Source organism: Acinetobacter sp. 809848 (assembly GCF_000581275.1).
Classification (GTDB): Bacteria; Pseudomonadota; Gammaproteobacteria; order Pseudomonadales; family Moraxellaceae; genus Acinetobacter; species Acinetobacter pittii.
On sequence record NZ_JEXG01000014.1, the window covers coordinates 1 to 56717 of the forward strand.

The 56717-nt window shown below is 38.1% G+C and carries 64 protein-coding genes and 2 pseudogenes (1 of these 66 running past the window's edge); 33 read left to right on the forward strand and 33 right to left on the reverse strand.

Annotated features, from left to right (window positions below):
• The 4 genes from J536_RS13555 to J536_RS13565 form a co-directional block, all read right to left on the reverse strand.
• A partial coding sequence (locus tag J536_RS13555; protein WP_032063110.1) for a helix-turn-helix domain-containing protein occupies window positions 1–854 on the reverse strand: 854 nt, incomplete at its 3' end.
• Entirely contained in the window at window positions 851–1180 is a 330-nt protein-coding gene (locus J536_RS13560; protein WP_032063111.1) for a hypothetical protein, read from the reverse strand. The genes J536_RS13560 and J536_RS13555, both read right to left, overlap by 4 nt.
• 59 nt (window positions 1181–1239) lie before the next feature.
• Entirely contained in the window at window positions 1240–1560 is a 321-nt protein-coding gene (locus tag J536_RS0104495) for a hypothetical protein (RefSeq protein ID WP_032063112.1), read from the reverse strand.
• Between the two features lie 10 nt (window positions 1561–1570).
• On the reverse strand, window positions 1571–1759 hold the full coding sequence (locus J536_RS13565) for a hypothetical protein (protein WP_032063113.1): 189 nt from the start codon (window positions 1757–1759) through the stop codon (window positions 1571–1573).
• A gap of 104 nt (window positions 1760–1863) precedes the next feature.
• Between J536_RS13565 and J536_RS13570 the strand changes: the two genes are divergently transcribed.
• The 11 genes from J536_RS13570 (at window position 1864) to J536_RS13620 (ending at window position 7663) form a co-directional block, all read left to right on the forward strand.
• Window positions 1864–2529, forward strand: coding sequence for a LexA family protein (locus tag J536_RS13570; RefSeq protein ID WP_032063114.1), 666 nt, complete (start codon window positions 1864–1866; stop codon window positions 2527–2529).
• Window positions 2530–2612: 83 nt separating this feature from the next.
• Window positions 2613–2915: a hypothetical protein gene (locus tag J536_RS13575; RefSeq protein ID WP_032063115.1), complete on the forward strand. Its 303-nt coding sequence runs from the start codon at window positions 2613–2615 to the stop codon at window positions 2913–2915.
• Between the two features lie 181 nt (window positions 2916–3096).
• Window positions 3097–3312, forward strand: coding sequence for a KTSC domain-containing protein (locus J536_RS13580; protein ID WP_032063116.1), 216 nt, complete (start codon window positions 3097–3099; stop codon window positions 3310–3312).
• A 219-nt stretch (window positions 3313–3531) separates the two neighbouring features.
• Complete coding sequence (locus J536_RS13585) at window positions 3532–3972, forward strand: hypothetical protein (RefSeq protein WP_032063117.1); 441 nt, start codon at window positions 3532–3534, stop codon at window positions 3970–3972.
• Between the two features lie 2 nt (window positions 3973–3974).
• On the forward strand, window positions 3975–4301 hold the full coding sequence (locus J536_RS13590; protein WP_032063118.1) for a hypothetical protein: 327 nt from the start codon (window positions 3975–3977) through the stop codon (window positions 4299–4301).
• 13 nt (window positions 4302–4314) lie between these two features.
• Window positions 4315–5433, forward strand: coding sequence for an ATP-binding protein (locus J536_RS13595; protein ID WP_032063119.1), 1119 nt, complete (start codon window positions 4315–4317; stop codon window positions 5431–5433).
• Window positions 5430–6422, forward strand: coding sequence for a hypothetical protein (locus tag J536_RS13600; protein ID WP_032063120.1), 993 nt, complete (start codon window positions 5430–5432; stop codon window positions 6420–6422). The genes J536_RS13595 and J536_RS13600 overlap by 4 nt, the downstream gene beginning before the upstream one ends.
• Window positions 6422–6718 (forward strand): hypothetical protein, encoded by a 297-nt coding sequence (locus J536_RS13605; protein WP_032063121.1) that lies wholly within the window; start codon window positions 6422–6424, stop codon window positions 6716–6718. Before J536_RS13600 ends, J536_RS13605 begins: the two co-directional genes overlap by 1 nt.
• Entirely contained in the window at window positions 6719–7129 is a 411-nt protein-coding gene (locus J536_RS13610; protein WP_050680428.1) for a DUF551 domain-containing protein, read from the forward strand.
• Window positions 7126–7410, forward strand: coding sequence for a hypothetical protein (locus J536_RS13615; RefSeq protein ID WP_032063123.1), 285 nt, complete (start codon window positions 7126–7128; stop codon window positions 7408–7410). Before J536_RS13610 ends, J536_RS13615 begins: the two co-directional genes overlap by 4 nt.
• Window positions 7411–7414: 4 nt before the next feature.
• Window positions 7415–7663, forward strand: a complete 249-nt coding sequence (locus J536_RS13620) for a helix-turn-helix domain-containing protein (protein ID WP_032063125.1) — start codon at window positions 7415–7417, stop codon at window positions 7661–7663.
• Window positions 7664–8093: 430 nt separating this feature from the next.
• On the opposite strand, the gene J536_RS13625 is transcribed toward J536_RS13620, so the two are convergent.
• The 3 genes from J536_RS13625 to J536_RS13630 all read right to left on the reverse strand — a co-directional run bounded on the left by J536_RS13625 (window position 8094) and on the right by J536_RS13630 (window position 9078).
• The gene (locus J536_RS13625) at window positions 8094–8414 is read right to left on the reverse strand and encodes a hypothetical protein (protein WP_032063126.1); all 321 of its coding nucleotides are present in this window, start codon (window positions 8412–8414) and stop codon (window positions 8094–8096) included.
• Window positions 8415–8507: 93 nt separating this feature from the next.
• Entirely contained in the window at window positions 8508–8621 is a 114-nt protein-coding gene (locus tag J536_RS25160; protein WP_002117788.1) for a hypothetical protein, read from the reverse strand.
• A 112-nt stretch (window positions 8622–8733) separates the two neighbouring features.
• Window positions 8734–9078 carry a hypothetical protein gene (locus J536_RS13630; RefSeq protein WP_017398660.1) on the reverse strand — a complete coding sequence of 115 codons (345 nt, stop codon included), beginning with the start codon at window positions 9076–9078 and terminating at the stop codon, window positions 8734–8736.
• Between the two features lie 240 nt (window positions 9079–9318).
• On the opposite strand from J536_RS13630, the gene J536_RS13635 reads away from it, so the two are divergent.
• The 5 genes from J536_RS13635 (at window position 9319) to J536_RS13655 (ending at window position 15726) form a co-directional block, all read left to right on the forward strand.
• The gene (locus J536_RS13635) at window positions 9319–9903 is read left to right on the forward strand and encodes a 5-formyltetrahydrofolate cyclo-ligase (RefSeq protein ID WP_032063127.1); all 585 of its coding nucleotides are present in this window, start codon (window positions 9319–9321) and stop codon (window positions 9901–9903) included.
• 444 nt (window positions 9904–10347) lie between these two features.
• Entirely contained in the window at window positions 10348–12777 is a 2430-nt protein-coding gene (lon, locus tag J536_RS13640; RefSeq protein ID WP_002117591.1) for an endopeptidase La, read from the forward strand.
• Between the two features lie 303 nt (window positions 12778–13080).
• Window positions 13081–13560: a 23S rRNA (pseudouridine(1915)-N(3))-methyltransferase RlmH gene (gene rlmH / locus J536_RS13645; protein WP_002054393.1), complete on the forward strand. Its 480-nt coding sequence runs from the start codon at window positions 13081–13083 to the stop codon at window positions 13558–13560.
• Window positions 13561–13672: 112 nt separating this feature from the next.
• Window positions 13673–14449 (forward strand): DODA-type extradiol aromatic ring-opening family dioxygenase, encoded by a 777-nt coding sequence (locus J536_RS13650; protein WP_032063128.1) that lies wholly within the window; start codon window positions 13673–13675, stop codon window positions 14447–14449.
• Window positions 14450–14616: 167 nt separating this feature from the next.
• Window positions 14617–15726 carry an META and DUF4377 domain-containing protein gene (locus tag J536_RS13655; protein ID WP_032063129.1) on the forward strand — a complete coding sequence of 370 codons (1110 nt, stop codon included), beginning with the start codon at window positions 14617–14619 and terminating at the stop codon, window positions 15724–15726.
• Between the two features lie 54 nt (window positions 15727–15780).
• Here the strand turns inward: J536_RS13655 and gdhA are convergent.
• A pseudogene (gdhA, locus tag J536_RS13660) lies at window positions 15781–17185 on the reverse strand (NADP-specific glutamate dehydrogenase).
• A gap of 272 nt (window positions 17186–17457) precedes the next feature.
• Between gdhA and J536_RS13665 the strand changes: the two are divergent.
• Both J536_RS13665 and nth read left to right on the forward strand, forming a co-directional pair.
• Window positions 17458–18249, forward strand: a complete 792-nt coding sequence (locus J536_RS13665) for an RnfABCDGE type electron transport complex subunit B (RefSeq protein ID WP_032037251.1) — start codon at window positions 17458–17460, stop codon at window positions 18247–18249.
• Complete coding sequence (gene nth / locus J536_RS13670) at window positions 18250–18939, forward strand: endonuclease III (protein WP_002117539.1); 690 nt, start codon at window positions 18250–18252, stop codon at window positions 18937–18939.
• A 37-nt stretch (window positions 18940–18976) separates the two neighbouring features.
• On the opposite strand, the gene J536_RS25165 is transcribed toward nth, so the two are convergent.
• From J536_RS25165 to J536_RS13685, 4 genes are all read right to left on the reverse strand, one after another.
• Window positions 18977–19114 (reverse strand): hypothetical protein, encoded by a 138-nt coding sequence (locus J536_RS25165; protein WP_002117672.1) that lies wholly within the window; start codon window positions 19112–19114, stop codon window positions 18977–18979.
• 71 nt (window positions 19115–19185) lie between these two features.
• On the reverse strand, window positions 19186–19839 hold the full coding sequence (adk, locus tag J536_RS13675; protein ID WP_002117671.1) for an adenylate kinase: 654 nt from the start codon (window positions 19837–19839) through the stop codon (window positions 19186–19188).
• Between the two features lie 86 nt (window positions 19840–19925).
• A complete protein-coding gene (locus tag J536_RS13680; RefSeq protein ID WP_005070566.1) occupies window positions 19926–21239 on the reverse strand; it encodes a membrane protein in 1314 nt (437 codons plus the stop codon).
• Window positions 21240–21300: 61 nt separating this feature from the next.
• Window positions 21301–21819 carry a hypothetical protein gene (locus J536_RS13685; RefSeq protein ID WP_002117557.1) on the reverse strand — a complete coding sequence of 173 codons (519 nt, stop codon included), beginning with the start codon at window positions 21817–21819 and terminating at the stop codon, window positions 21301–21303.
• 235 nt (window positions 21820–22054) lie between these two features.
• Between J536_RS13685 and mrdA the strand changes: the two genes are divergently transcribed.
• Together mrdA and rsmD are read left to right on the forward strand one after the other, a co-directional pair.
• Complete coding sequence (mrdA, locus tag J536_RS13690) at window positions 22055–24073, forward strand: penicillin-binding protein 2 (protein ID WP_002117576.1); 2019 nt, start codon at window positions 22055–22057, stop codon at window positions 24071–24073.
• Window positions 24073–24624 (forward strand): 16S rRNA (guanine(966)-N(2))-methyltransferase RsmD, encoded by a 552-nt coding sequence (gene rsmD / locus J536_RS13695; RefSeq protein ID WP_032056828.1) that lies wholly within the window; start codon window positions 24073–24075, stop codon window positions 24622–24624. The genes mrdA and rsmD overlap by 1 nt, the downstream gene beginning before the upstream one ends.
• Window positions 24625–24666: 42 nt before the next feature.
• On the opposite strand, the gene J536_RS13700 is transcribed toward rsmD, so the two are convergent.
• The 8 genes from J536_RS13700 to J536_RS13735 all read right to left on the reverse strand — a co-directional run bounded on the left by J536_RS13700 (window position 24667) and on the right by J536_RS13735 (window position 30426).
• Entirely contained in the window at window positions 24667–25236 is a 570-nt protein-coding gene (locus J536_RS13700; RefSeq protein ID WP_032056829.1) for a HupE/UreJ family protein, read from the reverse strand.
• 9 nt (window positions 25237–25245) lie between these two features.
• Window positions 25246–25860 (reverse strand): urease accessory protein UreG, encoded by a 615-nt coding sequence (gene ureG / locus J536_RS13705; protein WP_002117800.1) that lies wholly within the window; start codon window positions 25858–25860, stop codon window positions 25246–25248.
• Between the two features lie 23 nt (window positions 25861–25883).
• On the reverse strand, window positions 25884–26549 hold the full coding sequence (locus tag J536_RS13710; protein ID WP_032063131.1) for an urease accessory protein UreF: 666 nt from the start codon (window positions 26547–26549) through the stop codon (window positions 25884–25886).
• Complete coding sequence (gene ureE / locus J536_RS13715) at window positions 26536–27018, reverse strand: urease accessory protein UreE (RefSeq protein ID WP_002117757.1); 483 nt, start codon at window positions 27016–27018, stop codon at window positions 26536–26538. The genes J536_RS13710 and ureE overlap by 14 nt, the downstream gene beginning before the upstream one ends.
• 70 nt (window positions 27019–27088) lie before the next feature.
• Entirely contained in the window at window positions 27089–28789 is a 1701-nt protein-coding gene (ureC, locus tag J536_RS13720; protein WP_032056831.1) for an urease subunit alpha, read from the reverse strand.
• Between the two features lie 37 nt (window positions 28790–28826).
• Window positions 28827–29135, reverse strand: a complete 309-nt coding sequence (locus J536_RS13725; protein ID WP_032056832.1) for an urease subunit beta — start codon at window positions 29133–29135, stop codon at window positions 28827–28829.
• Between the two features lie 11 nt (window positions 29136–29146).
• Entirely contained in the window at window positions 29147–29449 is a 303-nt protein-coding gene (gene ureA, locus J536_RS13730) for an urease subunit gamma (RefSeq protein WP_032056833.1), read from the reverse strand.
• Between the two features lie 101 nt (window positions 29450–29550).
• Complete coding sequence (locus J536_RS13735) at window positions 29551–30426, reverse strand: urease accessory protein UreD (RefSeq protein ID WP_032063133.1); 876 nt, start codon at window positions 30424–30426, stop codon at window positions 29551–29553.
• Between the two features lie 201 nt (window positions 30427–30627).
• On the opposite strand from J536_RS13735, the gene J536_RS13740 reads away from it, so the two are divergent.
• Window positions 30628–30951 (forward strand): hypothetical protein, encoded by a 324-nt coding sequence (locus J536_RS13740; RefSeq protein ID WP_032063134.1) that lies wholly within the window; start codon window positions 30628–30630, stop codon window positions 30949–30951.
• 186 nt (window positions 30952–31137) lie between these two features.
• Entirely contained in the window at window positions 31138–31608 is a 471-nt protein-coding gene (locus tag J536_RS13745) for a copper resistance protein NlpE (protein ID WP_005070596.1), read from the forward strand.
• Between the two features lie 56 nt (window positions 31609–31664).
• Here the strand turns inward: J536_RS13745 and J536_RS13750 are convergent, their stop codons facing one another.
• Window positions 31665–33269: an isocitrate lyase gene (locus J536_RS13750; protein ID WP_002117581.1), complete on the reverse strand. Its 1605-nt coding sequence runs from the start codon at window positions 33267–33269 to the stop codon at window positions 31665–31667.
• 587 nt (window positions 33270–33856) lie between these two features.
• Here J536_RS13750 and J536_RS13755 point away from each other — a divergent pair.
• From J536_RS13755 to J536_RS13765, 3 genes are all read left to right on the forward strand, one after another.
• The gene (locus J536_RS13755; RefSeq protein WP_004703082.1) at window positions 33857–34846 is read left to right on the forward strand and encodes a LysR family transcriptional regulator; all 990 of its coding nucleotides are present in this window, start codon (window positions 33857–33859) and stop codon (window positions 34844–34846) included.
• Window positions 34847–34969: 123 nt separating this feature from the next.
• Window positions 34970–36295 carry a hemolysin family protein gene (locus tag J536_RS13760; protein ID WP_002117726.1) on the forward strand — a complete coding sequence of 442 codons (1326 nt, stop codon included), beginning with the start codon at window positions 34970–34972 and terminating at the stop codon, window positions 36293–36295.
• Between the two features lie 569 nt (window positions 36296–36864).
• On the forward strand, window positions 36865–38202 hold the full coding sequence (locus J536_RS13765; protein ID WP_002117607.1) for a CitMHS family transporter: 1338 nt from the start codon (window positions 36865–36867) through the stop codon (window positions 38200–38202).
• Between the two features lie 42 nt (window positions 38203–38244).
• Here the strand turns inward: J536_RS13765 and J536_RS13770 are convergent, their stop codons facing one another.
• Window positions 38245–38757 (reverse strand): hypothetical protein, encoded by a 513-nt coding sequence (locus tag J536_RS13770; RefSeq protein WP_002117749.1) that lies wholly within the window; start codon window positions 38755–38757, stop codon window positions 38245–38247.
• Between the two features lie 213 nt (window positions 38758–38970).
• Here J536_RS13770 and J536_RS13775 point away from each other — a divergent pair, with 213 nt between their 5' ends.
• On the forward strand, window positions 38971–39528 hold the full coding sequence (locus tag J536_RS13775) for a DUF2239 family protein (RefSeq protein ID WP_080776927.1): 558 nt from the start codon (window positions 38971–38973) through the stop codon (window positions 39526–39528).
• Window positions 39529–39576: 48 nt separating this feature from the next.
• Here the strand turns inward: J536_RS13775 and J536_RS0104505 are convergent, their stop codons facing one another.
• From J536_RS0104505 to lysS, 6 genes are all read right to left on the reverse strand, one after another.
• Window positions 39577–39933: a hypothetical protein gene (locus tag J536_RS0104505; protein ID WP_032056837.1), complete on the reverse strand. Its 357-nt coding sequence runs from the start codon at window positions 39931–39933 to the stop codon at window positions 39577–39579.
• 90 nt (window positions 39934–40023) lie between these two features.
• Window positions 40024–41637 (reverse strand): sulfate adenylyltransferase subunit CysN, encoded by a 1614-nt coding sequence (gene cysN / locus J536_RS13780; protein ID WP_032056838.1) that lies wholly within the window; start codon window positions 41635–41637, stop codon window positions 40024–40026.
• 30 nt (window positions 41638–41667) lie between these two features.
• Window positions 41668–42576 (reverse strand): sulfate adenylyltransferase subunit CysD, encoded by a 909-nt coding sequence (gene cysD, locus J536_RS13785; protein WP_000140408.1) that lies wholly within the window; start codon window positions 42574–42576, stop codon window positions 41668–41670.
• Complete coding sequence (locus tag J536_RS25170; RefSeq protein ID WP_002117520.1) at window positions 42569–42700, reverse strand: hypothetical protein; 132 nt, start codon at window positions 42698–42700, stop codon at window positions 42569–42571. Before J536_RS25170 ends, cysD begins: the two co-directional genes overlap by 8 nt.
• A gap of 253 nt (window positions 42701–42953) precedes the next feature.
• The gene (locus J536_RS13790) at window positions 42954–44408 is read right to left on the reverse strand and encodes a capsule assembly Wzi family protein (protein WP_002117621.1); all 1455 of its coding nucleotides are present in this window, start codon (window positions 44406–44408) and stop codon (window positions 42954–42956) included.
• Between the two features lie 185 nt (window positions 44409–44593).
• Window positions 44594–46123 (reverse strand): lysine--tRNA ligase, encoded by a 1530-nt coding sequence (lysS, locus tag J536_RS13795; protein WP_002117806.1) that lies wholly within the window; start codon window positions 46121–46123, stop codon window positions 44594–44596.
• Window positions 46124–46379: 256 nt separating this feature from the next.
• Between lysS and J536_RS13800 the strand changes: the two genes are divergently transcribed.
• Window positions 46380–46868 carry a YqiA/YcfP family alpha/beta fold hydrolase gene (locus J536_RS13800; RefSeq protein WP_014206073.1) on the forward strand — a complete coding sequence of 163 codons (489 nt, stop codon included), beginning with the start codon at window positions 46380–46382 and terminating at the stop codon, window positions 46866–46868.
• Between the two features lie 15 nt (window positions 46869–46883).
• Here the strand turns inward: J536_RS13800 and J536_RS13805 are convergent, their stop codons facing one another.
• Window positions 46884–47324 (reverse strand): SRPBCC family protein, encoded by a 441-nt coding sequence (locus J536_RS13805; RefSeq protein ID WP_032063135.1) that lies wholly within the window; start codon window positions 47322–47324, stop codon window positions 46884–46886.
• Window positions 47325–47770: 446 nt separating this feature from the next.
• On the opposite strand from J536_RS13805, the gene rubA reads away from it, so the two are divergent.
• From rubA to oxyR, 4 genes are all read left to right on the forward strand, one after another.
• Window positions 47771–47935, forward strand: a complete 165-nt coding sequence (rubA, locus tag J536_RS13810) for a rubredoxin RubA (RefSeq protein WP_000760495.1) — start codon at window positions 47771–47773, stop codon at window positions 47933–47935.
• Window positions 47936–48029: 94 nt separating this feature from the next.
• Window positions 48030–49211 (forward strand): rubredoxin reductase RubB, encoded by a 1182-nt coding sequence (rubB, locus tag J536_RS13815; protein WP_032056841.1) that lies wholly within the window; start codon window positions 48030–48032, stop codon window positions 49209–49211.
• Between the two features lie 52 nt (window positions 49212–49263).
• Complete coding sequence (estB, locus tag J536_RS13820) at window positions 49264–50208, forward strand: esterase EstB (RefSeq protein WP_032056843.1); 945 nt, start codon at window positions 49264–49266, stop codon at window positions 50206–50208.
• Window positions 50209–50214: 6 nt separating this feature from the next.
• On the forward strand, window positions 50215–51123 hold the full coding sequence (oxyR, locus tag J536_RS13825; protein WP_005070616.1) for a LysR family transcriptional regulator OxyR: 909 nt from the start codon (window positions 50215–50217) through the stop codon (window positions 51121–51123).
• Between the two features lie 29 nt (window positions 51124–51152).
• Here the strand turns inward: oxyR and J536_RS13830 are convergent, their stop codons facing one another.
• Window positions 51153–51737, reverse strand: a complete 585-nt coding sequence (locus J536_RS13830; protein ID WP_032056844.1) for an SPOR domain-containing protein — start codon at window positions 51735–51737, stop codon at window positions 51153–51155.
• Window positions 51738–51794: 57 nt separating this feature from the next.
• On the opposite strand from J536_RS13830, the pseudogene J536_RS25175 reads away from it, so the two are divergent.
• Window positions 51795–51923 (forward strand): annotated as a pseudogene (locus J536_RS25175) (hypothetical protein).
• 60 nt (window positions 51924–51983) lie between these two features.
• Here the strand turns inward: J536_RS25175 and ppk1 are convergent.
• Both ppk1 and mtgA read right to left on the reverse strand, forming a co-directional pair.
• Window positions 51984–54062, reverse strand: a complete 2079-nt coding sequence (gene ppk1 / locus J536_RS13835; RefSeq protein WP_002117516.1) for a polyphosphate kinase 1 — start codon at window positions 54060–54062, stop codon at window positions 51984–51986.
• Window positions 54063–54167: 105 nt separating this feature from the next.
• Window positions 54168–54845: a monofunctional biosynthetic peptidoglycan transglycosylase gene (gene mtgA, locus J536_RS13840; protein WP_002117784.1), complete on the reverse strand. Its 678-nt coding sequence runs from the start codon at window positions 54843–54845 to the stop codon at window positions 54168–54170.
• Window positions 54846–54921: 76 nt separating this feature from the next.
• Here mtgA and J536_RS13845 point away from each other — a divergent pair, with 76 nt between their 5' ends.
• Entirely contained in the window at window positions 54922–55731 is an 810-nt protein-coding gene (locus J536_RS13845; RefSeq protein ID WP_032056846.1) for a rhomboid family intramembrane serine protease, read from the forward strand.
• 1 nt (window position 55732) lies between these two features.
• Here the strand turns inward: J536_RS13845 and J536_RS13850 are convergent, their stop codons facing one another.
• A protein-coding gene (locus tag J536_RS13850) for an ABC transporter permease (protein WP_032063137.1) crosses the window boundary here: on the reverse strand, window positions 55733–56717 show its 3' portion. Its footprint extends 1475 nt past the window's final position; the window shows 985 of its 2460 coding nt (coding positions 1476–2460); the start codon falls outside the window, past its right edge; it ends in the stop codon at window positions 55733–55735.

Below are 56717 nucleotides of genomic sequence, written 5' to 3' on the forward strand. Positions count from 1 at the left end.
AGTTGATCGTAGCTTTCCCCTGCAGCTGCAAACTGGCTTGCGAACTCAGGATGTTGTGAAAGTTTTTGAGCGAAGGCGTGAACCTGTTTGTCGCTCAACTGGTGCGGTGCGCTCGGCGAGCAGCGAACCTGCGACCCAGAATTTCGGAAAGGTGCCTGTTCACGAGCTTGGTATTTACCACATGCGTTGATTAACCAATCTGCAAAGTGGTAATTCATGAGTTCATCACAAAGATTCTTCTCAGCGTTGTAGAGTTCAAATGCTCTTAGCTCTCGATCGAACCAAGTGGCTTTTTTGATTTGCTCGTAAGTTTCCTGATCAGTTGCCAAAAGAATTTCTTCACCAAGTTTTTTCAAACTCAACCATGTTTTTTTATTTTTAGATTCTTCTGATAGATTCTTTGGTAGATTCCGTGTCCCAACGTTGGGACTGTTTAACGGAATTGTTGGGACTCTTTCATGGAATTGTTGGAACTGTTCCGTTGTTGGAACTGTTCCATTGTTGGTACTGTTTAAATCATCATTTCCCGTGTCAAAGAGTACCGTTGTTGGCACTGTTTCACGGCCTTTAACTCCGATCAAAAGATATACTTTTACCTGCTTAGTTCTACCTTCACGTTTACCTGTATCGATAATAAATCCATCCTCAATTAGCTCATCAATGATTTTTAAAACGGTCTTACGATCCATTTCAGTGTCTTCTACCAAACGGGCAATACTTGGATAACATTCATGAGTTTCACCAGCTCGATCAGCTAGCGAAAGAAGGACTAATTTTTTAAGTGGTTTTAATGCACCACCCGCCTTTTGTTTTTGACGGGTTTTCCAAGCCCAAACTGTTGCATCTAAGCTCATCTATCCCCCTCTTCATTCATCTGAATGAAAGTGCTACCTAAGTAACGGATCCGTTTAGCTCGATACAAACTTGAGATAATTTGGCCAGCGTGACCGAGATAGAGCCCATGTTTGCCATGTTGATCTAACAGTGCTTGCATAAACTCTTCACGTGTTACCGCAGCATTTTTTTCATCACGTTTTTGGTCTCGCAAATTCTGCTTACGTACTTCAAGCAATCCTTCTAAAGTTCTAAGAGCTGGTTCATACCAAGATTGAATAATCTGCTGACGTTTCTGTTCTTGCAGATTGTCTTTAGTCGTTTGATTTGATAAATTAGTTTGCATATTCATTGATCCCAAATTGATGAATCCGAAACCACTCCTGTTCGCGCAGGCAGTGGTTTTTATTTGAATAAAATTCGCATGTACTCAGGTGATGTAAATGCATGTGCCAAATACACTCTTGTTGCCTCAGCAATTGCAGGTGAACAATACACATCACTTTCTGGTACAACCTTCAAGCCAATGGCTGTCAACAAAGAGCTAATAAACTCAACTTCAGTCAATCCATTTGATTTCTTGTCAGTTTTCATTCGAGAAAGGATGCTTGCATCCACTCTTACCTTCTCTGCTACTTGTCTTTGGTTACTTGCATTTAATGCTTGCAATATGAGCGATTCGTTATTGCTGGCGCTTGCAGGCAATTCATTTAATAATTTGCTCATGGTTCAATTCCTAAGCGGTTAATACTTCTAGGTCTGCTTTAAGCTTCCCATCTGATTTGATTTGTAAAACTGCTTGAGTTGTCGCTGGTATTCCATTGTTCTCCCACTTCCATAGGGTCACAGTCGAATATCCAGTTTTTTTAGATAACTCTCTTTTATTTTTACAACCGTGATAATTCATTAAGTCACTAAGATTCATGGTCACACCAAGTTAACTATAGTTAATAGTTGGAATTTACCACTTGTTAACCATAGTTTCAATACTGTGTATTAACATTAGTTAATGTTTTTGGAAATTTTGTTATGTCTTTACACCAACGCATTAAACAAAAAATGGATGAAAAAAAGCTCAAAGCTGCTGATCTTGCAAGAGCAACCAAGAAGTCCCCAGTCGCGGCTAAAAAATGGCTTGATGGAGTAAGTGTTCCAACCGCAGATAATTTAAAAGTTATTGCAAAGTTTTTAGAAGTTTCTGATGATTGGTTATTATATGGTGGTAAAGAAGAACCAAAAATCGATAATAATATCTCAAAGAAAGTAGCGACATTAGCTCCTGTACTTTCATGGGTTCAAGCAGGGCTTTTTACGAATGTTCAATCTGTGGACCTATCCCAAGTTGAAGAGTGGCTTCCTCTACCAGATGAATGTACTAATTGTTTTTATTTAAAAGTTCAAGGCGTTAGTAATCAACCAGACTTTCTTGAAGGTGACTATATTCTTGTTGATCCAGATGTTTACTATAGTGATATGCAGTCTGGTGATATGGTTGTAGTACGAAGATTTGAAGATGCAACTTTTAAAAAGCTTGTTATCGAAACGGATGGCTCTCGCTTTCTACAGGCTCTAAATCCTAAATTTGAGCCGAATATCATTCCTTTGGATGAGCATTGTCATTTTGTAGGCCAAGTTGTTGACTGTATGCGATATACATACAGAGCAAAAAGAAGATCAAGACCCAAACATTCTTAAAACTGTGAACCTGGCGCAACATACTGATCTGCACGCCAGTTTTAGCGAGTTAAGTTATTAAAATTTAAAAAAAAGAGAACATAATGATCGCAACACTTAATAAATCAAAAACTGCGCTAACGATCAATCGTCAAGAATTTAAGTTGGCATTAGGAAAAATTGGTGCAGGAATTGATAAACAAATAACCTCACTTAAAAAAGCCAAGCAGAGCTATGACGCTGCTGAAATGGCACGCGAGGTTATTAGCGAAGCCAATATTTTTGAAGCTATTATTGAAGGATTTAATGAAGCAGAAGAAACTAATCTAAAGTTAGCCGATATAACCAATCTTGAAGTAGCTCAAGAATGGATTGATGAATTTTTGGAAAAGTATTCTGGGTTATGATGCGATTGAGATAGTGATGCAATGAAAGAAATGATCTTCAAAACACATACAAAAATCCTTTTACTATCAATTGTATTTATTAGATTTAATCGCCATCCTTGTTTCAATAAATAATAGTAAGTTATACCGATAAATCACCAATTTAGTCACCACCCTAATTAGCATAATTATTGATCAAAATATGAAAAAAATTGAAGTTAATTCCCGCAATATCAGCCATGTTCTTTACCAACACTTCTTATTGACAGTAGTGCTTAGAACTGGTGAAAGGTTTATTTATAGACTTCTTGAAGCAAGCACATTTAAAGAATTTATTGATTCAGAAGACAAAGATAAATTTTATAGAAGCCATATTGAGGCTAATAAGAAATTTAAGCGGATTCAGCTTTTTGTGTAAATGAAACCACGACTAAACACAGTCTTTTTCAACCCACCGCCACGGTGGGTTTTCTTTTGGCTAATAAAAAATAAATTAAAGTTAATAATAAATATTAACCAATGTTAACTTTACTATTGACTATAAAATTAACCACAGTTAATATTTATCTCGTAGACAACAAAAAAGCACACCGACTCTCTGACCTTTCGATGTGCTTTGTAACTTGCGAGATCAATTATGAACGTAAATGCAATTCCTTTCAACCACATCAAAGTGACAGGCTTTACAGCTTTGTTTTTGATTGCTGGTTTAGCTTCTTGTGAATATAAAACTGCACAATCAGGCTTATCTTCTAATTCCTACACATTTACATCACAAATACAGCCGAGTGATTACGGCGTACAAACTGCAAAAATCACAGGTAAAACCTCTGGTATTGCTGTTATCAAACTTGATGACTTTCGTGTAAATGTGAGTTTTGACTTTGAGACACATCCTGACAGCTACGGTGTTCAAGGATCAGAATTCACTGCGGTTGATGTAACTCAGCTCACAATTAATGAGATTACCGATATAAATGGTAAGTCTTACAGTGATTTCACTGATTACAACGATCACCGCAATATTAATGCCCTGCTTAAAGGCTTCATCGAACGTAATAAGTTGGTGGAGGCTTAATCATGACTGATTTCAAAAAACACCCTGACGGGTACAAGTCTTACTTGGGCCGTGATGAAAAGGGTCTCTATTCAGTTCGCATAGGCTGGCAAGTATTTACTTCAAACGCTAATGGCGAAGTGCTGTACAAAAACAACAAGGATGGCGTTAAAACCCCTTTAGATGTTGAGAAGTTCAAAACTGAATATCCGAAAGTTTGGGAAGTGCTCACACAAGAAATTGATTTTCAACGTAGAAAGCAGCTCGCTATAAAGCTACTTGAAACAAATATCTCTTCTCAGGACCGCAAAACGTATAAGCAAGAACGCGGCTTTACTGGCAGTCGATAGGAGCAAAAATATTATGGCTTTAAATATTATTCGTCCTTCTCAACCTATTTTGGTAAACGCCATTAAGGTTTATTTCTATGGCGACCCAGGCATGCATAAAACAACTTTAGGTATGACTGCTGATAAACCCTTAATTATCGATGCTGACAAAGGTGCTTATCGTACAGGTGCTAATCGTCGCGGTGATGTTGTTGTAGCTGAGACTTGGCTTGATATTGCTAATATCACGGAAAATGACTTAGCCCCATACAACACAGTTGTCTTCGATACTATCGGTCGTGTACTTGATTTGATTAAAGCTCACCTAGCCAGCAATCAGAAAAATACTAAAAGTGATGGTTCTTTAAAACTAAATGTTCAAGGCGTTGCAAACAATATGTTTAGTTTATTCGTCAATAAACTAATTGGATTTGGCAAAGATGTCATTTTCATTGCACATGCTACTGAAGATAAAAACGATACATTGACTTTAGTACGCCCAGATCTAGGCGGTAAAAACCGCCAAGAGATTTATCGCCTAGCTGATGCTATGGCCTATCTTGCTGAAGAAACTGATGCAAAAGGTAATACTAACAAAGTACTTAAGTTTAAAGGTGGTGAAGGTTTTCACACTAAAGATTCTGGTGCGTTAGGAAATATTATTGTTCCTGATTTACGTAAGCCAGAGAACGCTAATTTTATGGCTAACTTGATTCAGCGTACTAAGGACCATCTTAACACCCTTACCCCTGAGCAGCAGGTAACTATGAAATTGCAGCAAGAATGGGAGCAGTGGAATAAATCGTGTGAAGAATCTCAATACCCTTCTGATTTCAATGCATTGCTGGAAACGTTAGATCAAAACCATCCACATATTAAAAACATGTGGGAATGCATGAAGCACTACGCAACTAACCTTGGATTCACCTACAACAAAGAAAAAAGGAAGTGGCTGGAACTGGAAGTTTTACCTTCAACTATTAGTGAAGAACAGCGCGATGAACTTCAATCATTCATAGATGCATGTGGATTAGACGTTAAATCAGTTTGTGAATACTTGGGAATAGACGCCCTTATACAAATTGAAGCCGAGAAATTACAAGCAGTAAAACAAGATATTGAAAATATTGCAAAAGGTGAGATGACTGCATGAAAAATTTATTAACCGCATCTGAAGCATTTGCAGCTCTTCAAAAGGGTAAAACTGTTCTTTGTCGTTACGCTGACGACATGTCGGATTTTGAAGACTTGGATCAATTCACTGCTTCTGTTTTTGGTAGACCGGGCTTTGAATTCTGTTTAAAGATTGAAACCATTGAATTAGCTGGCATCACACTTACCAAGCCTTTAACTGTTGATGAATTAGAAGTTGGTACAGAAGTATTTGTTATTAATCCCGCTGGTTTTATTGAGAAGCATATTTATCAAGGTGTGGGTTATGGCATTGTCACAATGGTTGATGGTGGCTTTGCACAACGTGATTTAGATAATGCCCGATTACAGTATGAAGCACTTTGCAAATTATTAGGAGGTAAATCAATAAACGATGCCCCTCTTAAAACAGTTGAAATGCTAGAGGCTGAAGATAAAAAATCTAAAAAGCGTACTAATAAAAAGCATGAGGTAAAAACTGAACAAACAGTAGTTTCAGAAAAGACTTCTGAAGTTATTGCTGAAGCAAATCAGGCCTCAATTATTATTACTGAGCAAACCAATGTCACCGCTTCTGAGGATCTATTAGTTCCAGAAACTAATAACTCAACATTAGATCCAGAATATCAAAAAACATTAGAGACTCTTTTACAGCGCGTATCTGAGTCAAAAACACCTGCCGAAGTAAATGCTGTTTATCGCTATACCCGTACTTGGTCTGAGAAACAAATGGACCCTTTGCTCAAAGCTACTCATAAGCGTTTAACAGAACTCGCGGATGAAAAGCCTGTAGAGAGTGAACCGCCTTCTCTAATGGTTCAGATCCAGAATGCACCAGATCTTACTACCTTGGATACACTTGAAATTGATGTGTCTGCTCGTGATCCACAGATTCAACCAAAGCTTATGGGATACGTAAGAAAGCGTAGAGCTGAATTAGAAAGCCTGCCTTCTAACGATCCAGATTACTTACTGGAGGAACCGTTCTAATGTCGAAAGAGAATATTCCTGAGTTTCTTTTCGAACCAAAGCTGCTACCCCAGCAGCTTTTCGAGAAGTTCATTGTCTTCAATGTGAATGCAGGTTATCGCGGTAGAGGCACACCTCTCGGCGTAAACCTTATTAAAAGTAATAAAGCCACTCTCACCTTGACCAATGAAGGTGTGATGAACAAAGCAGCTCAAGAGCGCTACAAATTAATGCTTTTGAAGTATTTCAAAGAAGGTCGTTCAGCAATGGATGAGCTGAATCACGAAGTTAAACGTATTTATAAGATGGTGGCTTGAATGATCGATTTGAATAAGGAAAGAGAGGCTTTTGAGGCGTTGCCACAGATAAAAAGTATTTTGGTCAATGAAGAATTTTACTTCTCTACTTTAAGCATGAACTATAAGTCTAATAAGCCTGATCACTTGCATTGTGTTTATTTCATAAATGGTGCTTGGTATTCATGGCAAGAAAAAGCCAAAGCTCAGGCGGTGCCAGAGTGGATTTCAGTTAAAGAACAACTTCCTGAATTAGAAACTGATGTCCTGGTTGTATTTAAGGGAAATATTATTCAAGCAGGCCTATATCAAGGAGATGAAGGTCTTGCATGGTGGAGTGAGTTACTTGATGGCTGGGATTTGGATTTTGAGAAAGTTACCCTTTGGAAGCCACTAATGAATATACCTAATGAAATTGGAGCTGAAGGATGAGTAAAGTTATAGGTGAAGTAAATTTGAATCCGAGCCGCTTTGAAGGCACACCTGCTGAAGTAGCAGCACATATCTTTCAAAATATTATTTGCCCAAGTACTGAAGAGCTACTTAAAAACAATCCTGAAGCAGCAAAAGTATTTGCATACCACATTTTTGGTTTAGCTCTATCTCAGTTTGCTGAATTTCAATCAACTAAGAATTTTGAAAAGACGGTGAACGTTACCCTGAATAATTTAGTGATGCGTTTGAAACAAGAACGCAATGAATTGAGGAACTAACAAAATGAAATGTATTGATAAACAAGCTGAGATTGATAAATTTAATGCCGCCAATGATGATGAAGAATTTTCACCAGAATCACTTGCGGCAATACTTGATGTTTCAACCTCATGGTTGCAGAAAAAGCGCTGTGAAGGTGGCGGCATTCCTTTTGCAAAAGTTCACTATCGAAAAATTATTTATAAAAAAGCTGATGTTTTAGCTTATATTGAACGGCAGCGCATCCAATCAACATCACAAATGGCGGTTTAACCGCCTTTTTTTGTAAAAATTTAATAGGCAAACAATAGGCTAAAAACCATTAAAAATAGGCAAATTTGAATAAATAGGCAGATAGTAGGCAAATTAAGTATATTGTCGAATTATGACATGAGGTTTAGTATTGTTTTAGGTGTTTTTATTAAAATACAAATACTTAAAAATACTTTTCATATGCTAATATATGCTCTAATATCGTTTCGTAGTGCTATAAAATCACTTTTACCCGAGAACTCATCGGGTTCAGGGTAACGACACATGCAGCGGCATCTTCGGAGCATTTATTTTTAATAAAATAATAAAAGTTCAAAAATTTATTTCAATTAGCCTTTCAATACAGACCTGTCGGTACGATCTTTTTCTCAAGCATTTAATAATGCATGACATTATTATTTTAGAGATGAATGAGTCTCTGAATTCAAAATTACTTTTCTTTTCTACTCAGGCATTCTTGATACCAAGCTGTTTGAAAATCTTCTATCGCTTTTCTTTTAAAGAAGCTGGTCTTGAATACTTTGGTTGAGTAAGCAGAAGTAATTAAATCTTGATAAAGTTGTTTTGCCTTTGGATCTTCAAGACTATTCGCTATATGCTGCAAGTCTTCAGATGGGACTTTTTGTTGACGCGCTTCCATGACAGTATAAGAAACTTTCTTTACCACATTACAAATTTCGGGGTCATTTACACTTTCATCGGCATAACAGCCAAAAGCTAAAAAACTAAGAAAAAATAATTTAAATTTCATATACCTACCTTATTTTTATAGCTTTAAATTAATTACAAAATTTTATTATTAATAAAGAAATAGGAAATTGCCCCCTATTTCTTTTAAAGGTTTTTATGCTGGATTAATCACATAAAAATAAATAATTAGACCTACTAAAACGGTTGAAGCGATCGTTAAGTAGGTACCAACTGTATTAAAACTCTGTAAGAACTTTAAGATTTCCATATCTAAATCCCCTAAACTTTCACTTATAAAGACAGAAGAAAATTTACCACAATCCAATAATGCCAATCAATTCACATTTATCGGATTTTTTGAGATTAAATTCAATACAAAATTATTGAGTGCATCTAATCGCAAAAGCATCCTTATAGTAGTCAGTCGCACTTTTCAAATCCGATAATAATTTCTCTTCAGTATAAGGTTTAGGCGAAATTTTTATTAAGGCAGGCATATATTGGGTCTTATAAACTTCTGGATAGTCATGACATAAGATTTTGACTTTAACTTCTTGCGGTGTATTCGGGTTATCTAGTTGATCTAAAAACTCTCCTATTTTACGATCTGATTCTTCAAATTGAGCTTTATAATCAACTTCTGCCGCTTCAGGTTCGGCTTGTTTCGTACATCCACCAAGTAGCAGACCAATACTTATTGTAATGGTTAAAATTTTCAACTTCATAGGCTTAACAATTCTGCATTAATCTTTTAAATATACTTAACCTTATTAAATGTAAAGAAATACTGACAATACGTAAAGAAATAGAATTTTTAATAGTTAAACACAATAGATCAGATCAATTTATGACTTTTGGTCTAACGAATTTAAGTTATTTTCGAATTACCCTTCTATTTCCATAAAGCTGTCGAAAAATAGGTATAATTTTGCACGACTGATCTTTAATCTTAGTTAGATTTATACATGAATGAACTCAGCTTTATTAGAAAAAATTTAAGATCTAAAAGACGTTCTTTAAGTTCATTTGAGCAAAAACAAGCTCAGCTTAATGTTCTTCATCATTTAAATACCCTGCCTATTTTTCATTCTTCCAAAAAAATTGGTTTATATTTGCATGCCTTTGGAGAAGTTCACACAGAGCTTCTCATAGAATTATGTTTTAAAAAGAATAAGCAAGTTTATTTACCGATGATTTGTTCAATGAACCAGCGTTTAGTCTGGGTAAAAATATCTAAAAACCAATATATAAACCGACGTTTTTCGCATCACCCATTGGGAATGAAAGAACCGATGGCAACTAGAGCAAAACATGTTTCATCACTTGATTTATTGATCATGCCACTTCTGGCATGTGATCGATATGGTACGCGTATTGGCATGGGAGGTGGTTATTATGATCGTACCTTGGCAAGTGCAAAACACAAACCTTATCGTTTAGGGTTAGCTCATCAATTTCAATTTATCGAACATACTTTAAAACGTCAGAGTTGGGATCAGCCATTAGATGCTTTACTCACCCCTCAACATATTTATTATTTTAAAAGATAATATTTATAGAAAATTAAAATTAGTCTTAAGTTTTTAATGCCCCTAAAATCATAAAAGTAACCACCCTAAGGATGGTTACTTCTACGTGACAGACCGATTTACCAACTTATAGTAACACGGCTATTTAATGTTCAATATTAAATAAGTTTTGCATTATTGTTAATTATACAATGCCGACAAATGACATAAGAAAATGGTTATTTTCCATCCAAACGTCTTTTTTACTATATGAATATTTCATAATTATTAAGCTAAATTACCTATCCTTTCTACAAAATTTTATTCTTCTTAAGAATTAATCTCTTGATTCATAACATTTTTTAAAAAAAGTTGACTAAATTAGTCCTTTTTTCCACATTTTCTCTAGTGAGGCCCTTGTAATTTTTAAAATACACATCACTATAAAAAACATGGCAACCTCGTTGTCACTCATTAGGAGTGCCCATGTCTGAACTTATTATGAATGAAAAAACTGACTTAGAGCCTCAGGTTCCAAGTGTATTACCACTTTTAGCGTTGCGTGATGTTGTGGTTTACCCACACATGCAAATTGCGTTATTCGTGGGTCGTGAAAAATCGATCAATGCAGTTGATGTGGCTCGTAACAGTGACAATTTAGTATTTGTAGTTGCGCAAAAAGATTCGCTTACAGAAGAAATTGATCACGATAACCTTTATCAGTACGGAACTGTCGCTAAGATTGTTCAAGTCGTAAATCATGAGAATGATGAAAACTGCATTAAAGTACTTATTGAAGGTTTACATCGCTCTAAACTTGAAAAGATTATCGATGAAGATAGCCATTTGACTGCTGAACACAGCTTAAGTCCAATGACAATTAACGTAGATAAAGCTACTCAAGAAACTCGTTTGCAAGAGTTACGTACTTTATTTGCTCAATATGCTGAAGCAAAATTACGTAATGCACGCGAACTCGTTGCTGCGGCTAATAAAATTGAAGACTTGCTACAACTCATGTTCTTCGTAGCAACACGTGTGCCTCTAAATATTGAAATTAAACAGAAGTTTTTAGAGCACGATGAGTTTGAAGCACATTTGCAAGAGCTTATGAGCTACTTGGTAAATCAATCTGCTGAACAGCAAATTGAACAAACTTTGCATGACAGCGTAAAACGCCAAATGGAAAAAAACCAACGTGAATACTTTCTAAATGAAAAAATGAAAGTCATTCAACGTGAACTTTCTGACATGAATGGCGGTGCTGAAGATGACGTTGCTGAAATAGAGAAACGTCTTGCTGAAGCTGATTTACCTGAACACGTACGTAAAAAAGCTGAAGCTGAGTTCCGTAAGCTTAAAGCAATGCAACCAGCGTCTAGTGAAGCAGCTGTTGTACGCAACTATCTAGAAGTAATTTTAGATACGCCGTGGAATAAAGCGAGCAAAGTGAGTATCAACCTTGCGAAAGCACAGGAAATTCTCGATACAGATCACTACGGCTTAGATGATGTTAAAGACCGTATTGTTGAATACTTAGCTGTTCAGTCGCGTGTTAAAAAGCTCAAAGGTCCGATTCTATGTTTAGTAGGCCCTCCTGGTGTAGGTAAAACTTCACTTGGTGAGTCTGTTGCGAAAGCAACAGGTCGTGAATTTGTTCGTATGGCACTTGGTGGTGTACGTGACGAAGCTGAAATTCGTGGTCACCGTCGTACTTATATTGGTGCGATGCCAGGTAAAATTGTGCAATCTTTAACAAAAGTTGGCGTGAAGAATCCATTGTTCTTACTCGACGAAATTGACAAGATGGCGCAAGACTACCGTGGCGATCCTGCTTCTGCATTGCTTGAAGTATTAGATCCATCACAAAATAGCAAGTTCAACGATCACTATTTAGATCTTGATCTTGACCTATCTGAAGTGATGTTCATCTGTACTGCAAACAGTATGAATATTCCAGAAGCCTTGCTTGACCGTATGGAAGTTATTCGTCTACCGGGTTATACCGAAGATGAGAAAGTTAACATTGCTGAACGTTATCTTGTTCCAAAAGCAATTAAGAACAATGGTCTACGTCCAAAAGAGTTAACAATTCATGAAGAAGCGATCCGTGACATTGTTCAACGTTATACACGTGAAGCTGGTGTACGTAGTTTAGAACGTGAAGTGTCTAAAATTGCACGTAAAGTGGTAAAAGAAGCAGTAAGTAAAAAGTCTAAAAACTTACAGCTTGATGTGACTTCTGCCAATCTTCCAGAATACTTAGGTCCACATAAGTTTGACTTTGGTATTGCAGAAGATGAAGCACAAGTGGGACGTGTAAATGGTCTAGCTTGGACATCTGTAGGTGGTGAGTTACTTACCATTGAAGTTGCAGCGGTTAAAGGTAAAGGTAAATTCATTACAACCGGTTCACTCGGTGACGTAATGAAAGAATCTATTACTACAGCAATGACTTTAGTGCGTACACGTGCGGATGAGTTAGGTATTGAAGCTTCTCGTTTTGAAGAAACTGATGTACACGTTCACTTACCTGAAGGTGCAACACCAAAAGATGGTCCATCTGCTGGTTTAGCATTAACAACTGCGCTTGTATCGGCATTTACAGGTATTGCAATTCGTCCTGATATTGCAATGACTGGTGAAACAAGCTTAGGTGGTCGTGCAATGCGTATTGGTGGCTTAAAAGAAAAACTTCTTGCAGCACACCGCGGTGGAATCAAGCTTGTCTTTATTCCTCAAGATAACGTTCGTGACTTAGCAGAAATTCCTGCGAATGTTAAAGAAGGTTTAGAAATCAAAGCTGTGAAAAGTATTGATGACATCTTACCTTTAGCATTAGTTTCGATGCCAAAGCCTTTACCTAAAACACCGATTGTAAAACCGGTGGAAGGCTCAAAAGCAGCACGTCACTAATTAAAAATATAAAAAAGAGAGCTTCGGCTCTCTTTTTTTTGTTACACAATTTGATTGAAAAATATCCAACCATCCTCATAATAGGTAATAAGAGTATTTAAATAAATGAGTACTCTTAACTATCTAATTCTTAGATAGCCTTGTTTTTATTCTCTATGATCATCTGAACTCCAGACAGATGATCATTTGATCGCAGTCCAACACTGTTTTTTGGACTGCGTTTTTTATGCCAGCTTTTTAGATCGTCAGATACTTTCATTCATCAGGTATAATGCGCCAGCTGTATTTGAATGAATAGATAACATGAAAATTCGTATTCTGACCATTGGTCAAAAAATGCCTGCTTGGGTTCTTACTGGTTTTGAAGATTATTTCAAACGCATCCAACCTTTTGTTCAAACCCAAGTTATTGAACTACCTATGGCCAAACGTGGTAAGAATGATTCAGAAGCGGATATTTTAAAGTATTGCCAAATTGAAGGCGAAAGTATTTTAAATGCTTTAAAACCCAATGAAACCTTAATTGCTCTTGAAGTTGGTGGTCGGGAACTAAGTACAGAAAAATTAGCTGATACAATGAAACAATGGATGCTTGAGGGTAATGATGTAGCACTTGCGATTGGTGGTCCAGATGGTTTATCCGATCAGGTACGTAAAGCTGCCGCTTGGCATTGGTCACTTTCAAAACTTACGATGCCCCATCCGTTGGTACGTGTTTTATTAATCGAGCAGCTTTACCGAGCGATGAGTATTAATCACAATCATCCTTATCACCGTGCATAAAAGGAACAAACGTTTCATTTTAAGAACAATCCGTTGAAATCTGGATACTTTTAACATGTTCTGATTTTGGCATAATACTTATTATTCTGCTTTTCAAATCAGGTGTAATGAAATGGAACTACAAACGCTTCCTGGACTGTTTATTTCTCATGGCTCGCCCATGCTTGCACTTGATCCGGAACAAGTGGGACCTGCTCTACATCGCTTAGGTACAAATCTTCCTATACCTAAGGCAATCATTGTGATGTCTGCGCACTGGGAAAGTAAAGCACTTGAAGTAAGTATTTCGACTCGTCCTGAAACGTGGCATGACTTCCGTGGATTTCCTAAAGAGTTATATGAAATTCGCTACAGTGCGCCTGGCGAACCAGCATTAGCAGAAGAAATCTTAAAATTATTGGCCGATGCTCACTTTGTTGCACATGCCAATAGTACCCGTCCTCGTGATCATGGCGTATGGATGCCTTTATTGCATATGTACCCAGATGCAGACATTCCTGTAGTCGAAATTTCTTTGCCATCAAATTTAAGTGCACAAGAAATTTATCGTATAGGACAAACGCTTGCCCCTTTACGTGACAAACAAATTTTACTCATTGGTTCGGGAAGTATTACTCATAATCTTGCAGAATTATCTTGGCAAGGCGACAACTCTAAAGTTCCTGAATGGGCTTCAACTTTTAGAAATACTGTCGTTAATAAGCTTTCCCATCAAGATTATGATGGAGTTTTAGCCTGGCAATCACTGCCGTTTGTGAAACGCAACCACCCTACGCTTGAACATTTTGCACCTTTGTTTTTTGCTATGGGTACAGGCAATCGCTTTACGATTGTTCATAGTAGCTTCACAATGGGCTCATTAGGAATGGACATCTATCGTTTTGATTAATTATTAAGAAAACCCCGTTTTGCGGGGTATACCATTATTTTTGTTGAAAATTAGAATAATTTACAAACTTATACATTTTAAAAACCGAAACAATCAAATGTTTACATTTTCTTTTTTTAAGAATGTTTTAAGCTTATTACTGTTGTTTTTTTACTTGAAGTTTTTAAATGAAAATTAAATATTTAATTCTTGCGTTATTACCTTTTTCTTTGATGGCGTGTCAAACAGTTACTAATACTCCTGCTCCAATTGTTTCTGAGCAACAACAAAACCTTGCAACCACTTTAGGTGAATATGCATGGACTTATCAAAATGTAAAAGCTTCTAAACCACTTATTCTTAACTTTAATGCAGATGGTAAATTAGCCATTAATACGGGCTGTAATGGCCAAGGCGGTACTTGGAAAGTTGAAGGCAACCAACTTGTTACTTCGAATCTAGTTTCAACTATGATGGCTTGCCAAGATGATTTAATGAAACAAGAACAATTGTCGAATAGCATCTTTAATGAAGCAAAATTACCAATTGAAATTAGCAACACTAATGGTCAGGTGATTTTAACGGTGACAGATAAAACTGGTCAAAAACACATTTTCCAAGGTCAAAAAGCAGTTAATACTCAAGCTTTAACAGATTACTCTTGGTCATATCAGCCTGAAAATACAAAAAAACCAATCGTTCTTAACTTTACAAATGATCGTCTATCTATCGCAACAGGTTGTAACCGCCAAGGAACAACTTGGAAAGTTGAAAATAATACGATTGTAACAGCTGACGTAATGTCGACGATGATGGCGTGTGAACCTGCTTTAATGAAACAGGAACAGTTCTCTAGCAGCCTCTTCCAAAAACGTGCAATTCCATTTGAACTCAATACTACAAATGTTGATCAACCAACATTGACAGTATCTGATGCTCAAGGCCAGAAATATACTTTCACAGGCAAAATGACACCTGAAGCAAAGTATCAATCTGAAGGAAAAACAGTTTTCCTAGAAGTAGCTCCAGAAACTAAATCTTGTACTGGTGTTGCGCCACAAACTTGTATGCAAGTTCGTGAAATTAAATATGACGAGAAAGGCGTTAAAACTTACGCAGACAAAAACTGGTCATTATATTACGGTCAAATCGAAGGTTTTGAACACAAACCAGACCAACGCGTAATTTTACGTGTAAAACGTTTTGAAGTGAAAAACCCAGCTGCAGACCAATCTAGTCAAGCAGATGTATTAGATATGGTTGTAGAACAAGAGTTAGTAAAAAAACCTAAAAAATAAGTTTTTAGACTAAAAAAATCCGATGCTTAAGCATCGGATTTTTTTATTTCTATATTAGAAAATACCTTGAGCAAGCATTGCATCAGCAACTTTTACAAAACCGGCAATATTGGCACCGTCTACATAGTTCACACTACCGTCTTCTTTAGTACCGTATCTAACACAATTGGCATGAATATCTTTCATAATTGCATGTAAGCGTTCATCGACCTCAGCATGGGTCCAGCCTAAACGAATTGCATTTTGAGACATTTCTAAACCAGAAGTTGCCACCCCACCCGCATTAGATGCTTTACCTGGGGCATATAAAATTTTCGCTTCGATAAAGTGTTCAACTGCTTCAAGTGTAGATGGCATATTAGCGCCTTCAGCTACACAAATGACACCATTTGCAATAAGCGTTTTAGCGTCTTCACCTGTTAATTCATTTTGTGTAGCACATGGTAAAGCAATATCGACAGGAATATGCCAAGGCGTTTTTCCTTCAAAATATTCAAAACCATGTTTAGAAGCGAACTCTGAAATCCGGCCACGTTTAACGTTTTTGAGTTCCATAACTTCAGCTAGTAACTCATCTGTAAAGCCATTTTTTAAATAAACTGTGCCATTAGAGTCCGATAAAGTAACCACTTTCGCACCTAAAAACATTGCCTTCTCTGCCGCATATTGTGCAACGTTACCAGAGCCTGAAACAGAAACAGTTTTACCAGCAAAAGATTGTCCACGGGCTTTTAGCATTTCTTCTGCAAAATAAACCGTACCATAACCAGTTGCTTCAGGACGCATTAAGCTACCACCAAATGAAATTCCCTTACCGGTAAAAACACAAGCGGTGTCATTACTCAGCTTTTTCATCATGCCAGCCATGTAACCCACTTCACGCGCACCCACACCAATATCACCCGCAGGAATATCCGTATTTGGTCCTAAATGGCGATAAAGTTCAATCATGAGTGCCTGACAGAAGCGCATAATTTCAGCATCAGATTTACCTTTAGGATCAAAATCTGAACCACCTTTCCCCCCACCCATTGGTAAAGTAGTAAGTGAGTTTTTAAAAGTCTGCTCAAAACCTAAAAATTTTAAAATTGATAGATTGACCGATGGATGGAAACGCATTCCACCTTTGAATGGACCAATTGCTGAATTGTATTGAACGCGAAAAGCACGGTTAACTTGAGTCTGGCCTTGATCATCCATCCATGAAACACGGAATTGAATCACACGCTCAGGTTCAACCAAACGTTCTAGCAATCCCTGCTCTGCATATTCCGGATTTTTTTCAATGAATGGCCACAAACTCGTCATTACTTCTTCGACAGCTTGTAAGAACTCAGGTTGATGCGGATCACGCGCTTGCACGTAATTCAGGAATTCATTCAGGTTGTTGTATTTCAATGCACGGTCCTCAGCATAGTAATGAATTAAATTGGTGCAATACATTTTTTAAATGCATCATTTAGCAGCAAAATATTAAATCCCTTTCCATCAATTTTAACAATACTTATTTTAAATTATTTTATTTACCTTAATTATCAAAAAGTTATTTTTAGAAAAACTACTTAAAAATAAGAAATATTAATTTATCTTTTCATTTTTATTGATCCATTATTGTGCAATATTGGCTACATTTTAGGTCAATCAAAAAGCCAATAAATTCGTTAAAATCCATTGACCTTACTTAGGTTTTTCTTCATTATCGCATCGTTTTAACCAAGCTATTTGCCCACTATGAATTCATCTATTTCTCTCATACGCGAGATTGATGCGTTATTACCACAGACTCAGTGTGGTTTATGTGGACATCGTGATGGATGTCTACCCTACGCAAAGTCGATTGCTGAAGGTGAAGAAGCAAATAAATGTGTTCCAGGTGGTCAGCCTGTAGCCGATGCACTCGCAAATCTATTAAATCGTCCTGTGTTAACCGCTGAAACTAGCGTATGGCCTGTACAGGCCGATGGGCGCCCTCAGCGAATGAAAGCGATTATTCGAGAAGATGAATGTATTGGTTGCACCAAATGTATTAGTGCTTGCCCTGTAGATGCTATTATTGGAAGTGGTAAGCTCATGCATACCATCTTGACTGACTTATGTACAGGTTGTGAGTTATGTATTCCACCTTGTCCGGTAGATTGCATTGATTTGGTCGAAGACACGCAAGCATTACCAAATGAGCAACAGCGTATTGCTGAACAAAATGATTTAAGACAACGTTATTACGCTCACATTCAGCGCGAAGAAAAACGTCGTACTCACCGTAAAGGGCCTGTAGTACGTGCTGAAATTGATACCCAACTGTTTGCCCAGTTCTCTCAGGCACTTGATGAAGTGCCTTCAATCGAGCTCATCGAGAAACCCAAAGAAGTTGTGTCAACTGATGCAAAAACTACAATTGAGTTAGCGAAAATTCGTACGCAAATTAAGAAACTGGAAAAACAACTCAGTGTACGTGAAGATGCTAAAAAACGTCTTCAACTTGAAGAACTTCAACAGCAACTCATGCAATTACAGGAGGTCTGAATGGCCGTCAAGAATATGACGAAAAAGCAGATTCAAATTTTCTTTGAACGCCTTCGCGAACAACGACCTTCACCTCAAACCGAGTTAAAATATTCATCTCCATTTGAGCTACTTATTGCAGTTATGTTGTCAGCTCAAGCGACCGATGTAAGTGTTAATAAAGCAACTGATAAACTCTACCCTGTGGCGAATACAGCCGAGAAAATCTATAACTTGGGCGTAGATGGGTTAAAGGAATATATCAAGACAATTGGTCTCTATAACGCAAAAGCCGAAAATGTCATCAAGACCTGTAAGATTTTAATGGAACAATTTAACGGCGAAGTTCCAAGCAACAGAAAAGATTTAGAAGCTTTACCGGGTGTCGGGCGTAAAACAGCTAACGTGGTTTTAAATACGGCTTTCGGACAACCCACCATGGCTGTCGATACTCATATTTTCCGAGTAGGAAATCGAACTGGTTTAGCAGTAGGTAAAAATGTTCTTGAGGTTGAGCACCGCTTAATTAAGGTCATTCCTAAAGAATTTATTTTAGATTCACATCACTGGCTCATATTACACGGTCGTTATTGTTGTATCGCCCGTAAACCGAAATGTGCAGAATGTGTTGTTGCAGATGTCTGTAACTGGCCTGATCGCTTTGAATTTGGCGCACAAAAGCAAATTGCCATTAAAAATATTGAAGCTTAAAAATATGGTTGGGTATAGGGATCATACCCAATCAAACTTACTTTAGACGCTTTTTTTCATTACGCTCTTCTTTTGCTTGTTTTTGAACCTGTCTTAGCATTTTGTAGCTTTGAAAAGCCAAAAATATTACTAGTGCCAGACTCAGCAATACCACCAAAATCAATATGATTTTCATATTGTTCTCCTGCACTTAATCAAAGAAAAGAGCCCTCACAAAGAGGGCTCCTTATCACAAACAATATTAAATTATTTGTCTAAGATGTTGAACAAATCTTTTTGTACATCTTCAATTGTACGCAAGCCATCAAGCTTGTCATAAGTTGGAGCATTTTCACCAGAAGCAGCACGGCCTTGGTAGAAACCAACCAGTTGCTCTGTTTCAGTGTGATAAGACGCTAAACGCTTACGGATTGTTTCTTCTTGGTCATCTGGACGTTGAACAAGATCTTCACCAGTTTCATCATCTTTACCTTCCACTTTAGGTGGATTGTATACAGTGTGATAAACACGGCCAGAAGCTGGATGCTGACGACGACCAGAAAGACGTTTTACGATTTCTTCATCAGGAACATCAATTTCAATCACGTGATCGATGCTAATCCCTTCTTTTTCCAAAGCTTCAGCTTGTGGAATAGTACGTGGGAAACCATCGAAAATGCAGCCATTTGCACAGTCAGGTTGAGCAATACGTTCTTTTACTAAACCGATAATAAGTTCATCTGAAACCAAACCACCAGATTCCATTACACTTTTAGCTTTTAGACCTAATTCAGTACCTTCACGAATCGCAGCACGGAGCATATCACCGGTTGAAATTTGTGGGACATTGTAGCGCTTACAGATCAACTGAGCCTGAGTCCCTTTGCCTGCTCCAGGTGGTCCGAGTAAAATAATGCGCATAAAAAACATCCTCATTTAAAACAATGAATATGAAGTCCGGCAGAAAAAGTCTCGTTAATCTTCAATAGATCCTGCCTGACATCGAATTATAAGAAAGCCACAAACAAATGTATTGTACCAGCAATAAATCCGGTTACCCCACCTAGTACAATAAGAATCCACTCATCCTCCTGAAATGCAGGACGTAATAAATTCTGAAATTCTTTTGGTGTTAGTTCACGAATACGCTCTTTAAACATTTGAAAAATCTTCTGTGCCCGGCTTGCGTTCAGTGCTGGGTCACATACGGGTCCCATCGTAATTTCAATTGAACGATCAATCAAGTCCGTCTTTAATCTTGCGTACTCTCTTGGCCCTAAAGAAAGCTGTAAAGAGGTGCGAACTAACGGGGTTTCCATGATTTCGTTAATATGACGCTTAACAATGCGGCGCGTTTTATCTTTACGCGGCCCGTACATCATTTCGGTCATAATCGATTTTAACGTGATCAGATCTTCTGTGACTACGCTCGAAAACACATCAGAGACTTCCTCTTGACGCTTCATGAAAGCGCCTTGGACATTATAGGTCCCAATTCGAAGAACTGGTACAATCCATGGAAACTTACGATCTTTTGTTAATCTAAAAATCTGTGGATAACGAATATAATGCGGCTCAATTGGGTTAAACACCATCCAGATTGCGATCCAGTTAGTTAAAAAGCCCCAAATTGCAGCCCAAAATGGTACTGTCCAGTGCCATGGTACTACAAACCAAACCACCATTTGGAAAATACCAAAGAACATCCCAATCAGTGCACTAATATGCCAAATAAAGTTAATTTCTTTTTGACCCACCTTTAAGAACATACGTACCATTAAACGGCGATCACCTTCCATCTGGCTCACGACCATTTCACGCATGTTAACCAGTGACTCTACATTCATGGTCAGCTCAGTCACTAATTCTTTTAGCACACCCGGCAATTGCTTATGTGCTTGAGCATAAATACGGCGTTTAATTGAATAAGGTAGATTTTCCCAAAGCACAGCATTACGATCGATCATGACTTCATCAATAAGATGTTCAAGTTCAAAACCGACTTGTTCACCAATAATACGGGCCATATCTTCAGGATCCATTGCTTCTAAAAATTCACGCAATGAGCCTAATTTAGATAAAGTGTTATCGGTAATAATTCCAGAGATACGTCCTGCTTTACGTGGCACGATACCTTGCCAACCTACTGGCAATGGTCCTAAATGGAATCCCCAAAATTTAATTGGGTAAAATACCATTTTTAAAGCCATCCACACATGTGCCCATGTGACAAAAGCCGTTACGGGAATAATACTCAAAACGGCCCAAAAATCAGGTCTGTGTAAAAAGGTCTGCCACAATCCACTGACGTACTCTAACATGTAAGACTCTCGTATTTATTTGTGCTCTGCTTATGGCGAGTTAACGATAAACTGCTTTGTTTTATAAACCAAAACTTAGAGAATAAGAAAATTGAATTTGTGGTTTAGTATCTGCAGCAACATTTCCGTTCTGGTCAGTTAATTTTTCAGCCGCACCGATACCCACACTAAAAGTGCTAATTCTTTCTGAATTTAACCACACATAGGCCAAATCAACCCCCGCACCTAAACGGGATTTAAAATCACCATCGACCTCTTTACTATCAAGATGACCAGCATAGAAACCGATATAGTAACCATTTTTGTCTGTGCCAGTAAGATAATAAGGATATCGGAAGCCAACTTGACCACCAGCGGTTTTGTCACCATTCAAAAATGCGCCAGCTTTCGCATATGCAATACCATATGGGTTTACCCATTCACCGTTAAGATGTAATAATTTTTGAGTAACTCCGGCACCCACATTCCAAGTAGATGCATTATGTCCTGCTAATTTTGCTTCCGGAAGAAACGAGTAGTCTTGAGCATGGGCCCAACTACTTACTGTCAAAACTGCAAGTAAGGGATAAATTTTTCTCATTATTTTCTCCATTTTCCCTAATCGTATGATGAGAACAACCCTATTCTATTGAATGAGAGACTTTAACAGAATTATTTTGCTTCTTATATACAAGTATCTACAATTTTGTTGTCTGCAAAGTCAAAAAGTATCTTATTAAAATGCAATGAAACTTTGAAAATTATGCAATATTTTAAGCGCTCTTGCGTTAGAATAAGCAGCTATTTTTCTACCCTATGTCATTAAGTCGATCCTTATGAAACAGCACTTTCCTTTAAAAGATATCCAGCAAGAAAAGCGCATTTATCGAGGTCGTATCTTTTTTGCCGTAGGGATCGTGACCATCTGCTTATTAGTCTTAATTAGCCGATACGCTTATCTACAAATTTTTCACTACGACGAATTCTCGACTGCATCTGACAAAAACCGAATTCGCTTGCAACCACTTCCGCCTGCTCGTGGTTATATCTATGACAGAAACGGTGTATTACTAGCAGATAACTATCCTGTTTTTACAGCAACTTTAAGTAAAACAGATGTAGAAGATGTTGATAGTGTCATTGAGCAATTACAGCCTATTTTAGATTTAACGCAAGAAGATATTGACCGTTTTAAAAGCCGTATAAAAACTGCCCGTAAAACTGAACGCGTCGCGATTAAACTTAATCTAACTGAAGCCAATATTGCTAAATTTAGTGAGGCTAAATATAAGTTTCCGGGTGTTAGAATCGAGACACAAATGACTCGCTATTATCCACACGGTGAATTATTTGCTCACGTGATTGGCTATGTCGGGCGTATCAACGATAAAGAATTAAAAAGTATTGATAAAGACTTGTATGCTGGGACCAACCTAATTGGAAAAATTGGTGTTGAGAAAAGCTATGAAGACCTACTACATGGGACACCCGGTTACGAATCTGTTGAAGCAGATGCACATAGTAATGTATTACGTCATTTAGGTCGTAAAGACCCTACTCGCGGTAATGACCTCTATTTATCTTTAGATTACGGTTTACAAGTTGTCGCTTCTCAGCAGCTCGCAGGTCGTCGTGGAGCTATTGTCGCTATTGATCCTCGTACAGGTGAAATTCTAGCTTTAGTGTCTAGCCCAAGTTTTAACCCTAATTTGTTTGTGACTGGAATTAGTCATACTGACTACAGTTCACTACGCGATAATTTAGACCAACCTCTTTACAACCGTGCTGTACAGGGTGTATATCCACCTGGTTCTACCATTAAACCAATGGAAGCAATGGGAGGTTTACACTACAGTATTGTAGACTGGTCAACAGCAATTTCTGATCCTGGTTATTTCCATCTACCTGGTGATTCACATAAGTTCCGTGACTGGAAGAAATCTGGTCATGGCATCGTGAATATGCATAAAGCGATTGTGCAATCCTGTGATACCTATTTTTATATTCTTGCCCATCAAATGGGTATTGATCAAATGAACCAATGGATGCGCCAATTTGGATTTGGTCAAAAAACAGGTGTCGATTTACCAAGTGAAAGTGAAGGCCTTTATCCAAGTCCTGAATGGAAAATGCGTACGCGTAAAGCGAAATGGATGAAGGGCGAAACTATTTCTGTCAGTATTGGTCAAGGCGCGTTTACAGCCACTCCATTACAGCTTGCGATGGCAACAGCAATTACGGCAAATCATGGTTCTCATGTAACGCCTCATGTTTTACGCGCAACGCATGGTGCAAAACCATTTACAGTACGTAATGCGCCTGATGGCAAAATCAAATTCAACGGCACTGATGAAGACTGGATTCAAATGCGTGATGCCATGATTGATGTAATTCAATCAGGTACTGGCCGCGGTATTCGTACTCCCCTCTACCAAATTGCAGGGAAAACAGGTACAGCACAGGTTAAGAGTATTGCACAGGGTAAACGCTATAACGAAGCAGCCTTGAGTGAACGTCAACTTGACCATGGTTTATTCGTTGGATTTGCCCCTGCTGAAAAACCTGAAATTGCGATTGCAGTCATTTGGGAAAATGGTCGTCATGGTGGTTCAGCTGCTCAACTTGCAAGACCTGTATTTGATTACTGGCTATTAACTCGTAAGAAAAACCCGATTCGTCCAGCAAATCACCAAGTCAATGGCGGGCTAATGACAGCAGGAATTAAACCAGGTGAACTTCCAAGCGGCGGTGAAAGTTCTGGTCCAGCATCGGCTACAGCTACCACCAACAAACCAGCAGCATCAACACCGCAAGCTGCTCCTGCTCGTCCTGCTACCAATGAGGCCGATGAATAATGAAAAATCAATTACGTATAATTGGCGGCGAATGGAAAAGACGAGTACTGCCTTTCGCTAGCATTGATGGCTTACGCCCAACCCCAGATAGAGTACGCGAAACTCTATTTAACTGGCTCATGTGGGATATTCAAAATGCTCAAGTTCTCGACATCTGTACAGGCTCTGGTGCATTAGGTTTTGAGGCTCTGTCACGTGGTGCTGCATCTGTTTATATGATTGAGCCTGACAAAACTCAGGCACGATTTTTAAAAGATAATATTGAACTATTAAAAGCCCAAAACTGTCATCTAATTAATGCAACGGCTCAACAAGCTCTACCCCGCTTAAAAGAACAGTTCGATGTGGTTTTTTTAGATCCACCTTATAGTCTTGATTTATGGCATGAACTCTCGAACTTGGCCGAGCCTCATATTAAAAAAAATGGATACATTTATGTTGAAGCTGACCGAGATTTATCTCAGCTTCAACTTCCCGCAACATGGCAACAAGTTAAAACCACTAAAGCTGGCACAGTCCACGCTGGGCTCTACCAAAAAGTCGGCGAATAAAAAAGGTAGCTTAAAGCTACCTTTTGCTTTGCAAGGTTTTAGTTAGCTTAAGCCAATCACTGCAACAACTGCTGCACAGGCGCCAACAATTTTTTTGCCATATGGCACATATCGGGTAAGCACAGCACCTAACACCAATCCACCCAAATAGATGAGCACCATACCAGCAACCATACCAGTTACTAATGCAACAATATGCCCAGCATGTGCTAACTCAACCCCATGAGCAATACCGTGGAAGCTTGCAAGTAATGCCGCGGCAATAGGTAAAACTTTATTTGATTTTGTCCATAGAGCAATTGCTGTAATAACTAAAGAAGCAACAATGCCGTATTCAGCTATATTAACTGGTACCAAACCTTGAGCACCTATTAAAAAGCCTACAATTAAGGTAGTACTTAAGGCAATGACTCCAGCAATTTTCCACTGTTTAGCTGCTGACCATAACAAGACACCAAAACCTAAAGCCATGACTAAATGATCTAAACCGGTAAACGGATGAATAAACCCTGCCATAAAACCAGAATGTGCATGGTCATGTCCCGGATGAGCCATTGCAAGTGCTGGCAATAATGAAAGGAGCGCTACACTCCATTTTTTTATGAAGTCCATAATCTCTCCTTAAGCTTTAAACAGCCCTTGTTTCTCAATAAATTGGATAATTTCTTCAAGCCCATCTTGTGTTTTCATGTTTGAAAATAAAAATGGCTTTTCACCGCGCATACGTTTCGCATCTTGGTCCATGACATCAAGGTTTGCACCTACCATTGGCGCAAGGTCAGTTTTATTAATAATGAGTAAATCTGATTTGGTTATACCCGGCCCGCCTTTACGAGGGATTTTTTCTCCACCTGCGACATCAATAACATACAAAGTTAAATCAGAGAGCTCTGGGCTAAATGTCGCAGCTAAATTATCACCACCACTTTCGATAATAATGAGTTCTAAGCCTTCGAATTTTTCACACAAATCATCAATTGCAGCCAAGTTAATTGAAGCATCTTCACGAATTGCCGTATGCGGACAACCACCTGTTTCAACACCCACAATACGATCTGGTGACATCGCTTCATTACGGGTTAAAAAGTTTGAATCTTCTTTGGTGTAAATATCATTTGTCACCACAGCCATATTGTATTTATTACGCAAGGCTAAACATAAATTAAGTGTAAGTGCTGTTTTACCCGAACCCACTGGTCCGCCAATTCCAACTCGTAATGGACTACGTTCTGTCATGATTTTTATCCTTTTTCCTAAACTTAAGATCTGAATAACCGTGAATATTGTGTTTCGTGTTTCATGCTTAGCATGGCATAACGAGGTAAAGCGCTGCTCAATTGCTCATCACTAAGCTTCAAAGCTTTCTCTACCGCTTGTGGTACTAAACCATGCAAGTGCCATAAAATTCTTTGCCCAGCCATTTGTCCTAAAGGAACAGTTTTTACTGCGGCTAAAACCTGATTTTCTAAAACAGTAAAGGTGTAAGCCGTAAGTACATCCATGTCGTTGAGTTCGAGTCGACCACATAGCTGTGCATAGACTGGTACGAAACCAAACTGCTTTTTAACCTCAACTGTTTTTTTTAAAACATCTTTAATCCACGCATTTAAAGAAAATGCCAGCTGTTGAGATTCTGCCAAGAGTTCTTTACTTTCTCTGCTGGCCTTATACAAATTTGTCCATACCAGAAACTGTTCTGAGTCATCATGATATTGCATGAGACGCTTTAATACGGGCAACTCAAACCTCACCAACAACATCTCAAGCACTTCTTCAAAGTAAGCAATTGCCGAGGTTTCGTCATGTATTAGGCCAATATCAATCGCCGTTTCTACACCTTGCGAATAACAATACGCCCCAACTGGCAATGCCGTAGAAGACAATGTCAGTAATTGCAGTAATTGCGCGGCACTATGAGTGGACATGATGTAAAGCTTTGATTGGGCTTAAACGATGATCATGACTATGCTGTGCATAAGCGCCACTTTCAGGTTCAAACGGATGATCAGTTTCTGAAACTGTAAGTCCTAAACCTTCTACCATTTCTGCAAGCACATGATCAGGCTCAAAATACAAAGCTGTAGGGGTCAACATTAACGGTACATGTCTATTACCTAAGTGATAGGCAGCTTTAAGTAAATCAAAATCGGTTTGAGCAGTGACTTGCATTAATCGCTCAGGTTTCGCGTCAACACGTAATACATCACCCTCTTGCGTTGCAATATATGAACCACTACGCAAAATACCAGTACGCGGTAAATCAGCACCAATATCGATGCCACTCGCTAAAGCTGCTCGAAAGCGGGATTTTTGGCGGGTATCAAAAGTCAGTTCAACCGTTTCAAATGCCTGATCAGGAGAAATATCTTCAAGTCGTTGGGTATAGATTTTCATTTAGCTTTTCTCTCCTTATTTATTTCTTTCATATCTAGAGTAATGAGGCAAATCACCTCTATAAAATTCATCAAAATAAGAAATATCGCTGAGCCATTGGTAACACGTCAGCAGGTTCACACGTTAATAATTCACCATCAGCCCGCACCTCATAAGTTTCAGGATGAACATGCATAACTGGACAATATGTGTTGTGCTTCATATCGGCTTTAGTAATTGCACGCGTGTTTTTACATGGGCTAATTAACTTTTTAAGATTTAACTTCTCAGCAACTTTTTCATCGATTGCTGCTTGAGATAAAAAGGTAATACAAGTGTTATGCACCCCTCGCGGATAAGCCCCAAACATTGGGCGATAATGCACGGGTTGAGGTGTCGGAATTGAAGCATTAATGTCACCCATCGGTGCCGCTGCAATCATGCCACCTTTAATAATCATGGAAGGTTTCACACCAAAAAACGCAGGCTTCCATAACACTAAATCAGCAAGTTTTCCAACTTCAACCGAACCGATTTCATGACTTAAACCATGGGTAATGGCTGGGTTAATTGTATATTTGGCAATGTAGCGTTTAACGCGATTGTTATCATGAAAATCATTATCACCCTCTAAAGGACCACGTTGAATTTTCATTTTATGAGCAGTTTGCCAAGTACGTATAATTACTTCACCCACACGACCCATCGCCTGAGAGTCAGAGGACATCATGGCAATTGCACCTAAGTCTTGCAAAATATCTTCAGCGGCAATAGTTTCACGGCGAATACGACTTTCTGCAAATGCAATATCTTCAGCAATTGCTGGGTCTAAATGGTGGCAAACCATGAGCATATCTAAATGCTCATCAATAGTATTGATGGTATAAGGACGTGTTGGATTAGTTGAAGACGGCAAGACATTACTTTGTCCAATTGCCTTTAAAATGTCGGGAGCATGCCCACCACCCGCACCTTCGGTATGGTACGTATGAATCGTACGATCTTTAAAAGCTGCTAGAGTTTCTTCTAAAAACCCACCTTCATTTAAGGTATCTGTATGAATAGCGACCTGTACATCAAACTCGTCTGCCACACTCAAACAGTTATCAATGGCTGCCGGTGTGGAGCCCCAATCTTCATGTAGTTTTAACCCGATTACCCCAGCTTTAATTTGCTCACGAATTGGGTCTGGCAAACTCAAATTACCTTTGCCCAATAGGCCAATATTCATAGGTAAATCATCAATGGCTTGCAACATGGTCGCAATATGCCAAGGACCTGGAGTCACTGTGGTTGCTGAAGTTCCAGCCGCAGGTCCCGTACCACCACCCACCATTGTTGTTGTACCCGACATTAGCGCGGTTTCAACTTGCTGCGGGCAAATCCAGTGAATGTGAGTATCAATACCCCCTGCCGTTAAAATTTGCCCTTCACCCGCAATCACTTCTGTTGCAGCACCTAAAGGAATGGTAATGTCAGGTTGAATATCAGGATTTCCTGCTTTCCCTATTTTCCAGATTCGACCATTTTTTAAGCCAACATCAGCCTTTACAATCCCCCACCAATCCACAATCAAGGCATTAGTAATGACAGTGTCGGCAACTTCATCAGCTAAAAGTTGAGATTGCCCCATTCCATCACGAATGACTTTACCACCGCCAAACTTAACTTCTTCACCATAAGTCGTTAGATCTTGCTCAACCTCAATAAAAAGCTCTGTATCAGCCAAGCGAATACGATCACCAACCGTTGGACCAAACATTTCAGCATATGCACGACGTGACATTTTCATAACTTATTACTCATCTCTTTCATTATCGTTGTTATGTTTAATCCAACTTGCCCATGACTCGGCCTGCAAAACCATATACTTCTCGCTTACCCACTAAAGCAACAAGCTCTACTTCTCGACTTTGTCCCGGTTCAAAACGTATTGCCGTGCCTGCCGCGATATTTAATCGAAAGCCTTTCGCTGTTTCACGGTCAAACTGTAGTGCATCGTTTGCTTCATAAAAATGAAAATGAGAACCCACCTGAATAGGCCGATCGCCAATATTAGCAACTACAATCTTTAAAGTTTGCCGTCCAACATTCAGCTCAATGTCTGCATCTGGAGTAATGATTTCACCAGGGATCATAAACGCTCCTTTTATACGATTGGCTGATGAACAGTGACTAATTTCGAGCCATCAGGAAAAGTTGCTTCGACCTGAACCTCAGCAATCATTTCTGGCACACCATCCATCACATCTTCGCGCTTTAATAAAGTTGTTCCGTAATGCATCAAGTCACTCACCGTCATACCATCCCGTGCTCCTTCAAGCAAAGCAGCAGAAATAAAAGCGATAGCTTCTGGATAATTTAGCTTTAAGCCGCGAGATTTACGGCGCTCAGCGACTAGCCCTGCGGTAAAAATAAGTAATTTATCTTTTTCTGTTGGATTGAGTTCCATATCTCTTTCCTAAATAGCATCTAACTTTCTTTAAGCAAAATACGTGCTCAAAAGCAGCATACTTGTTTTAATCGTTTTTTAAATACGCAATTTAACGTAACTTAGGTTCTCCAAATTCTCGGAAATTCTTCATCTAATTCAAACCAATAACGTCTTAATCTTGCTCTTATTGCCGCAAATGCATCATGGCAATGTCGGACATCATTTCCCAAGAAACGCGCACAAACTACATCATCTAATAATGTTAAAGTTACAGGTGCTTGCATACGCATCATCAATTCGCGAATGAGTTCGAGCTGTTGTTCTAAATAAAATGATGACCGATATTTCTCAGGTGCTACGGCCCAAAAACTTCCCATTACTGCTTGATTATTCATACCTAAACACGAACTAAGCCAACGGTCTTCACCCTCAAAAAACAATGTATCTGCAACCAATAATTTTTGTTCTCGCCACAACTTAAACTGGTTGTGATAACTTCCCTGCACAAAACGTTCAGCGCGTGCCTGCCGCCCAAGTACCAACATATCCCAGCCAATAAAACTGGCAGCAAGATCAAGATGAATATGAGTTTCTGAGTGTGCTAGAGCTCCATCAAACAGCATCGTTTCTTGTGGAACCCACTCCAAAATAGACCGATCTCGGACATGAAGATGAATATGCTGAAAGGCCTGCTTCCCATTGGTTTTATACCACTTTCCCGCACCAGGAGTCGTTACAACCGCATAAGCTTGATCTTTGGTTTCAATTTGAAAAGTAAGATGATCTCCTCCTGCGATTCCTGCTGGAGGATGTACAATAATCGCATGACATACGCCTGTTTTTTCAGGCCAGAGCATTTTTTGCACCCTTACAGGGCCATGGTGCTTTCTATGACTCATTATGGTGCGCGAATTTTCAAAACAAAATCCGAGCTCTAATCGCGCATACCAAAATGGTGCTAAAGAGTTTTTTGAAAACGTTTGTACCTGATTCATTCTGGTTCATATGTTCAAAATAAGTGCTTAAAGTTATAAGCAAAATACGCACCAAATATAAAAATAAGCAAAATGATAAAATTAGATACAATTTTTTGATTTTAATGAGTTAAAAAACAATCAATGTCTAACATAAAACCACAGTAACTCATGGAATTATTTATACAATAGCGCCCACCGTTGCTTCCATACTTGCTCTCCATGAAACTTTTTTTCGTGTTAACGCCACTTGTCTTTTTAACTGGGTGTATTTTTGGCCAATCTAGTGAGGTCACACGTGCAGAAAAAATTCTCCATAATTTTGAATGTAAAAATGTTGAGACAAGTCAGATTGCAACAAGCTCAATCAATTCTTACTACCAGCAGTCTTTAGCGGTAAGCAAAGAAAAGGCGACTTCATATGTAGAAAGTTACAAGAATGGTGAAGAGTTATTCGACATGCCGCTCGATGAAGTTTTAAAGCAACAATATCAACTTTATAAATCAGCTTGTGATTCTTTAGGTGGGGTTTCTTCTCAACCTTAATATATAAAGGTATTCACTTACTTTTTTAGTGGATACTTTTTTTAATTTTATATCTTTCTTTTTGATTAAATTTCACTCACATTACCTTTTGTTAAAATTAAATTACATACTTAAACTTTTATTAGGCTCTTATATTTCATAGCCTGTTTACTTGTTTTTTATTTATTTTCCGAGGTTTAGATCATCATGAAAAAAACATTATTATCAGTAGCACTCTTAAGTATCCTTCTTGCCGCTTGTAGCAAAAATGAAAATAAAGCCGAGACGACAACTCAAGCATCTGCTCCAGCGCAAACCACTGAAGCAAATAATAATGCTGTAGATACCGCACACACAGCTGAAAACTCACTCGATTGGGACGGCACATATAAAGGCACTCTCCCATGTGCGGACTGTGAAGGTATTAAAACTGAATTAGAACTTAAAGATGATAAAACCTACGAGCTGACCGAAACTTATCTTGGTAAAGGTGATACAAACCCATTTGAAACCCATGGTACCTTTACTTTCGACAAAGATAATACTTCAGTCATTACCTTAGATGATAAAGGCCAAAACCGTAAATTCTTTATTGGTGAAAATACTGCAACTGCTTTAGATATGGAAGGTAAAAAAGTTGAAGGCTCTTTAGCCGAACACTATGTTTTGAAAAAATAATTTTTAATAATTAAAAAAACCCGCTCATTTGAGCGGGTTTTTTTATGAATCAATTCTTAGTGAGCTGCGAATTGGTTCATTGTGTTTTTAGCATCGTCATGTGCTTTAAGAGCATTGTCACCAGAGAAGATTTCTTTGTGATCATCACCGATGTCAGAACCCGCCATTGCTTGGTGTTTAACACAAGCGATACCACCGCGGATTTCTTTACGTTGTACGCCAGCAACATAAGCCAACATACCTTCAGAACCGAAGTAACCTTGTGCAAGCTCATGAGTAGAAAGAGCAGCAGTGTGGTAAGTCGGAAGTGTGATCAAGTGATGGAATACACCCGCTTCACGAGAAGCATCTGCTTGGAAAGTACGGATCTTGTCATCAGCATCAGCAGCTAATTCAGTGTTGTCATATTCAGCACTCATTAATTTAGCGCGGTCATATGCAGAAACGTCTTTACCTTCAGCAACCCAACGGTCGTAAGCTTGTTGACGGAAGTTTAAAGTCCAGTTGAATGATGGACTGTTGTTATAAACAAGCTTAGCATTTGGAACAACTTCTTTAACACGGTTAACCATGTGTGCGATTTCTTCTACGTTTGGAGTCGCAGTTTCGATCCAAAGAAGGTCAGCACCATTTTGTAAGCTAGACACACAGTCAAGTACAACACGGTCAATTTGAGTGTCAGCACGGAACTGATATAAGCCAGAAGGTAAACGCTTAGGACGGTGTAATTTACCATCACGCTTGATTAAGATTTCATCTTCTTGAGCATCAGCAATGTCAATTTCTTGAGTATCTAAGTAGCTGATGTATTGAGAAGCGATGTCACCTGGCTCTTTAACCACTGGGATTTTTTGAGTCAAGTCAGCGCCTTCAGAGTCAGTACGCGCAACAATGATACCTTCTTCAAGACCCATTTCTAAGAATGCATAACGTAATGCATGGATCTTAGCGATGAAGTCTTCGTGTGGAACAGTTACTTTACCAGCTTGGTGACCACATTGTTTAGCATCAGATACTTGGTTTTCGATTTGAAGCGCACAAGCCCCAGCTTCGATCATTTTCTTAGCAAGTAGGTAAGTTGCTTCTTCGTTACCGAAACCAGCATCGATGTCCGCAATAATTGGCACAACGTGAGTTTCAAAGTTGTCGATTTGAGCTGTGATTTCAGCTGCTTTAGCAGTATCACCAGCTTCTTGTGCTTTTTTAAGCGCACGGAATAAATCGTTTAATTCTTTTGCATCAGCTTGACGTAAGAAAGTATAGATTTCTTCGATCAATGCAGGAACAGAAGTTTTTTCGTGCATAGATTGGTCAGGAAGTGGACCAAATTCAGAACGAAGAGCAGCAACCATCCAACCAGAAAGGTAGATATAACGTTTGCTTGTAGTACCGAAATATTTTTTGTTCGCAATCATTTTTTGTTGTGCGATGAAACCATGCCAGCAACCTAATGATTGAGTGTATTTGCTTGAGTCAGCATCGTATTCAGCCATATCACGACGCATAATCGCAGCTGTATACTTAGCAATATCTAAACCAGTTTTGAAACGGTTTTGAAGTTGCATACGAGCAGCATCTTCTGGGCTAATGTCTGCCCAAGTATTGCCGAATTTTGCTTTTAATTGACGTACTGCATCAATCGCTGTTTGATATGTAGTCATGATATTGTCCTGTATTCATTTTAGGATTTCATCGATTGAAGCCTAGAGTCACGTTACTTAAATTTCTTATGACACCAGCTGCTTCCTCATGAACACAGCTTAGACTTAGCCAATCAATTAATCCAATATCCTTTGTTAATCTTCAGTATTTATTTAAAAAATATACCAATAAATCGATATTATAGATAAAACCAAAAACTTTAACACTTTGTTTATAAAAATAAAATTATCCTAAAGGAGTATAGAGTTTTATTCTAAAAAATCCATAAGTCTTATTTTCATACAATTTTTGGAGATTTTCCACTCATTTTTAAATCTAAAAGTCAATTGTAAATTAGGCTATTTTTGCCAATGCAAAAAGTCAATTGATATGCTAGAAATTGAGAAGTTATTCATAAATATATTCTATTTAGATTTCTTTCATTCAAAACTGAGCAAAGACAGTAAAATCGTGCCTTTGAAACGCCTTTCCACCCTACTTAATTCCTACAAAAAATGTCGCTTTTCTCATCATTTTTTCACACAATGATCATTAAATATGGCATAATTTGAAACAATTTCAGGGTTTTATTTTCGGTATTTTTTTTATGAATCTGGAGCGAGTAGATCTTAATCTATTAATATATCTTGATGTACTTCTTCGTGAAAAAAATGTTACGCGCGCAGCCGAACAGCTTGGGGTAACTCAGCCTGCAATGAGTAATATTTTACGTCGCTTACGTAATTTATTTAATGATCCGCTTCTTATCCGTTCTTCCGAAGGGATGACCCCAACAGAACGTGCACTTGAATTACAACCTCGTATTCGTGATGCCCTTTCTGATCTTTCCATGATTTTGGAACCCCGTACCGAATTCCGCCCTTATACAAGTAATCGCGTTTTCCGCATTATGACATCTGACTATGCCGAGGCAACTTTAGTTCCTCGTCTTGTCAAAGCTCTACGCTCTGAAGCTCCAAATGTTGTACTCGACTTTCTTACACCAAGTGATGTGTCTTATAGAGACATGGAACAAGGTAAAGTTGATCTTGCAATTAATAGATTTAATGAAATACCGCAAAGTTTCCACCAAGTTTTAGTTTGGCGTGATAGTTTCAGCTGTATTCTTAATGACAAACACCCTGCTGTAACCCATTTGAATCTAAAAAGTTATCTAGATGCGCAACATATCTGGGTTTCTAAAACAGGTATGGGTGTAGGCTTTGGTGTAAATCCAGATAAACAAGGCGGTTTAGGCTGGATCGATCAGGCATTAGAACGTATTGGTCAACGTCGTAAAATTTCTGTATTTACGCGTCACTACCAAATGCCAGCATTACTTGCTCAAAATGTTGACTTGATTGCCACCCTTCCAACTCGAATGGCACGCCTACAAACTCAAAATCCAAAACTGGTTATAAAGGATCCTCCTTTTTATATTCCAGAATTTGAACTTAAAATGGCTTGGTGCCCGTTATTACATCATCATCCAGCTCATCGCTGGTTACGCCAACTTATTTTATTTGTTGCTCGTCAAATGATTGAAGAAGAAAATCGTGAATTTCTAACCAACAATTCGCAATTTTCTCACTATTAAGTAAATTTTGATTCAATTGTCGATTTTAGACATTATCTTCAAGCGCTGAGCAATCAATCTGATTACCTCAGCGCTTTTTTGTGTTAAAACATAGTCATAATAATGATGAACCTCGGGTGATTTGTGAGTCTCTTTCAAAATATCATTATCATCGTACTGCTCATCATCGCAGCAGGCTTTTTATCTTTAACTGAAATTGCATTGGCTGGTGCCAGAAAAGTAAAGTTAAAAATTTTAGCCGAAGCTGGCGAAGAACGTGCCCAACAAGTACTTGATCTACAAGAACAATCTGCCGATTTTTTTGCAGCTTCTCAAATTGGCCTAAATGCAGTTGCAATTTTAGGCGGTATTTTGGGTGAAGCTGCTTTTCGTCCCTTTTTTGTCACTTTAGTTGACCGCTTTTATGAAGGTCCATGGACACAAACTATCGGTTTTGCCCTCTCCTTCACTTTAGTAACTTCTCTATTTATTTTATTTGCCGATCTTATGCCAAAGCGCTTGGCAATGATTGCACCTGAAAAAATTGCAATTAGCGTTATTAACCCGATTCAAGTTTTTATTAAGGTGTGTAAACCCTTAGCTTGGGGAATTAATGCTATTGCGAATCTGTTATTTCGCTTGTTTAAAGTCAATACAACACGCGAAGATAACATTACTTTTGATGATATCTCAGCGGTCATGGATGCAGGTGCTCAAGCAGGCGTACTTCAAAAACAAGAACACCATTTTATTGAGAACGTTTTTGAACTAGAAGAACGTACTGTACCTTCAAGCATGACGACACGCGAAAACGTCGTTTATTTCACCCTAAACGAACATGAAGATAGTATTCGTCAAAAATTAGCAGAATATCCTTACTCAAAATTTTTAGTGTGTAATGAAAATATTGATCAGGTTATTGGTTATGTTGATGCTAAAGATTTCTTAGTACGCATTTTAAATAATCAATCACCAACTCAATTAAATGAGTCTACCATTCGTACTGTACTCATGATTCCCGACACTCTCACACTCTCTGAACTACTTGACCGTTTTCGTTCTACAAAAGAGAAATTTGCTGTCGTTATCAATGAATATGCACTTGTTGTAGGAGTGATTACGCTAAGCGATATCATGATTACAGTTATGGGTGATTGGGTTACTCCTATTGAAGAAGAGCAGCAAATCATTAAACGTGATAATAACTCTTGGTTAATTGATGGCAGCACACCAATTGATGACCTAAGACATGCTCTTGAAATTGATGAAATGCCTGATGAAGAAAACTATGAGACGCTCGCAGGTTTCATGATGTACCGTTTACGCAAAATTCCACGTCCAGCAGATTTTGTGGAATTTGGTGGATATAAATTTGAAGTTGTCGATGTCGACCATTTTAAAATTGACCAACTTCTTGTAACTCGAATTTTAGAACAAACCGAAACCCACTCATCAATTGATGAAAACTAATCGTTATTAATTTAAATACCCCACAATTTAGCTGGGGTATTTTTTTAAAACTAAATAACTTTTTTAAATATATGTAATAATTATTTTAGATTCATTTATTCAATTTGCTCTTTTAATCTAAAAGTATTATTATTTTATTTAACAACTCTATTAAAGCTTAAATACTGAAAATTAATAAAATAATCTATATCTCTTAACTGCTTATAAAGCGATTAAGCCTCATTTAAATTGCAAACAAACTTATGTAGCTTAGCTCAAAGTAAGCCCCTAAATGCTTCTTCTTCTCATTTCAATCATCAAAATATATATAATTAAAAAAAATGCCATATAATTTTTATTTTTATAATACCTTTATATTATTTTATAATAGCATTCATTTATTATAAAACCATTATAACCTTAATATATATGTTCAGTATTTCATCTAAATATACCCATCCAAATGAATATATATTAACCAAATAAACTAAATATATTATTTGTCTTTTTAATAAAAATTAATAAGAATAACCAAGGTCAGAGTTTTGAATAAACTTGTTCAGTAAAACTATAGGCAAAGGATTGATTGTATGCTGACATTACTTGGTGTTGGCATGATTTTGTGCTTCATGTACTTAATCATGTCCAAACGTTTAAGCCCTATTATTGCTTTAATTCTCATCCCGTTTATTTTTTCTCTCATTGCTTGGGGCCTAGGTCATTACTTTGAAAGTTTAAGTCACATTGAACTTAAAGGTCTCAGTGAGATGATGCTGGATGGCATCAAAAAATTAGCGCCAACTGGCGTAATGCTTTTATTCGCAATTTTGTATTTTGCCTTAATGATCGATGCAGGTCTTTTCGACCCACCGGTTAAATGGATTTTGAAAAAAGTTAAAGGCGATCCTTTAAAAATTACTCTAGGAACTGTCTTTTTAACCACTCTCGTTTCTTTAGATGGTGATGGCTCAACCACTTATATGATCTGTGTGGCTGCAATGTTGCCACTTTATCAACGTCTAGGAATGAACACACTCATCATGACTGCGCTTATGCTTTTATGTAGTGGTGTAATGAACCTAACGCCATGGGGTGGTCCTACTGCTCGTGCTGCAAGTGCGTTACAAGTTGATCCAAGCCATATTTTCGTACCAATGATCCTTCCAATGATCATTAGTATTGGTTGGTTATTCTTCTTGGCATATTTATATGGCCGCTATGAGCAAAAACGTTTAGGCGTGATTGAGCTTGAAAGTCATCATGGTGACAATATTACCGTGTCGAAAGATCCTGAAGCGACGCGTCCACATTTACGCAAAGTAAATATGGTACTTACTATTATTCTCATGATTGCATTAATCAAAGGCATTTTGCCAATGTCAGTGCTATTCATGCTAGCGTTCTGTATTGCAATGCTGATTAACTATCCAGATGTTGATATGCAGAAAAAGCGTATCGCAATGCATGCAGATAGTATTTTAGCTGTTGTAGGTTTAATTTTCGCAGCAGGTATTTTCACAGGTATTCTATCTGGTACAGGTATGGTTGAGGCGATGTCTAAAGAATTCGTCGCAATGATTCCTCCAAGCATGGGTCCATATCTTGCACCGATTACCGCTTTAGTCAGTATGCCTTTGACATTCTTTATGTCAAATGATGCATTCTTCTATGGTGTTTTACCAATTCTTGCTGAAGCGGCTTCACATTACGGTATTAGCCCAGAAGCTATTGCTCGTGCATCAATTGTAGGTCAACCAGTACACTTACTATCGCCTCTTGTTCCATCAACTTACTTGTTATGCGGTCTTGCTAAAGTTGACTTTGCAGATCATCAAAAGTTCACATTTAAATGGGCATTTATAACATGTATGGTTTTGATGGGCACCGCATTAGTGATTGGCGTTTTCCCGCTCTTTAGTACACTTTAATTATTCCCCTAAAAATAAAAGCCCCAAACGGGGCTTTTATTTTTATTTATTTATATACTCAATCATGGCGTCTAAGAACGCATGAAAGTGCAAGCTAATATCTTCTTCTAAAATTTTATAGGCATTATCAAATTGCACCATTGGCCAACCTTCTTTCCAAAATGGGAAGATGTCATGTAAGTCATGAGTAACTATTGCATCTTCTCGAACAATCGCTTGTGAAATTTGTGCCAAAACTTGCGCTGTTTCTGCACCATCAATAGCTAAATAATCAATACCACGCGCTTTTAAAATACGAATTCGATCTTTTTTATAGCGAATTTTTTTAGCTTGAGCTGCATTTAAACCTAGTGCAAGAGTAACTGCCTCTACAAACTTTTCTTCAAAATTTGTATTCAGTGCCACTAAAGCCTGTTTATGTGCTTCCTGGCGTCCTGCTTTTCCCCCGTTACGGATGATCTCATTTGCTTCCGTATCTAGCTTATCTTTTTTCATCGACTGTAAAATGTCTAAAATTTCGATATCGCTTAAAGATTCAGGAGATTGCTCAAACATAGGAGTCTCTATACATACAACTAAAGGCGTATTCTCTCATAAAAGCAATACTAAAGCAGAGTAAAATTTTAAATAGCTCATTATCTTGACTATTTTTATAGTCCTAACTTCATCGACTACACTCATAAAATCAAATAATTCTTTGGTTATAATTTTAATTATTTGCCAAATTAATTTTACCCTGATAATATTATTTTACCCAGATAAAAATATATGGCTAAAATGAATACTAAAATCACCTATACTGCCTTCACTGGAAGCACGCTTATTGCGAGTGACTCCCTTATTGAACTTGCAAAAAAACTCAAAGATCTTCCGAAAACAACGGAAAATATTCTGATTTTTAATGATCAAACAGGTCAACAAATTGATCTTGATCTTTCTGGTTCGGAACAGGAAATTCAACAACGTTATGCTGAACCAGAAGAAATTAAAAAAGTTGGACGACCTAAACTCGGAGTAATTTCTCGTGAAATCACTTTACAGAAAAAACATTGGGATTGGTTAGATCAACAAAGTGCGAGTGCATCAGCAGTAATTCGTAAGTTAATTGATAAAGAGTTAAATAACTCAAATTCTGAAGGTAATATTATGCTCGCTAAACAAGCCATCGACCGTTTTATGTCTGCCATGTTGGGCAATATGCCAAATTACGAAGAAGCAACACGTGCCTTATATCAAGGTGATCGAGATATATTTTTAAAGATGATTCAGAACTATCCTAAAGATATAAAAGAGCATCTGATTCAAAAAACCCAAAATATTTTTTAATTTTTTGATTATTCCAGCTTCTTGATAAGCGGAACAATCAGACATAATCTATAAATCATCTTCATCATTTATTGAAGATGTCATTTTCATATCAAGATTTTTATAATCAACCCCCTGCAAACAACTTAGACATCTCTCTTTCAATTCATCAATCATTTGCTGTTGCTTTACCTCTCCTCCATCAAAGCTAGATAAAGCATCAATCTCATCAAAACATGCGATTACATATTTTAGATCGTTAGAAATTATTGTAGATTTTAAAAGTTCATTAGAAAAGCTCGACCTTGCTAAAGACCATATTCCAGCTTCAGGAGAAAGAATTCCCTGTTTCATTCCCTCTAAAACTCCCAAAGCTAGTGAAGCGATATAGAATTCAGCATTTTTATTAAGGGTTTCAAGTTTCATATATTAGAGATGTAGTTATATAAAAATATAGAGTATACACAATACAAAAAAACCCGCTTACGCGGGTTTTTTCAAAATCAATTCAGTCTATTAAAGACGAACTAATTCCACAACTTTTTCAGCTGCCTCTTCAACGGTTTCAGCAGTAACTTCTGTATCTGTACCATCCACAGCCGTAGTAATAACTACAACACCTGTCTCACGCAATAAAGTAATTTGATCAGCAGTTAAGTTGGCTTTTGCAATCGCAACTACACCTTGTTGGATCAATAAACTTTCTAAAACTTGAGCTTTCTCGATTAACTGTGCAGAAATCCCAATCACCGCTGGCTTTTGGCCCAAACGTGCAGCACGATCTTCAGCTGTTACAGGATTGCTATGTGCAGTCCATTCAACAGCAGCCTCAACCATACCTGCACCAACAGTTACGTTGCTTAAGCGGTCAATGAAGATGAATGAACCTGTATAACGAGAATCTTGATATTGATCAAACACAACTGGCGCATCGAACTCAACTACAACATCTGCAATTGCATTTAACTCAAGCTCTTCCACATGAGTATGTTCAAGTGTATTCACATTCACTCGATAGTGAATATTAGTGACTTTAGCAGGAACAGTCTGGGTACCAATCTTAACGTTGTATAACTTACCTTTCACGAGCGGATGTTCATTCATCCACACCACTGAAGCACGAACACTACGTGAAATTAACGGTTGCTCGCCAGCACGTACCAAAACGTTACCACGGCTAATATCAATTTCATCATTCAGGGTCAATGTAACCGCTTGACCCGCTACAGCCTGCTCAAGGTTTCCATCAAAAGTAACGATTTCTTTAACTGTTGAACGCTTACCTGATGGCAGTGCAACAATCTCATCACCAACATTGATTTCACCTAAAGCAACAGTACCCGCAAAACCACGGAAATCAAGGTTTGGACGATTTACATACTGAACAGGGAAACGGAATTCGTGTTTGTTTGATTCACGACTAATTTCCACCGACTCAAGAATGCTCATCAAGGTTTGACCCTTGTACCACGGCGTATGAGCTGACGGATTCACAACATTATCGCCATTTAAGGCAGAGATTGGTACAAACTGAATATTGGCTGGACGACGATCACCTAATTGGCTTACGAAAGCATCATATTCAATCTGAATTTCAGTGAAACGCTCAGGTGAATATTCAACCAAGTCCATCTTATTGATTGCAACAACAATATTTTTAATACCAAGCAAACTTGCAATAAACGTATGGCGACGAGTTTGAGTTTGTACACCATAACGTGCATCGATCAGGATGATTGCCAAGTCCGCAGTTGACGCACCTGTTGCCATGTTGCGTGTATATTGCTCATGCCCTGGAGTATCCGCAATAATAAACTTACGCTTTTCTGTTGAGAAATAACGGTATGCTACGTCAATGGTAATACCTTGTTCACGTTCTGCTTGAAGGCCATCTACTAGTAACGCCAAGTCTGGTGCATCACCCGTAGTTCCTACTTTTTTACTGTCTCGCGTTACAGCTTGCAATTGATCTTCATAAATCAATTTTGAATCGTAGAGTAAACGTCCAATAAGCGTACTTTTACCATCGTCTACGTTACCGCAAGTCAAAAAGCGTAGAAGGTCTTTTTGTTCATGTTGCTTTAAATAGGCCAAGATATCTTGACTGATTAATTCTGATTGATGAGACATTGCTCAAACTCCACAAATTTAGAAATTGTCTTAGAAATAGCCTTCTTGCTTTTTCTTTTCCATTGAGCCCGCTTCATCATGGTCAATCATACGACCTTGACGCTCAGAACTCGTGGCTAAAAGCATCTCTTGGATAATTTCAGGTAACGTATCTGCTTCAGACTCAACTGCACCAGTTAACGGGTAACAGCCAAGCGTACGGAAACGTACAGACTTCATCTGTGGAACTTCACCCTCTTTTAGACGCATACGCTCATCATCAACCATGATTAACGTACCGCTACGCTCTACTACTGGACGAACAGCAGAGAAATAAAGAGGAACGATTTGAATATTTTCTAAATAGATATATTGCCAGATATCCAACTCAGTCCAGTTAGATAAAGGGAATACACGAATACTTTCACCTTTGTTCACTTTACCATTGTAAAGATTCCAAAGTTCAGGGCGTTGGTTTTTCGGGTCCCAACGGTGTTTGCTATCGCGGAATGAGTAAACACGCTCTTTTGCACGTGATTTTTCTTCATCACGACGTGCACCACCAAAAGCAGCATCAAATTGATATTTATCCAAAGCCTGTTTTAAAGCTTGGGTTTTCATAATATCGGTATATTTTGAACTACCATGATCAAATGGGTTGATCCCAGCTTCACGGCCTTCTTTGTTCTGATGAACAATTAAGTCAAAACCATGAGTTTTTGCCATGTTATCGCGAAACGCGATCATGTCTTTAAATTTCCAACCCGTATCTACATGTAATAATGGGAATGGAAGTTTAGCTGGATAAAATGCTTTTAACGCAAGATGAAGCATAACAGCCGAGTCTTTACCAATTGAGTAAAGCATGACTGGGTTTTCGAATTCTGCAGCAACTTCACGGATGATATGAATGCTTTCCGCTTCAAGCTGTTTGAGATGTGTGAGTCTTGATTCAGTCATGAACACGTCCTTCTCTATCCATTTTGCCCATAAAATCTAGAAGTAGTATTAAACCACCACCTAGAAGACCATGTGGAGGAACGAGTGCCATAACAACTCCAATTTTTCGTGATAGATAATCCAACCACAAGCCTTTATATGGCTTATAGCATTAGTTATGCATTATAGTGATTTAAAACCGATTCCTTTTGCTTGTTTTTTCATATTGATATTCGATTTAATCATATACATGTAATATGCTGATTCACTTGCATAACTTTGTAATCCTAGCTTGTGTAACCAACTTAAGCAAATCATGTTCTAGTCTTTAGTTTTCTTTAAAAGCCATAAAAAAGAGAAGCATTAATCGCTTCTCTTTTCTAAAACATGATCTAATCTTAGAAACCAAACATTTTACGTTCTAATGGAATTTCAACACCAATAGATGCACCTGCATCATTACCCTCAAGATCCGAATCACTTACCCATCCATTAATTTTTAATGGAAGATCAGGTTTGATGAAATGCGTCCACGTTAAATCAAGTGCTTTAATTTCATCATCTTTAGGGAATGCTTTATTGATTGCCAAGTTAGATTGGTTAACTTTAACCACCATAGCGCGACCACTTAAACGGTTCATGACATCAAAGCGGATATCGCCACCCACCGAATACATTTGCCCGTCACCACCCATCGCATGACCTAACGAGAAACCATGTTGATAATAGCCATCTGTATATTGGTGGTGATTATATGAAATCCCTCTTGCATCACCATTTGTACGTGTATCTGCCCATTCAGCATAGAGTTGATAAGGCATATTATTAACTATTGAAGAATAATCTGCTCCAGCCAAATACATTTTTTTAGATGGTAAACCACCCGCCTCATCTTCCCCTACATATTGCCCGTAAACACTGACTGGGATATTAAACAACGGTTGTAATTGTAAACGAGCATCAAAACCTGCTAACTGATTAGATGCATTATCTTCGCCTACACAACTACTTTCAGTACAACCATTATCTTTACCGATAATCGCATTCCAATAGGCTTTAAAACTATTTGGCTGACCATCTCCACCAATTTGAATCGCTCTAGAAGCACCAAGTTCTAAAGCAGGAAATGGTTGTGCAGTTAAACGCATCCCAATTAATTTTGCATTATGTATTTTATAATCATCTAATTGACCAGCAAAAGCTTGATATTGCCAAGGTCCAATCCAAGACAACCATTTTGTCTCAAAAGCATTTTGCACAGCACGTTGTGCAGTTACCCCATAAACTGGTCGACTTGCATCACCACGAATTAAGCTACCATCATGTCCAGGTCCCCACCATGTTGGAATTTGACCTGCAACTACCCATTGATTCCAAAGTTTACCAGCGACATATGAACCCTCAACATTGACATCTTGACCATTATCAATTTGTGGGTCTTTTTCTGCATTTACTCGGATTTTAGCGTCCCAGTTTTCACCGCCAGCATTAAACTCTAATGAACCTTGGTACTGTGATTTTTGGTTATCGCCAAATGCTTGTGGAATATTTTTAATATCAGATTCAGCAAAAGCACCCACTTTAACTGTATTGTTATCTGCTTTTAACGCATTAAGTACTGAATTAATAACTTTTTGTTGAGCTGGATGCGTCACTTTTGCTTGAGAAAGTGCTCTTTGAATTTCATCACCACTTAACGGCCAAGTTGAAGTGCTAATACTGATAACACCTTGTTGATTTAACCAGTTTAAGTCGGTACGTAAGTCTTCATTATTTAGCACTAAACCTTGTGCAAAAATAGCGGATGAAGCAGTTGCCAATATTGCAATTGAAAGTGTTTTTCTTAGAAACATGCCAGCCAATTCTCAAAGTTATTTATGAGCAACACCTTAAATTTTTTATCACAACTTTGCAATTGTTAAACTGTGCAATTACATTTTTTAACGCTATCTTAAGATTAGTATAATTAGGTAAGTTTCTAGATATAAAAAGTAATAAAAAAGGCAGTATAAATACTGCCTTTTTGCATCTTAGAAGATTAACCTTCTTTACGGCGCATATGCGGGAATAAAATTACATCACGAATACTTGGTGCGTCAGCAAATAACATAACCAAACGGTCAATACCAATACCTTCACCTGCTGTTGGAGGTAAACCATATTCAAGTGCTTCAACAAACTCTGCATCGTAATGCATTGCTTCATCATCACCAGCGTCTTTTTCAGCAACTTGCGCTTGGAAACGCTCAGCTTGATCGATTGGGTCATTTAACTCGCTGAAGCCATTTGCTAACTCACGACCACCGATGAAGAATTCAAAACGATCTGTAACGTGTGGATTGTCATCATTACGACGCGCCAATGGAGAAGTTTCCGCTGGGTAATCAGTAATAAATGTTGGCTGACGAAGTTTAGTTTCAACAGTTTCTTCAAATACGATTGTTTGAAGCTTACCTAAACCAAAACCTGGCTTAACCTCTTCTTTCAACTCTTCACGAATAAATTTTGCAAGAAACTCGCGATCACCTACATTTTCAGGTGTGAACTGCGGATTATTCTCTAAGATCGCATCGAACATAGAGATTTTCTTGAATGGTCCTTTGAAGCTAAATACTTCACCTTGGTAAGGAACATCAGTTGTACCTAGAATATCCAAAGCCAACTTTTCAAGCATATTTTCAGTCAATGCCATTAGGTCTTTATAATCAGCATATGCCTGATAAAACTCGATCATCGTGAATTCAGGGTTGTGACGTGTTGACACCCCTTCATTACGGAAGTTACGGTTGATTTCAAACACACGCTCAAAACCACCCACAACTAAACGCTTCAAATAAAGTTCAGGCGCAATACGTAAGAATAAAGGCATATCCAAAGCATTGTGATGTGTTTCGAATGGACGTGCAGAAGCACCACCTGGAATCACATGCATCATTGGCGTTTCAACTTCCATGAAACGCTCATTGTTTAAGAATGCTCGAATACCTGCAACAACTTTGGCACGGATTTCAAAAGTCTTACGTGTTTCTTCATTCACAATTAAGTCAAGGTAGCGTTTACGGTACTTAACTTCTGTGTCATTTAAGCCATGAAATTTATCTGGTAACGGACGAAGAGATTTTGTAAGAAGTTCAAAACCTTCAAGATGAACATATAAGTCACCTTTGCCTGAACGTCCGATATAACCTTCGGCAGCAATAATGTCACCGAGATCTAAACCTTTAATGGTTTCAAGAATATCTTTTGGTAAGCCTTTACGGTCAACATATAACTGAATACGACCTGTCATGTCTTGAATCACCATGAAAGAACCACGGTTTAACATGACACGGCCGGCCACTTTTACATAGACATGCTCAGCGCTTTCAATTTGTTCTTTCGACTGATCTTTAAATTGTTCTTGTAGATCAGCTGCGTAATGTTCACGCTTAAAAGTATTTGGCCAAGGACTCTTTCCAGTTTCCTTTGCAACATCTTGGATTTGCTTTAATTTGGCATGACGCTGTGCAATTAAATCGTTTTCGGAAATAGTTGGTTCAGAAGTCGATTGAGCGTTTTGTTGCGTCATCTCTGCCTCGATTAAGTAAAAATGAAGTGGCATAGCTTAACAGATTGCAGGAGTTTTTCGAATGATTTCAATCAAACAAAAATGAAAAAAGACAATTTATGGAAACGAGCCGTACTTTTTAAAGGCAAAATGACTTAGACCAATCGCTAAGATCATTTTTTAAAGCTTTTAGTAAAATATAAAAAAATCCAAATAACCTCGATATTCAAAGGCCCTTTTTGCCTTTTATTTTATCAATGAGATTGTGTCGTAAATAATGAAAATTCTATTTTTACATGGCTTGGATTCTTCTCGTGAATCGACAAAGTTCCACGCCATTTTACATCCTGAAAAATTTTGTATTGACGTTGATTATCGTAACCTAAGTTATGCGTCTGTTGAGTACTTCTATCATCAGGCTATTCAGACGATTAAACCAGATTTACTGGTTGGTCACAGCCTTGGAGGATATTGGGCCTTAAAAACTGCCGCTCAACATAAATTAGCTGTGATTGTGGCAAATCCAAGTCTTACGCCTAGTTTTCGACCTGATTATCCTCAGCTTTCCGAAGAGGAACTTACCCTCTCTAATCCTAAAATGGCTTATTTAGAATTAGGAGATGAGCAACTTGATATGTATCAGGTTCAAGAAACACTTGCACCCTACATGAATATTGAAACCTTTGAAGGCGGACATCATCGTTTGGCCTACCCTTCTCGTATCAATGATTTGATTATGAAAATTTATAAAAAATATTTGGCTTAAATTGATGCCGATTGCCTATTTTTCTTCTGCTAATTTCTTAATCACCTCAAAACCTTGAACGAAGCCACTTTTCAACATACCCATATATTCAGGTAAGGTGGCTAATTCAACTTTTAAAGTAGTTACATTATCGTATTGGCTTAAAAAATATTTTTCTAGAGAACCACTCCAGCCTTTAACTTCTTCACTTTCTAAATCTTCCTTACCATCCTTAATCATTCCTAAATGTTTAAAAATCAAGATTTCCGGCTTTTTCAATTCTTCAATGGTGGAAACCATGCCATTGCCTTCACCATCTAGGAAATAAGTTTTGCCACCGATTTGCCAATCGGTACGCATTGAGGAATCTGGAGCAAAAAATTTTGTCCAAGCATTATATGTCTCGTTATTCCAAAGTAATTCCCATACTTTTTCTATAGGTGCCTCAATTTCTACTTCGTATACTAAATTTTCCATACTTAACTTCCCTGATTTATTCCGTTCTTATACTGCCGAATTTTAATTTTCGCGTTTAATGATGACATCTGTTGAATCTTTATTTGTTGTTATTTAGCTTTCTTATTATATAAATGTTTTAAATGAGCAGAAACTTTTTATCTCTTAATAATTTCACAAACAAGATTAAGTTTAAAATTAACGTTAAGAATGTATTAGTTATTATTAATTTATGCTCAAGTTTTGCCTAAAAAACCACTTATTTGTCCTAACCTGCCATTCATCTTTGCTTACGAATGATTAAACTCCGTTATTTGCTTTACATTAAATGTAGAACTGCGTAAAAATTTGATATCCGATCAAAGGCACATTGGTTATTATTGACCGGATCGTGGTTACATTATTAATAGATGGAATAGTTTTACTGAAAGGCAGCTTTGAGCAAACTTATCAGTGCGGAGAGTCTCATGAAAAAATATCAATGTATCGTTTGTGGATGGATTTACGATGAAGCAGAGGGTTGGCCACAAGACGGCATTGCAGCTGGAACAAAATGGGAAGATATCCCTGATGACTGGACTTGCCCTGATTGCGGCGTTTCAAAAGCTGACTTCGAAATGATCGAAATCTAATGATTTAAAGCAAAAGGCCATGATTGACATGGTCTTTTTTACGAATATTCCCAATCACCGTATTAAATAAACAATTCTAACTCTGGAGAGAAAAATGCATCCTATCGTCATTATCGGATCAGGCATGGCAGGTTATACCTTAGCACGTGAGTTTCGTAAGCTTAGCCCAGAGCAAGAACTTGTGATGATTTGTGCGGATGATGCAGTGAATTATGCAAAACCAACATTATCAAATGCATTTGCAGGTAAAAAAGCACCTGAACAGATTGCTTTAGGTGATGCTGCTAAAATGGGTACCCAACTCAATATGCGTATTGAGCCTTTCACTTTTGTAAAAGAAATTTTAGCTGAACGTCATGAGCTTGTTCTTGAAAAAGACGGGGTAATTTCGAATCAACCCTATTCAAAACTGATTTTAGCTGTTGGTGCTAACCCAATTCGTCTTGCAATTGCAGGCGATGGCAGCGATGACATTCATGTAGTGAACTCACTCATTGACTATCGTGCTTTCCGTGAAAATCTAGCTCAACGTAAAGACAAACGTGTTGTTATTTTAGGTGCTGGTTTAATTGGTTGTGAATTCGCCAATGACTTACTTCACAGTGAATATGACATTACTGTCATTGATTTGGCACCTCAACCATTAGGTCGCTTATTGCCAGGTCATATTGCTTCTGCATTCCAGCAAAATCTCGAAGAGGCTGGTGTTAAATTTGCATTAGGCACAACCGTTGAAAAAGTTAGTAAAATTAATAATGGCGAAGATTATGCGATTACACTCGCAAACGGCCAAACTTTGGTAGCCGACATCGTTCTTTCAGCGATTGGTTTACAGCCAAATATTTCACTTGCTAAAAGTGCAGATATTCAAACAAGCCGTGGAATTATTACCAATAGTTTACTTGAAACAAATCAAGCCGATATTTATGCGATTGGCGATTGCGCTGAAGTAAATGGCACGCTACTTCCGTATGTAATGCCGATTATGCAGCAAGCTCGTGCTCTTGCAAAAACCCTCAGCGGACAACAAACTGCCGTGCACTATCCTGCTATGCCAGTTGCAGTAAAAACTCCTGCAGCTCCACTTACAGTGTTACCAGCTCCAATGGATGTAGAAGTGAACTGGGAAACAGAAGAGTTCGACGATGGTATGCTTGCTAAAGCAATTGACAATGAAGGAACATTGCGTGGTTTCGTATTGTTAGGTGCAACAGCAGGTAAACAACGCTTAACTTTAACAAAGCTTGTTCCAGATCTTATTCCAGCCCAAGCATAAGGTTTGAATCAGGAATACTCTTTTGTGAGTATTCCTTTAAGGAATGAATAACATGAATAGTGCCTTACAGTTTAACATTTCGCCGTACACATCCTTCATGCAAGAAACCAAGGTCAACTTAGGCAATGGTATTGAGCTACATGTAGAAGTAGGTGGAAAACCGGAACATCCAACCATTTTGCTGATTATGGGTCTTGGCGCTCAAATGCTTTTCTGGCCGGATTTCTTCTGTAAATCACTCATTGATCAAGGTTTTCGTGTTATTCGTTTTGATAACCGTGATATTGGCCTTTCTTCAAAAGTACGTCATGAAGGTAAACGGCTAAATACGGTTAAATTGATGGGTCGCTTTGCGCTCGGACTAAGTAATCAAGGTGCCCCTTATACTCTGCATGATATGGCAGATGACGTATCAATGCTCATTGACCGCTTAGGCGTGGCTAAGACACATGTCATTGGTGCATCAATGGGCGGGATGATCGCTCAAATTCTTGCAGCAAAATATCCTGAAAAGGTTGAGAAATTAGGGCTCATGTTTACAAGTAATAATCAGCCTTTTTTACCCCCTCCTTTTCCGAAACAGCTTTTGAGTTTAATTGGCAAACCTGAGTCACGTGACGAAGAAGGTATTGTTAATCACAGTTTAAAACTATTTCAATTGATTGGTTCACCTGGTTACGTCAACCAGATTGAAGCAATGCAAACTGCACGCAAACTTTATCAACGTAGCTATTATCCTGCTGGTGTACTTCAACAGTTTTTAGCAATATTATGTACAGGCTCCTTACTTCAACTGGACCGTGAAATTAAGCAACCCGCGTTAGTCTTACATGGCTCTCGTGATCGCTTACTTCCACCTAGTCATGGTAAGGCTGTAGCAAAAGCAATTTCCGGTGCTAAGTTTGAATTAATTGATGGAATGGGGCATGATATCCCTGCACATTTTATTCCTCAGCTTAGCGGTTTATTTGCGCATCATTTTAAATCATCATACTAGGACACTATGGCTGCATTACCCTCACTAAGACAGCTATCATATTTAGTTACGTTGTCGGAAACTTTGCATTTTACTGAAGCAGCACGCCGCTCTTTTGTCACGCAATCGACGTTATCAGGCGGCATCATGGAGCTTGAACGATTGTTAGGTGGCGTTCTGGTAGAGCGTGACCGTCAGAATGTGCGTTTAACACCATTGGGTGAACAAGTTGTTGCTCGTGCCCGTGTATTACTAGCAGATGCTCAAGATTTAATGCGTTTGAGCCGTGAAATGAGTGAACCGTTAACAGGTGATTTGCATTTGGGCGTTATCCCAACCATTGCACCTTTTATCCTGACACGGTTACTTGATGAAGTGCATCAGCAGTTACCTAAAATTCAGTTGCATCTGCATGAAGCTCAAAGTGAAAAAATTGTAGAGCGTCTAGAACACGGTAATCTAGACATGATTGTTCTTGCTCTACCGTTTGATACTAGAGGCCTAAAAGTCGCTGAAATCTCGAAAGAAAATTTGTACCTTGTATGTAGTAAGCAAGATACAAATGCTTTGCAAGCAAACTCACTAGATGATCTTGATTTATCGAGATTAATTTTGCTTGAAGAAGGCCACTGTTTACGTGACCACGTTTTAAGTGCATGCCCTATCGGTGAACGTAAAAACGACAACCGTTTAAAAGCAAGCTCTTTACCAACTTTAGTTGAAATGGTTTCTTCTGATTTAGGTTTTACCCTTTTACCAGAAATTGCAATTGATAACAGTATGATCAAGTTTAATGATCAAATTACTGCAAAACCAATTGAAGATGCCCCGAGTCGCACTTTAGCGCTAGTCACTCGTAAAAGTACGCCGCTACAAAGTGAATTCGACGTGTTACTGCAAATTATGCAGAAAATCACGACAAACCTACATGAATAAAAAAAGGAGTCTTCGGACTCCTTTTTATTTTATTGAGGTGTAAGGGATGCCCACTTAAACACCCAAGCAGATTGCATATTCAAACTATTATCAGCAATAATTTTTTCTCTAATAATTTGTGCGATAGCATAGTCGTTGGCTGGATCTATCATGACTCGTATTCCTTTAGTGGTTGAACTAGTTACGACCTTATAGCCTTTTGCCTCAAGCTGTGACTGAATCTTATTTGCTTTATTTTGATTAGCTGCTAGTGCAACCTGTACCATCCACTTTTTTTCACCATTTTCTAAAATTTCTTTAGCAATCGCAGCATCAAGTTGTTTTTTATTTTCAGAATTTTTCTTTTCTTCTTTTGTGTGAACTTCCTCATTTTTCTTTTGCGCTAAAAACTCATCTTGTTTTTGTTTTCTTTTTTGAATAATTATTGTTTTATTCCTTACCTCACTCTTTTTAGTTTTATCATTGGAAACGGGCGCAAAATAAGGATATATCGCTTGATCATCAAACCTTTGAAATACGATGATATCCCCATAACACTTCTGATCTGCGTAGGCCGCCACTGGCATTATCCCCAAAAGTATTCTAATAAGTAAATTTCTAATAAAGCATTGCATCTTATTCATTTACCGAAGTTAAGTATATTTAATGCGGCGTATTAAAGTAGATTTCACATGATTTGTATATTTATAAAATTCAATGTTTTATGAAAATAATCACATATTTTAAAAACATCTTGCTGTGCTTCAAATTATTATCGTTTACCCAACAACCATTTAGAAAAACTAATTAAATTATTTTGAATTTCAGTGAATTAAAAAAGCCGACATTTTGTCGGCTTTTTTAATTAAATTTAAAACTTATTATTTAATCATTTCTAATAGTGCTCTTTGAGCATTATGCAATTTTTCACCCTCTGCTGGCTCAGCACGCACCCACGTACCATCTGACTGTAACAACCAAGCTTGCTGGTTATCTTGCAAATAGTTCACTAGGCCTTGTTGATAAATACGCTTTTTCAATGCAGGATCTTCCACAGGGAAACATGCTTCAACACGGTTAAATAAATTACGATCCATCCAGTCTGCGCTTGAGCAGTAAATACGTGCATCACCATTATTGCTGAAGTAATAAACGCGAGTATGTTCAAGGAAACGTCCTACAATTGAACGTACACGAATATTTTCTGATAAGTTAGGCAAACCTGGACGTAAACAGCAAATAGAACGAATAATCAGATCAATCTGAACACCCGCTTGAGATGCTTCATATAATTTATTGATCAATTGAACTTCCGTTAAAGCATTCACTTTCACAATAATTTGAGCTTTACGCCCTGCCTTAGCATTGGCAATTTCTTCATCAATAAAGTTGATGAGCTGAGCATGTAAGGTAAATGGTGCATGTAATAGCTTTTTCAATTTCGCCATTTTGCCCATACCTGTTAGTTCTTGGAAGATACGATGCACGTCTTCACAGAGATCTTTATCGGTCGTCATGAGACCATAATCGGTATAAATTCGAGCATTCATTGCATGGTAGTTACCAGTGCCTAAATGAACGTAACGCACAAGTTTGTTATTTTCACGGCGTACCACCATAATCATTTTGGCGTGAGTTTTATAACCAACAATACCGTAAACAACCACAGCCCCTGCTTCTTGTAAAACGTTAGCCACTTCAATATTTGATTCTTCATCAAAGCGGGCACGTAATTCAATAACCGCGGTCACTTCTTTTCCATTACGCGCAGCTTCCGCCAAAATCTGTACAATTTCAGAGTCAGCACCACTACGGTAAAGCGTCTGCTTAATTGCCAATACTTGTGGATCGCGAGCAGCTTCACGAAGTAGCTGAATCACGGGAGCGAAAGATTCAAACGGATGATGAAGCAAAATATCTTGCTTCTGCATTGCAGAGAAAATGCTCTCGGTCTTTTTAAACACTTTAGGTACAACCGGCGTATGTGAGTCATAACGCAAATGAGGGCGTTTAAAATTTGAAACCAGACGAGCCAAGTTTACAGGGCCATCAACTTTGTATAATTGCTCATCGGTTAAATCAAATTCTTCTAATAAGTACTCGTAAATATGCTGCGGACAGTTATGAGTTACTTCTAAGCGAACAGCACGGCCAAAACGTCGAGAACTTAATTCACCTTTTAAAGCTTTTGCTAAATCTTCAACATCTTCATTTAATGCCAAGTCTGCATTACGTGTAACACGGAATTGATAGCATCCCGTTGCTGTCATTCCAGGGAATAAATCGGACACATGTTCATGAATAATTGCAGATAGCATGACGTGATGTTCTTTACCACCTGTTAACTCATCTGGCAGTCGTACAACGCGAGGTAATGAACGTGGGGCTGGAACCACAGCTAAATCAATTTGACGGCCAAAAGCATCTTTACCTTCTAAGGTAATAATAAAGTTTAAGCTCTTATTGACGAGACGTGGGAACGGATGCGCTGGATCTAAGCTAATTGGGGTTAATACAGGTGCAACTTGTTCTTGAAAATACTTCTTAATCCAAGCTGATTGCGCTGGTGTTAGTTCACCACGACGGAGGAAGCAAATGTCTTCTTCACGTAACTTAGGTAAGATTTCTTCATTTAAAATACGATATTGACGTTCAATCGCAGCGTGAGCAGTTTCAGAGATTTTTTGTAAGACTTGTCTTGGCGTCAAACCATCAGGGCTACGACTCTCATTGCCCAGAGAAAATTGCTCCATCACCCCTGCAACACGAATTTCGAAAAACTCGTCTAGATTACGTGAAAAAATGAGCAAGAAATTCATTCGCTCAAGTAATGGATGTAAAGGGTCTACCGCTTGCTCCAATACACGCAAATGGAAGTCAAGAATAGACAATTCACGATTTATATAACGGTCATTATAACTATATTCTGTTGGGGTCGTTGGTGTAATCGCTGTATTCATGTCTAACTCAATTCTCTATCCAGCCAAAATCTCTATAAAACAGTATGCTGCAAAAATATGACAATTTGGTAAAAACTAAAAAATTTACACATCTTTAAAACATCATTATTCAGGAATCTGGGTACTATTCATATAACGTAGGATAACGCGTTTTCTATATTGTAGTTTACGATCGTTGCGGTGATCTTGATAATATTTCGGATCAGGCAATAATGCGGCCAAAAAAGCAGCTTGTTCGCGCGTTAAGCTTCTCGCACTTTTACCATAATAATATTGTGCGGCTGCTTCTACACCATATCGATTTTTGCCAAATTCAACAGAGTTCATATACACCTCAAGAATTCGGCGTTTTGACCACATCCGCTCCATCATCCAAGTTGCGATAGTTTCTTGGCCTTTACGAATAAACGAACGCTTATTGTATAAAAACAAGTTCTTTGCCAATTGTTGAGACACAGTAGAACCACCAGCAACTACTTCGCCTTCTTCATTATTCCGCTCTAGAGCAAAACGAATGCCATCCCAGTCAAAACCATGGTGATGAATAAATTTTGCATCTTCCCCAGCTAAAATCGCATGCTTGAAATTGTCGCTAATATCATCATAGTCAAGCCATTCATGAATAATCGGCTCTGAGGTATCTGACCAATAATCAATTCGCATAAACATGGTGGTATCAACTTCATGTGTACGCCACCAAACTAAACTTGAGAAAATCCAAAGCTGAATAAGGAGAATTGCCCCTATAAAAATTAACAACACGCGAACAATAAAAGCTTTCATGTTCGTCCTGATCTCCTGTATTCAACTTTTTTCATGTTAAGCTGTTAAGCATGTTCATATATAACAAAAGCATAGCATGACTCAATATCAGCCTCCGCACATTAATCGTAAACTCAATGTACAAACTTGGTGGCTGACCGCCTTATTGATCTTGATTAACGTAGGTTTGTTTGTTTGGCAAATTGCAACTGGTGTCGATATTAGCGACCCAGCCATGAAAGATGCTATTCATTGGGGTGCAGATTTTACACCACTTACTTTTACTGGGCAGCCTGAACGCTTATTTACCAGCATGTTTTTTCATTTTGGTCTTGTTCACCTCATGCTTAACATGTGGGCCCTCTATATTTTCGGTAATGTTGCAGAGTCTCTATTTGGTCGCTTCTATTTTATAAGCCTTTATTTACTTGCTGGCTTATTTGGTAGCCTTCTTAGTAGCTATATGACCATTCAAAATGGGCATGAATTACTGCAACATTTCGATCAAAGTTTACTTCCTCATGTCAGTGCAGGTGCTTCGGGTGCCGTGATGGGATTAGGTGCTGCGTTAACAGTACTTTCTCTATTTCCCCCGCTGCCGCATCAAGCCTACATACTCGATAAAAAAGCTTTATTAATGGTTATGGCCATCAACCTTATTTTTGGTTTTGTCGCAACTGGTATTAATAATGCCGCGCATATTGGCGGCATGATTATTGGAGCATTTCTTGCACTGATGTGGTACTTAAGCTATGTCAGCAAGTTAAAAACTATACTTAAAATTTTAGGTTTATTAGGAGCAGTAATCATTACAGGTGGTTTTTATATGTACTGTGTACAAATCAACTCACCGTTACTTCCACTATGGCATGAAATCATCATCCAGAACCCTGACATTATTCCTTAAACTACAATTGGTTTAATTCTCTTAAACTCTGTAAAGGCGGTAAATTACAGAGATAACCTAGTCGATAACGACCAATCAAGGCACAAACCAGCATCATGCCAAGAGGTAAAATCAGCCATATTTCAATATGCCACTGTATTGCCATATTCATTTTATAGCTTGCGATCGCACTAATCACTTCTGCAAAACAGCAGGCAACTATGCCTGCTAGCAGACCTAAGAAACCAATCTCAAAACTGAGCATTTGCTTCATTTTATTTTTAGATAAACCAAATGAGCGCAGTAAAGCAACCTCACGGCGTCGCTCGTCCATTAACAGGTTTAAACATGCAATCAGTACCAATATTCCAGAAAAACCGACTAACGCTGCCAGTACAGTTACTATTTTGACCAAAACATTCATTAAGCGTTTTACTTCATCTAAAATCCGGTCAACATCAATAAATACTGTATTTGAGAACTGCTGAATAATAGTGATCATTTTAGGTTGATCTTGCTTAGGCACATAGAAACTACCTAAATAACTTCCAGCATTTTCGTCTAAGGTTTTAGGTGAAAAAATAAAGAAAAAGTTAGGGCTAAAACTTTCCCACTCGACACTCCGGAAATTCACAACTTTGGCTTGTAGTGTACCTTCAGGCAGGCTAAAGGTAAGCTTGTCTCCAATTTGGATTCCCAAACTTTCGGCAGTTTTACTTTCGACTGAAACTTGTCCTATGCCATTAAACTGGGCTTGACCATTTGTAATGACATTGTCATTTGGTAGTAAATCTGATTGAGTCAAATTCAGTTCACGGCGTAAAGAATTATTTTGCTTTATAGCCTCTTCTGAAAAAGGTACATCATTTTTAGCTAGTAATCGGCCACGAATATTGGGGTATAACGGGGTGCTTTGCCAACCATGTTGCTTTAACTGTTGCTCAAAGGCTTTTAAATCAAATGGAGGCAATCCATAAACAAATTGATTCGGTGTTCCTTCCGGAAGT

What these genes read in the sequence shown, in the direction of transcription:
- J536_RS13560 (WP_032063111.1), bottom strand. Translation starts at nt 1,180, where the DNA reads ATGCAAACTAATTTATCAAATCAAACGACTAAAGACAATCTGCAAGAA.
- J536_RS0104495 (WP_032063112.1), bottom strand. Translation starts at nt 1,560, where the DNA reads ATGAGCAAATTATTAAATGAATTGCCTGCAAGCGCCAGCAATAACGAA.
- J536_RS13565 (WP_032063113.1), bottom strand. Translation starts at nt 1,759, where the DNA reads ATGAATCTTAGTGACTTAATGAATTATCACGGTTGTAAAAATAAAAGA.
- J536_RS13570 (WP_032063114.1), top strand. Translation starts at nt 1,864, where the DNA reads ATGTCTTTACACCAACGCATTAAACAAAAAATGGATGAAAAAAAGCTC.
- J536_RS13575 (WP_032063115.1), top strand. Translation starts at nt 2,613, where the DNA reads ATGATCGCAACACTTAATAAATCAAAAACTGCGCTAACGATCAATCGT.
- J536_RS13580 (WP_032063116.1), top strand. Translation starts at nt 3,097, where the DNA reads ATGAAAAAAATTGAAGTTAATTCCCGCAATATCAGCCATGTTCTTTAC.
- J536_RS13585 (WP_032063117.1), top strand. Translation starts at nt 3,532, where the DNA reads ATGAACGTAAATGCAATTCCTTTCAACCACATCAAAGTGACAGGCTTT.
- J536_RS13590 (WP_032063118.1), top strand. Translation starts at nt 3,975, where the DNA reads ATGACTGATTTCAAAAAACACCCTGACGGGTACAAGTCTTACTTGGGC.
- J536_RS13595 (WP_032063119.1), top strand. Translation starts at nt 4,315, where the DNA reads ATGGCTTTAAATATTATTCGTCCTTCTCAACCTATTTTGGTAAACGCC.
- J536_RS13600 (WP_032063120.1), top strand. Translation starts at nt 5,430, where the DNA reads ATGAAAAATTTATTAACCGCATCTGAAGCATTTGCAGCTCTTCAAAAG.
- J536_RS13605 (WP_032063121.1), top strand. Translation starts at nt 6,422, where the DNA reads ATGTCGAAAGAGAATATTCCTGAGTTTCTTTTCGAACCAAAGCTGCTA.
- J536_RS13610 (WP_050680428.1), top strand. Translation starts at nt 6,719, where the DNA reads ATGATCGATTTGAATAAGGAAAGAGAGGCTTTTGAGGCGTTGCCACAG.
- J536_RS13615 (WP_032063123.1), top strand. Translation starts at nt 7,126, where the DNA reads ATGAGTAAAGTTATAGGTGAAGTAAATTTGAATCCGAGCCGCTTTGAA.
- J536_RS13620 (WP_032063125.1), top strand. Translation starts at nt 7,415, where the DNA reads ATGAAATGTATTGATAAACAAGCTGAGATTGATAAATTTAATGCCGCC.
- J536_RS13625 (WP_032063126.1), bottom strand. Translation starts at nt 8,414, where the DNA reads ATGAAATTTAAATTATTTTTTCTTAGTTTTTTAGCTTTTGGCTGTTAT.
- J536_RS25160 (WP_002117788.1), bottom strand. Translation starts at nt 8,621, where the DNA reads ATGGAAATCTTAAAGTTCTTACAGAGTTTTAATACAGTTGGTACCTAC.
- J536_RS13630 (WP_017398660.1), bottom strand. Translation starts at nt 9,078, where the DNA reads ATGAAGTTGAAAATTTTAACCATTACAATAAGTATTGGTCTGCTACTT.
- J536_RS13635 (WP_032063127.1), top strand. Translation starts at nt 9,319, where the DNA reads ATGAATGAACTCAGCTTTATTAGAAAAAATTTAAGATCTAAAAGACGT.
- lon (WP_002117591.1), top strand. Translation starts at nt 10,348, where the DNA reads ATGTCTGAACTTATTATGAATGAAAAAACTGACTTAGAGCCTCAGGTT.
- rlmH (WP_002054393.1), top strand. Translation starts at nt 13,081, where the DNA reads ATGAAAATTCGTATTCTGACCATTGGTCAAAAAATGCCTGCTTGGGTT.
- J536_RS13650 (WP_032063128.1), top strand. Translation starts at nt 13,673, where the DNA reads ATGGAACTACAAACGCTTCCTGGACTGTTTATTTCTCATGGCTCGCCC.
- J536_RS13655 (WP_032063129.1), top strand. Translation starts at nt 14,617, where the DNA reads ATGAAAATTAAATATTTAATTCTTGCGTTATTACCTTTTTCTTTGATG.
- J536_RS13665 (WP_032037251.1), top strand. Translation starts at nt 17,458, where the DNA reads ATGAATTCATCTATTTCTCTCATACGCGAGATTGATGCGTTATTACCA.
- nth (WP_002117539.1), top strand. Translation starts at nt 18,250, where the DNA reads ATGGCCGTCAAGAATATGACGAAAAAGCAGATTCAAATTTTCTTTGAA.
- J536_RS25165 (WP_002117672.1), bottom strand. Translation starts at nt 19,114, where the DNA reads ATGAAAATCATATTGATTTTGGTGGTATTGCTGAGTCTGGCACTAGTA.
- adk (WP_002117671.1), bottom strand. Translation starts at nt 19,839, where the DNA reads ATGCGCATTATTTTACTCGGACCACCTGGAGCAGGCAAAGGGACTCAG.
- J536_RS13680 (WP_005070566.1), bottom strand. Translation starts at nt 21,239, where the DNA reads ATGTTAGAGTACGTCAGTGGATTGTGGCAGACCTTTTTACACAGACCT.
- J536_RS13685 (WP_002117557.1), bottom strand. Translation starts at nt 21,819, where the DNA reads ATGAGAAAAATTTATCCCTTACTTGCAGTTTTGACAGTAAGTAGTTGG.
- mrdA (WP_002117576.1), top strand. Translation starts at nt 22,055, where the DNA reads ATGAAACAGCACTTTCCTTTAAAAGATATCCAGCAAGAAAAGCGCATT.
- rsmD (WP_032056828.1), top strand. Translation starts at nt 24,073, where the DNA reads ATGAAAAATCAATTACGTATAATTGGCGGCGAATGGAAAAGACGAGTA.
- J536_RS13700 (WP_032056829.1), bottom strand. Translation starts at nt 25,236, where the DNA reads ATGGACTTCATAAAAAAATGGAGTGTAGCGCTCCTTTCATTATTGCCA.
- ureG (WP_002117800.1), bottom strand. Translation starts at nt 25,860, where the DNA reads ATGACAGAACGTAGTCCATTACGAGTTGGAATTGGCGGACCAGTGGGT.
- J536_RS13710 (WP_032063131.1), bottom strand. Translation starts at nt 26,549, where the DNA reads ATGTCCACTCATAGTGCCGCGCAATTACTGCAATTACTGACATTGTCT.
- ureE (WP_002117757.1), bottom strand. Translation starts at nt 27,018, where the DNA reads ATGAAAATCTATACCCAACGACTTGAAGATATTTCTCCTGATCAGGCA.
- ureC (WP_032056831.1), bottom strand. Translation starts at nt 28,789, where the DNA reads ATGAAAATGTCACGTCGTGCATATGCTGAAATGTTTGGTCCAACGGTT.
- J536_RS13725 (WP_032056832.1), bottom strand. Translation starts at nt 29,135, where the DNA reads ATGATCCCTGGTGAAATCATTACTCCAGATGCAGACATTGAGCTGAAT.
- ureA (WP_032056833.1), bottom strand. Translation starts at nt 29,449, where the DNA reads ATGGAACTCAATCCAACAGAAAAAGATAAATTACTTATTTTTACCGCA.
- J536_RS13735 (WP_032063133.1), bottom strand. Translation starts at nt 30,426, where the DNA reads ATGAATCAGGTACAAACGTTTTCAAAAAACTCTTTAGCACCATTTTGG.
- J536_RS13740 (WP_032063134.1), top strand. Translation starts at nt 30,628, where the DNA reads ATGAAACTTTTTTTCGTGTTAACGCCACTTGTCTTTTTAACTGGGTGT.
- J536_RS13745 (WP_005070596.1), top strand. Translation starts at nt 31,138, where the DNA reads ATGAAAAAAACATTATTATCAGTAGCACTCTTAAGTATCCTTCTTGCC.
- J536_RS13750 (WP_002117581.1), bottom strand. Translation starts at nt 33,269, where the DNA reads ATGACTACATATCAAACAGCGATTGATGCAGTACGTCAATTAAAAGCA.
- J536_RS13755 (WP_004703082.1), top strand. Translation starts at nt 33,857, where the DNA reads ATGAATCTGGAGCGAGTAGATCTTAATCTATTAATATATCTTGATGTA.
- J536_RS13765 (WP_002117607.1), top strand. Translation starts at nt 36,865, where the DNA reads ATGCTGACATTACTTGGTGTTGGCATGATTTTGTGCTTCATGTACTTA.
- J536_RS13770 (WP_002117749.1), bottom strand. Translation starts at nt 38,757, where the DNA reads ATGTTTGAGCAATCTCCTGAATCTTTAAGCGATATCGAAATTTTAGAC.
- J536_RS13775 (WP_080776927.1), top strand. Translation starts at nt 38,971, where the DNA reads ATGGCTAAAATGAATACTAAAATCACCTATACTGCCTTCACTGGAAGC.
- J536_RS0104505 (WP_032056837.1), bottom strand. Translation starts at nt 39,933, where the DNA reads ATGAAACTTGAAACCCTTAATAAAAATGCTGAATTCTATATCGCTTCA.
- cysN (WP_032056838.1), bottom strand. Translation starts at nt 41,637, where the DNA reads ATGTCTCATCAATCAGAATTAATCAGTCAAGATATCTTGGCCTATTTA.
- cysD (WP_000140408.1), bottom strand. Translation starts at nt 42,576, where the DNA reads ATGACTGAATCAAGACTCACACATCTCAAACAGCTTGAAGCGGAAAGC.
- J536_RS13790 (WP_002117621.1), bottom strand. Translation starts at nt 44,408, where the DNA reads ATGTTTCTAAGAAAAACACTTTCAATTGCAATATTGGCAACTGCTTCA.
- lysS (WP_002117806.1), bottom strand. Translation starts at nt 46,123, where the DNA reads ATGACGCAACAAAACGCTCAATCGACTTCTGAACCAACTATTTCCGAA.
- J536_RS13800 (WP_014206073.1), top strand. Translation starts at nt 46,380, where the DNA reads ATGAAAATTCTATTTTTACATGGCTTGGATTCTTCTCGTGAATCGACA.
- J536_RS13805 (WP_032063135.1), bottom strand. Translation starts at nt 47,324, where the DNA reads ATGGAAAATTTAGTATACGAAGTAGAAATTGAGGCACCTATAGAAAAA.
- rubA (WP_000760495.1), top strand. Translation starts at nt 47,771, where the DNA reads ATGAAAAAATATCAATGTATCGTTTGTGGATGGATTTACGATGAAGCA.
- rubB (WP_032056841.1), top strand. Translation starts at nt 48,030, where the DNA reads ATGCATCCTATCGTCATTATCGGATCAGGCATGGCAGGTTATACCTTA.
- estB (WP_032056843.1), top strand. Translation starts at nt 49,264, where the DNA reads ATGAATAGTGCCTTACAGTTTAACATTTCGCCGTACACATCCTTCATG.
- oxyR (WP_005070616.1), top strand. Translation starts at nt 50,215, where the DNA reads ATGGCTGCATTACCCTCACTAAGACAGCTATCATATTTAGTTACGTTG.
- J536_RS13830 (WP_032056844.1), bottom strand. Translation starts at nt 51,737, where the DNA reads ATGCAATGCTTTATTAGAAATTTACTTATTAGAATACTTTTGGGGATA.
- ppk1 (WP_002117516.1), bottom strand. Translation starts at nt 54,062, where the DNA reads ATGAATACAGCGATTACACCAACGACCCCAACAGAATATAGTTATAAT.
- mtgA (WP_002117784.1), bottom strand. Translation starts at nt 54,845, where the DNA reads ATGAAAGCTTTTATTGTTCGCGTGTTGTTAATTTTTATAGGGGCAATT.
- J536_RS13845 (WP_032056846.1), top strand. Translation starts at nt 54,922, where the DNA reads ATGACTCAATATCAGCCTCCGCACATTAATCGTAAACTCAATGTACAA.